The organism is Dactylosporangium sp. NPDC049140, from assembly GCF_040648435.1.
This window is the reverse complement of record NZ_JBEZDS010000003.1, coordinates 503,390-545,085: the sequence shown is the minus strand read 5'-3', so window position 1 is coordinate 545,085 and position 41,696 is coordinate 503,390. Positions and strand designations below refer to the sequence as shown.

At 71.7% G+C, this 41,696-nt stretch carries 39 protein-coding genes; 17 read left to right on the top strand and 22 right to left on the bottom strand.

Annotated features, from left to right (window positions below):
- Positions 1-160: 160 nt before the first annotated feature.
- Together AB0B76_RS08775 and AB0B76_RS08770 are read right to left on the bottom strand one after the other, a co-directional pair.
- On the bottom strand, positions 161-475 hold the full coding sequence (locus tag AB0B76_RS08775) for a metalloregulator ArsR/SmtB family transcription factor (RefSeq protein ID WP_360371627.1): 315 nt from the start codon (positions 473-475) through the stop codon (positions 161-163).
- An 80-nt stretch (positions 476-555) separates the two neighbouring features.
- A complete protein-coding gene (locus AB0B76_RS08770; RefSeq protein ID WP_360371624.1) occupies positions 556-3,489 on the bottom strand; it encodes a glycoside hydrolase family 48 protein in 2,934 nt (977 codons plus the stop codon).
- Between the two features lie 359 nt (positions 3,490-3,848).
- On the opposite strand from AB0B76_RS08770, the gene AB0B76_RS08765 reads away from it, so the two are divergent.
- Positions 3,849-4,283: an SPW repeat protein gene (locus tag AB0B76_RS08765; RefSeq protein WP_360371621.1), complete on the top strand. Its 435-nt coding sequence runs from the start codon at positions 3,849-3,851 to the stop codon at positions 4,281-4,283.
- A 36-nt stretch (positions 4,284-4,319) separates the two neighbouring features.
- Here AB0B76_RS08765 and AB0B76_RS08760 read toward each other — a convergent pair whose 3' ends face one another.
- Positions 4,320-4,835, bottom strand: a complete 516-nt coding sequence (locus AB0B76_RS08760; RefSeq protein WP_360371618.1) for a DinB family protein — start codon at positions 4,833-4,835, stop codon at positions 4,320-4,322.
- 9 nt (positions 4,836-4,844) lie between these two features.
- Positions 4,845-5,207 (bottom strand): group 1 truncated hemoglobin, encoded by a 363-nt coding sequence (locus tag AB0B76_RS08755; protein ID WP_360371615.1) that lies wholly within the window; start codon positions 5,205-5,207, stop codon positions 4,845-4,847.
- A gap of 83 nt (positions 5,208-5,290) precedes the next feature.
- Between AB0B76_RS08755 and pgm the strand changes: the two genes are divergently transcribed.
- Positions 5,291-6,922, top strand: coding sequence for a phosphoglucomutase (alpha-D-glucose-1,6-bisphosphate-dependent) (gene pgm, locus AB0B76_RS08750; RefSeq protein WP_360371612.1), 1,632 nt, complete (start codon positions 5,291-5,293; stop codon positions 6,920-6,922).
- 85 nt (positions 6,923-7,007) lie between these two features.
- On the opposite strand, the gene AB0B76_RS08745 is transcribed toward pgm, so the two are convergent.
- Together AB0B76_RS08745 and AB0B76_RS08740 are read right to left on the bottom strand one after the other, a co-directional pair.
- Entirely contained in the window at positions 7,008-7,649 is a 642-nt protein-coding gene (locus AB0B76_RS08745) for an adenylate kinase (RefSeq protein WP_360371609.1), read from the bottom strand.
- Between the two features lie 250 nt (positions 7,650-7,899).
- Positions 7,900-8,274: an FKBP-type peptidyl-prolyl cis-trans isomerase gene (locus AB0B76_RS08740; RefSeq protein WP_360371606.1), complete on the bottom strand. Its 375-nt coding sequence runs from the start codon at positions 8,272-8,274 to the stop codon at positions 7,900-7,902.
- Between the two features lie 65 nt (positions 8,275-8,339).
- Between AB0B76_RS08740 and AB0B76_RS08735 the strand changes: the two genes are divergently transcribed.
- A complete protein-coding gene (locus tag AB0B76_RS08735) occupies positions 8,340-8,894 on the top strand; it encodes a hypothetical protein (protein ID WP_360371603.1) in 555 nt (184 codons plus the stop codon).
- A gap of 201 nt (positions 8,895-9,095) precedes the next feature.
- Complete coding sequence (locus AB0B76_RS08730; protein WP_360371600.1) at positions 9,096-10,883, top strand: MFS transporter; 1,788 nt, start codon at positions 9,096-9,098, stop codon at positions 10,881-10,883.
- On the opposite strand, the gene AB0B76_RS08725 is transcribed toward AB0B76_RS08730, so the two are convergent.
- Both AB0B76_RS08725 and AB0B76_RS08720 read right to left on the bottom strand, forming a co-directional pair.
- A complete protein-coding gene (locus tag AB0B76_RS08725; protein WP_360371597.1) occupies positions 10,843-11,823 on the bottom strand; it encodes an NYN domain-containing protein in 981 nt (326 codons plus the stop codon). The genes AB0B76_RS08730 and AB0B76_RS08725 overlap by 41 nt on opposite strands.
- A gap of 39 nt (positions 11,824-11,862) precedes the next feature.
- On the bottom strand, positions 11,863-12,510 hold the full coding sequence (locus AB0B76_RS08720; protein ID WP_360371594.1) for a type 1 glutamine amidotransferase domain-containing protein: 648 nt from the start codon (positions 12,508-12,510) through the stop codon (positions 11,863-11,865).
- Between the two features lie 77 nt (positions 12,511-12,587).
- On the opposite strand from AB0B76_RS08720, the gene AB0B76_RS08715 reads away from it, so the two are divergent.
- From AB0B76_RS08715 to AB0B76_RS08700, 4 genes are all read left to right on the top strand, one after another.
- Positions 12,588-13,418, top strand: a complete 831-nt coding sequence (locus tag AB0B76_RS08715; RefSeq protein WP_360371591.1) for a LysR family transcriptional regulator — start codon at positions 12,588-12,590, stop codon at positions 13,416-13,418.
- 21 nt (positions 13,419-13,439) lie between these two features.
- Positions 13,440-14,849: a sigma 54-interacting transcriptional regulator gene (locus AB0B76_RS08710; RefSeq protein WP_360371588.1), complete on the top strand. Its 1,410-nt coding sequence runs from the start codon at positions 13,440-13,442 to the stop codon at positions 14,847-14,849.
- 2 nt (positions 14,850-14,851) lie between these two features.
- Positions 14,852-16,804, top strand: coding sequence for a VWA domain-containing protein (locus tag AB0B76_RS08705; RefSeq protein ID WP_360371585.1), 1,953 nt, complete (start codon positions 14,852-14,854; stop codon positions 16,802-16,804).
- Between the two features lie 79 nt (positions 16,805-16,883).
- A complete protein-coding gene (locus AB0B76_RS08700; protein WP_223092164.1) occupies positions 16,884-17,039 on the top strand; it encodes a DUF6131 family protein in 156 nt (51 codons plus the stop codon).
- A gap of 62 nt (positions 17,040-17,101) precedes the next feature.
- Here AB0B76_RS08700 and AB0B76_RS08695 read toward each other — a convergent pair whose 3' ends face one another.
- The gene (locus tag AB0B76_RS08695) at positions 17,102-18,946 is read right to left on the bottom strand and encodes a tetratricopeptide repeat protein (protein ID WP_360371581.1); all 1,845 of its coding nucleotides are present in this window, start codon (positions 18,944-18,946) and stop codon (positions 17,102-17,104) included.
- Positions 18,943-19,431 carry a MarR family winged helix-turn-helix transcriptional regulator gene (locus AB0B76_RS08690; RefSeq protein WP_360371578.1) on the bottom strand — a complete coding sequence of 163 codons (489 nt, stop codon included), beginning with the start codon at positions 19,429-19,431 and terminating at the stop codon, positions 18,943-18,945. Before AB0B76_RS08690 ends, AB0B76_RS08695 begins: the two co-directional genes overlap by 4 nt.
- A gap of 73 nt (positions 19,432-19,504) precedes the next feature.
- Between AB0B76_RS08690 and AB0B76_RS08685 the strand changes: the two genes are divergently transcribed.
- Together AB0B76_RS08685 and AB0B76_RS08680 are read left to right on the top strand one after the other, a co-directional pair.
- Complete coding sequence (locus AB0B76_RS08685; protein ID WP_360371575.1) at positions 19,505-20,866, top strand: MFS transporter; 1,362 nt, start codon at positions 19,505-19,507, stop codon at positions 20,864-20,866.
- 131 nt (positions 20,867-20,997) lie between these two features.
- The gene (locus AB0B76_RS08680) at positions 20,998-22,449 is read left to right on the top strand and encodes a hypothetical protein (protein ID WP_360371572.1); all 1,452 of its coding nucleotides are present in this window, start codon (positions 20,998-21,000) and stop codon (positions 22,447-22,449) included.
- A gap of 64 nt (positions 22,450-22,513) precedes the next feature.
- Here the strand turns inward: AB0B76_RS08680 and AB0B76_RS08675 are convergent, their stop codons facing one another.
- The 7 genes from AB0B76_RS08675 to AB0B76_RS08645 all read right to left on the bottom strand — a co-directional run bounded on the left by AB0B76_RS08675 (position 22,514) and on the right by AB0B76_RS08645 (position 29,088).
- A complete protein-coding gene (locus AB0B76_RS08675; protein ID WP_360371569.1) occupies positions 22,514-23,023 on the bottom strand; it encodes an NUDIX domain-containing protein in 510 nt (169 codons plus the stop codon).
- Positions 23,010-24,110, bottom strand: coding sequence for an ABC transporter ATP-binding protein (locus AB0B76_RS08670; RefSeq protein WP_360371566.1), 1,101 nt, complete (start codon positions 24,108-24,110; stop codon positions 23,010-23,012). Before AB0B76_RS08670 ends, AB0B76_RS08675 begins: the two co-directional genes overlap by 14 nt.
- A complete protein-coding gene (locus AB0B76_RS08665; RefSeq protein ID WP_360371563.1) occupies positions 24,107-24,970 on the bottom strand; it encodes an ABC transporter permease subunit in 864 nt (287 codons plus the stop codon). Before AB0B76_RS08665 ends, AB0B76_RS08670 begins: the two co-directional genes overlap by 4 nt.
- Complete coding sequence (locus AB0B76_RS08660; protein WP_360371687.1) at positions 24,967-25,740, bottom strand: ABC transporter permease subunit; 774 nt, start codon at positions 25,738-25,740, stop codon at positions 24,967-24,969. The genes AB0B76_RS08665 and AB0B76_RS08660 overlap by 4 nt, the downstream gene beginning before the upstream one ends.
- Positions 25,741-25,835: 95 nt before the next feature.
- The gene (locus AB0B76_RS08655; RefSeq protein ID WP_360371560.1) at positions 25,836-26,996 is read right to left on the bottom strand and encodes an ABC transporter substrate-binding protein; all 1,161 of its coding nucleotides are present in this window, start codon (positions 26,994-26,996) and stop codon (positions 25,836-25,838) included.
- A gap of 86 nt (positions 26,997-27,082) precedes the next feature.
- Positions 27,083-27,457, bottom strand: coding sequence for a TIGR03618 family F420-dependent PPOX class oxidoreductase (locus AB0B76_RS08650; RefSeq protein ID WP_360371557.1), 375 nt, complete (start codon positions 27,455-27,457; stop codon positions 27,083-27,085).
- Positions 27,454-29,088 (bottom strand): ABC-F family ATP-binding cassette domain-containing protein, encoded by a 1,635-nt coding sequence (locus AB0B76_RS08645; protein WP_360371554.1) that lies wholly within the window; start codon positions 29,086-29,088, stop codon positions 27,454-27,456. The genes AB0B76_RS08650 and AB0B76_RS08645 overlap by 4 nt, the downstream gene beginning before the upstream one ends.
- A 149-nt stretch (positions 29,089-29,237) precedes the next feature.
- Between AB0B76_RS08645 and AB0B76_RS08640 the strand changes: the two genes are divergently transcribed.
- Positions 29,238-31,514, top strand: a complete 2,277-nt coding sequence (locus AB0B76_RS08640; protein ID WP_360371551.1) for a DHA2 family efflux MFS transporter permease subunit — start codon at positions 29,238-29,240, stop codon at positions 31,512-31,514.
- An 841-nt stretch (positions 31,515-32,355) separates the two neighbouring features.
- Here the strand turns inward: AB0B76_RS08640 and AB0B76_RS08635 are convergent.
- Positions 32,356-33,510 (bottom strand): NAD(P)-dependent oxidoreductase, encoded by a 1,155-nt coding sequence (locus tag AB0B76_RS08635; RefSeq protein WP_360371548.1) that lies wholly within the window; start codon positions 33,508-33,510, stop codon positions 32,356-32,358.
- 77 nt (positions 33,511-33,587) lie between these two features.
- Between AB0B76_RS08635 and AB0B76_RS08630 the strand changes: the two genes are divergently transcribed.
- Positions 33,588-34,016, top strand: coding sequence for a MarR family transcriptional regulator (locus AB0B76_RS08630; RefSeq protein WP_360371545.1), 429 nt, complete (start codon positions 33,588-33,590; stop codon positions 34,014-34,016).
- 174 nt (positions 34,017-34,190) lie between these two features.
- Here AB0B76_RS08630 and AB0B76_RS08625 read toward each other — a convergent pair whose 3' ends face one another.
- A complete protein-coding gene (locus AB0B76_RS08625; protein ID WP_360371542.1) occupies positions 34,191-34,709 on the bottom strand; it encodes a general stress protein in 519 nt (172 codons plus the stop codon).
- Positions 34,710-35,007: 298 nt separating this feature from the next.
- Here AB0B76_RS08625 and AB0B76_RS08620 point away from each other — a divergent pair, with 298 nt between their 5' ends.
- The 3 genes from AB0B76_RS08620 (at position 35,008) to AB0B76_RS08610 (ending at position 37,579) form a co-directional block, all read left to right on the top strand.
- Positions 35,008-35,250, top strand: a complete 243-nt coding sequence (locus AB0B76_RS08620) for a PspC domain-containing protein (RefSeq protein ID WP_360371539.1) — start codon at positions 35,008-35,010, stop codon at positions 35,248-35,250.
- Between the two features lie 162 nt (positions 35,251-35,412).
- A complete protein-coding gene (locus tag AB0B76_RS08615; protein WP_360371536.1) occupies positions 35,413-36,093 on the top strand; it encodes an alpha/beta hydrolase-fold protein in 681 nt (226 codons plus the stop codon).
- 196 nt (positions 36,094-36,289) lie between these two features.
- Positions 36,290-37,579: a hypothetical protein gene (locus tag AB0B76_RS08610; RefSeq protein WP_360371533.1), complete on the top strand. Its 1,290-nt coding sequence runs from the start codon at positions 36,290-36,292 to the stop codon at positions 37,577-37,579.
- 153 nt (positions 37,580-37,732) lie between these two features.
- Here AB0B76_RS08610 and AB0B76_RS08605 read toward each other — a convergent pair whose 3' ends face one another.
- The 3 genes from AB0B76_RS08605 to AB0B76_RS08595 are packed head-to-tail and all read right to left on the bottom strand — an operon-like array spanning position 37,733 to position 39,824.
- Complete coding sequence (locus AB0B76_RS08605; protein ID WP_360371530.1) at positions 37,733-38,368, bottom strand: nucleotidyl transferase AbiEii/AbiGii toxin family protein; 636 nt, start codon at positions 38,366-38,368, stop codon at positions 37,733-37,735.
- Between the two features lie 16 nt (positions 38,369-38,384).
- Positions 38,385-38,723 carry a hypothetical protein gene (locus AB0B76_RS08600; RefSeq protein WP_360371527.1) on the bottom strand — a complete coding sequence of 113 codons (339 nt, stop codon included), beginning with the start codon at positions 38,721-38,723 and terminating at the stop codon, positions 38,385-38,387.
- Positions 38,724-38,759: 36 nt separating this feature from the next.
- Positions 38,760-39,824: an AI-2E family transporter gene (locus tag AB0B76_RS08595; protein WP_360371684.1), complete on the bottom strand. Its 1,065-nt coding sequence runs from the start codon at positions 39,822-39,824 to the stop codon at positions 38,760-38,762.
- Positions 39,825-39,980: 156 nt separating this feature from the next.
- On the opposite strand from AB0B76_RS08595, the gene AB0B76_RS08590 reads away from it, so the two are divergent.
- Positions 39,981-40,706, top strand: a complete 726-nt coding sequence (locus AB0B76_RS08590) for a lysophospholipid acyltransferase family protein (protein WP_360371524.1) — start codon at positions 39,981-39,983, stop codon at positions 40,704-40,706.
- Positions 40,703-41,641, top strand: a complete 939-nt coding sequence (locus AB0B76_RS08585) for an acyl-ACP desaturase (RefSeq protein ID WP_360371521.1) — start codon at positions 40,703-40,705, stop codon at positions 41,639-41,641. Before AB0B76_RS08590 ends, AB0B76_RS08585 begins: the two co-directional genes overlap by 4 nt.
- Positions 41,642-41,696: the final 55 nt, after the last annotated feature.

Sequence of the window (41,696 nt, the reverse complement as noted above, 5' to 3'; positions counted from 1 at the left end):
GGCCCTGCACGGCCAGGCCCTCGAGGCTCCGAGCTGAGCCCATGATGACCGGCCCCTCCGCTTCGCTGCGGACCGGTCATGCGCCCTCCGCTTCGCTCCGGCCGCACGACCTCCGAGCTGAGCCCATGATGACCGGCCCCTCCGCTTCGCTGCGGACCGGTCATGGCAGCTCGTCGAGGACGGCGCCGAGGCCGGCGAGCCGGGCGGCCCAGAATTGCTCGAACGGCTCGAGCCAGGCGCGGACGTCCTGGAGCGCGGCGGGCTCCAGACGGTACACCCGCTGCCGCCCTTGGCGTGTCTCGCTGGCGAGGCCAGCGTCCCGCAGCACCTTGAGGTGCTCCGAGAAGCTCGGGCGGGCGAGCTCGAAGCGGGCCGACAGGGCGGCCACGGGCTGGGGGCCCTCGTCGCGCAGCACCTGAAGGACCTGGCGGCGGACCGGGCTGGCCAGCGCCGCGAAGACGGCGGTCTCGGGCATGCCGCCGACTATACGTCGGAAATTTCCGACGTGTCGATCGGGGTGGGCGCCCCGCCGTGCGGCGGGGCGCCCGGTCGTGCCTAGGAGCCGATCAGCAGGCCGTAGTCGGCCATCGCCATGGCGATGTCGGACTGGGCCCAGAACCGGTGGAACGTGAACGTCGGGGCCGAGCCGCCGTTGAGGTACGACTGCACGGCCGGCCAGTTCGGGTCGTTCTTGTAGAAGGAGCGGATGTCCAGGAAGGACTTGCCGGGGGCGATCACGTCACCGTTGGGCATGACGCCGCTGTACCCCGACGGGATGTACAGGCCCTGCTGGTTGGACGAGGACCACACGTCGTCGAAGCGGTTGTAGTCCGTCCGGGTCTCCGGAATGCCCACACCCTGCGTGTCGGTGTGCAGCCAGATGCCGTCCAGCAGCTTCTTCGCCGTCGTCTTCGCCGAGGTGTTGTTCGCCTTGGCGCCGTAGTACGTCAGCAGCCGGGCGTACGCCGCGGCCACGCCGACGTCGGTGCCGGTGCTCACGACCGACACGTGCAGGTTGGTGTTCGCGGCCGGGCTGGACGGGTTCCAGGTGGCCGGGGCACCGGTCCAGGACAGCGTGTCCGGGATCTTGAAGTCGCCGTTCGTAGCGAAGGTGGTGTTCGCGATCGCCCAGCTGACCCACTTGTCGAGCATCGTCTTGGCCTTGGCGTCACCGGTCGCGTAGTAGTACTCCGCCACGCGCTCGATCGACCAGGCCTGGAAGCCGAACCACTGGTTCGACGGCGGGTCGTGGTACACCGGCTGCACGTCGTAGGCCATGCCGTAGAACGTCGGCGTGCCGGACGGCGGGGCCGAGTAGTTGCCGCCCCAGCTGTTCGTCGCGCCGCCGGCGAAAGCGCCCTCGGACGACTGCAGCCACTGGTAGAACTCGAGCTGGCGGCCCAGGCTGGTCTGCCAGTCGGCCTTCGCGCTCGGCGACTTCGGGGTCAGCGCCGAGACGTTGGACAGCGCCCACGCCGCGAGCGGGTTCTGGTAGCCCTGGTGGTTGTGGCTGGAACCGATCCGCCACGCCCACTGGCCGCTCGCGTCGCCGCCCCAGGCGTAGTACCACGACAGCAGGTACGCCGCCGAGTCCTTGCCGGTGCCGGCCGCGCAGGTCGGCGAGGTGCAGCCCGGCTTCTTGAAGTACTTGTCGTACATCGCGTAGCGCAGGTAGTCACCCATCTTCGCCGCCTTGGCGACGGTTGCCGCCACGTCGGCCTGCTTGTTCTGGGCCGTGGCCCACTGCAACGCCCAGTAGGCGGCCTCGACCGCGCGGGAGTCGGCGTCCGGGGCGTCGGTGTAACGCCACTGCTTCGCCGGGGTGCCGTCGATGAACAGCGGCAGGTACCCGCCGTTCTGCTTGGCGCCGTAGGCGAACGTCTCACAGGACGGGTGGGCGACGGTCTCCCACACCGACTCCTGCGGGCCGCGCTGGTACGTGTTGATGAACGACACCTTCGAACCGGCCACCGGGGTGCAGGAGCTGTAGCCGTAGACGTTGTCGACGTCCTCGATCCAGTGCATGGCGTACACGTCGGTGTTGCCGTACGTCGACGTCAGCTCGCTGTACAGCGGGTCGGCGCCGACCTTGATGGACGAGTCCAGGTGGCCACCCTGCTGCGGGTACAGGCTGGGCTGCTCGGCCTCGGGGGCGTAGTCCGCCGGGTCGCTGGCGTTGTAGCCGCCGGTGGTCTGGTTGGCGTGGGTCGGGATGATGTACTTCTCCATCGTGTCCCAGGCCTTGTTGAACGGGGCCCAGTCACCCTTCACCCGGCCGTACTGCGCCTCCATCCAGATCCAGAAGCTGAACGCCTCCGAGGTCGTCTCGTGACCCCAGTCGGGCGCCTCGACGACGAGGGTCTCGATCGCGTGGTACGGGACGCCCTCCGAGGAGAAGTACCCGTTCGCGTGGATCTTCGTGTACTGCTCCAGGAAGCGCTGCACATACACGCCGCCGGCCACGTCGTCATCGCTCTCGTTCACGGCGACCGTCGCCGACTGCCAGCCGGAGGAGCTCAGGGTGAGCGTCGCCGTGCCGTTCGTCGTGTCCGCGTCCTGGGCCGCCGCGAGGGTCACGTTCTGCGCGGTGTTCCAGTTCGACGTGGTGAAGGTCAGCGACGCCGGGCTGGCGGTGATGTCGGTGTCGCCGGACTTGGCCACCGCCACCGTCACGCTCGACGACGGGGCCTGGTTGAGCTTGACCCCTACCGTCGCCGTGCTGCCCTCGGGCACGCTCAGCGAGGTCGGTGAGGCGATGATCGACGGCCCGGTGACCGGGTCGACGAAGACCGGCACCGCGGTGGAGGTGCCCACCGCGCCCTTGCTGTCGTAGGCCTTGGCCTGCAGGCTGTACGCCGCCGTCTGGGCCGGCACGCCGGTCCAGTTGTACGTGAACGGCGCGGTGGTGTCGGAGCCCAGCAGCAGCCCGTCGTGGTAGAACTCGACCTTCGCGATCGAGTCGCCGGTGTCCGGGTCCGTGGCCGTGGCCGTCATCGGGATCGTGGCCGGCGCCGAGTAGCGGGTGTTCGCCGCCGGGGCCGTCAGCGAGACGGACGGGGCCTGGTTCGGGCCCGTGCACGGGGTGCCGTTGAGCGAGAAGCTCGTCGGGTTGGTGTTCGTGCCGCTGTAGCTGGCGTTGAAGCCCGGGTTGACCGTCCCGCCCGAGGGCAGGTTGCCGTTCCAGGCCGCGTTCTTGATCGTCACGTTCTTGCCGGACTGGGTGAAGTCGCCGTTCCAGCTCTGCGTGAGGGTCTGGTTCCCGGCGTAGGTCCAGGTGACGTTCCAGCTGGACACGGCGTCACCCAGGTTGGTGACGACCAGGTCGCCGGTGAAGCCGGTCGGCCATTGGCTGCGCACGCTGTACACCACCGAGCAGCCGGTCGCGGCATGGGCGGTGCCGGCCGGCAGTGCGACAAAGCTGGCGGCGATCAGCGCGCCGACGGCCAACGCGCGGAGCCGAAGTTTCGGCCCGCGTTGGGGTGTGGTCATCTCGCTCCTCGTGAAAGTTACGAACCGGGGGACAGGCACCGCACAGCGCAATGGCGTTGGGTGGCAACGGCATTGCTGGCAGTGCCCCGGCGGCTCCCATCCGCGAGGTGACGTGGATTCTGGCATGGGAGCGCTCCCGGGACAAGCGGCGTTACCGTCACCGCACCCATCGATCGTCATGGAGGTGATGCCGAACCCCCACTCGCGGCTCCCACGCGAAACCAGCCGGACGTGGCGGAGCAGGGCGTTCGCAGCGCCGGCCCGCCGCGTCCGGTCCGCCGATAGTTCAGCCCGGCAAGAGTGTTAGTTCCACGCGGATCGGGTTAGTCCACCCCTCATCCGACCGGAAGGGGGTCGTCATGGTCCGACCCATCGCAGACCTCGAAGGGCACCCGGACATCGTCGAAATGCGCGCACGGTACGACCAGGTGGCGGAGACGCCCGCCGCGCGCATCACCGACGGCGCCCTGATGCTGGCGGGGCTCTACCTCGCGGTCTCACCGTGGATCGTGGGGTTCCCGCCCTTCGAGGCGAACCTGTCCGTCAACAACTTCATCTGCGGCATCGCGATCGCCGTCCTCGCGGGCGGGTTCGCCGTCGCCTACGGCCGTACGCACGGCCTGGCGTGGCTGCCGGTGGTGCTCGGCGTGTGGACGATCGTCGCGCCGTTCGTCATCCTGCGCGGGTACGCCACGGGCGGCACGATCGCGAACAACATCGTGATCGGCGTTATCACGATCTGCCTTGGGCTGGTCGCCATGCGGCCGGGGATGGTGGCCAGCAAGCGAAGGTGACGGACGACGGCTCGGCTGAGCCCGCCCGCCGCGGGCTCAGCCGGTCTCGCCGTCGATGCGCTGGCGCAGCAGGTCCGCGTGGCCGTTGTGCCGGGCGTACTCCTGGATGAGGTGCAGGTACACCGCCCGCAGCGACATCGGGCCGCGCTGGGCGTCCTCGAAGGCGTCGTCCAGGCGGCTGTCCGCGACCGCCGCGCGCGACGAGCGCCACTCGTCGATGAGCCGGGTGTAGTCCCGCTCGGCGTGGGCCGGGTCGACCTCATCGAAGGCGGCGTCCTTGGCGTCGGGGCGGCGGTATTGGTACTGCACCGTGCGCCCGTGGAAGCGGGCGTGGAACCACTCGCGCTCGACGTCGGTGAGGTGGCGCACGAGGCCCAGCAGCGACATCGTCGAGGGCGGGACCGACGGCTCGGCGAGCTCGGCGCCGGTCAGGCCCGTGCACTTGCCGGCCAGCACCGCCCGCTGCCAGTCGAGCCAGCCTTCGAGCAGGGTTCGCTCGTCGGCGACGAGCGAACCCCCGAACGGCGGTGCTTGCGGTGCGACCCAGGTCATGGGTCGATCCTAGGCGGTCACGATCTCCGCGCGGACCGCGTTGAGCGTGTCCTCGACCGCGGCCACCACGTCGCGCGGGGCGTGGGCCTTGAACAGTGCGGCGAGGGCGAGGTCGACGACCCGGGTGTAGTGCTCGTCGGTGATGTGCAGGCCGTCGTGGGCGGGGCCGAGCTCGCGCCCGCCGTACTCCTGCGGGCCGCCGAGCACCTGCGCCAGCAGGGCCGCCATGTGCCGCTTGAGCTCGTGCACCGTGACGTCCTCGAAGTACGGGCCGAGCTGCTCGTCGGCCAGGATCCACGTGTACAGCAGGTCGACGACCTGCTTGACGGCCGGGCCCCCGCCGACCCGTGCATACATCGTCGTCGTTGTCACGGCGGCAGTGTACGGCGGCGCGGGTTGCGCCCGCTGCCCCGTCCGTCGTGTGCCGGGCGTTGGGACGTGGCAACGTATTGGCCATGTCCGTCCATGCCCGCGCCGGTCAGCCCGCGCAGCGCTCCGATCTCGTCGACGTGCCGCGGCTGATCACCAGTTACTACGCCGTGCACCCCGATCCGGCCGACCCCGCCCAGCAGGTCGCGTTCGGGACCTCCGGTCACCGCGGTTCGAGCCTGCGCGGCTCGTTCAACGAGGACCACATCGTCGCGACCAGCCAGGCCATCTGCGATTACCGGGCGGCCCAGGGGTACACCGGCCCGCTGTTTCTGGGGCGGGACACCCATGCGCTGTCCGAGCCCGCGACCGTGAGCGCCCTGGAGGTGTTCGCGGCCAACGGGGCGAGCGTGCTCATCGACAGCCGGGACGGCTTCACGCCCACGCCCGCGGTGTCGCACGCGATCCTCACCAACCGGCACCGGGGGGCCGACGGGGTCGTGGTCACCCCGTCGCACAACCCGCCGGAGGACGGTGGCTTCAAGTACAACCCGCCCAACGGCGGCCCGGCCGACACCGACGTGACCAAGTGGATCCAGGACCGCGCGAACGAGCTGCTGCGCGGCGGCCTGGACGGGGTCCGGCGGGTCACCTACGCGCGGGCCCTGGCGGCGGAGACGACGCAGCGGTACGACTTCCTCGCCTCCTACGCCGACGACCTCGGCTCGGTCATCGACCTCGAGGCCGTGGCCGCGGCCGGGGTGCGGATCGGGGCCGACCCGCTGGGCGGGGCGAGCGTGGCGTACTGGGCGTACATCGGGGAGCGGTACAACCTCGACCTGACCGTGGTGAACCCGGTGGTCGACCCGGCGTTCGGGTTCATGACGCTCGACTGGGACGGCAAGATCCGGATGGACTGCTCGTCACCGAACGCGATGGCCTCGCTCATCGGGCGCCGCGCCGACTACCAGATCGCCACCGGTAACGACGCGGACGCGGACCGTCACGGGATCGTCACCCCCGACGCGGGGCTCATGAACCCCAACCACTTCCTCGCGGTCGCGATCGATTATCTGTACCGCAACCGCTCCGGCTGGCCCCTCGGCGCGGCGATCGGCAAGACCCTGGTGTCGTCGTCGATGATCGACCGCGTGGCCGCCGACCTCGGCCGGACCCTCGTGGAGGTGCCCGTCGGGTTCAAGTGGTTCGTGCCCGGGCTGCTGGACGGCACGGTCGGGTTCGGCGGGGAGGAGAGCGCCGGGGCGTCGTTCCTGCGCCGCGACGGGTCGGTGTGGACGACCGACAAGGACGGCCTCCTGCTGTGCCTGCTCGCGTCGGAGATCCTGGCCCGCACGTCCCGCACGCCGTCGGAGCACTACCGGGACCTGGTCGGGCGCCACGGTGAGCCGGCGTACGCGCGGCTCGACGTCGCCTCGACCCGGCAGGAGAAGGCGGTGCTCGGCAAGCTGTCGCCGTCGCAGGTGACGGCCACGTCGCTGGCCGGGGAGCCGATCACGGCGAAGCTGACGGAGGCCCCGGGGAACGGGGCCGCCATCGGGGGGCTGAAGGTGGTCACCGGCTCCGGGTGGTTCGCGGCGCGGCCGTCGGGGACCGAGGACGTCTACAAGGTGTACGCGGAGTCCTTCAAGGGGCCCGAGCACCTCGCGCTGATCCAGCAGGAGGCGCAGGGGGTCGTGTCGGCCGCGCTGGCCTCTTAGCGTTGGCCTTTTGAGGCTTTTGCGCTTCATTAGGCTTTTACGCGTTTTGTTGCTTTCGGGCGTTTGGTTGCTGTTGCGGGTTGGGTCAGGCCACTGCCTTGTCGGCGGTGGCCTGACGCACGTGCGTGTTGGGGCGCTTGAAGGCGCGCTGCAGCTGCACGATGATCGACCACGTGACCTCGGACACCGGGCGGGCCCCGTTGACCTGGATGAGCAGCTCGCGGGACTGGTAGTACTCCAGCAGCGGGCGGGTCTTCTCCTCGTACACCTTGATCCGGTGCCGGATGACGTCCACGGTGTCGTCCGCGCCGCGGGCCCGGGCCAGCATGCGGCGGATCAGCTCTTCCTCGGGCACGTCCAGGTGCACGGCGATCTGGACGCCGACGCCGAGGCTGCCGGCGGTTCGGTACGCGGCCTCGGCCTGCTCGACCGTGCGCGGGAAGCCGTCCAGCACGTAGCCGCCGGTCTCGCTGGCGGACAGAACGGGCTTGCGCAGCATGTCCATGATCACGGCGTCCGGGACCAGCTCGCCCTTGTTGACGATGTCCTCGACGGTCTTGCCGATGGTCGTGCCGTCCGAGATGTGCTTGCGCAGCAGGTCGCCGCTCGCGATGTGCGAGATGCCGAACTGCTTCGCGATCGCGTCGGCCTGGGTGCCTTTTCCGGCGCCCGGCGCTCCAACCATCAGGATCCGCTTTGCCCGCGGTGCCGCCGACTGCGTCGTCATCTGCACACCCCTTCGTATGCCCGCTCATCGGCCCGCCGCCGATGGTCCAGCATCGCATCTCGATCTGCCGAGTGCGCTGTGGGACGGCTGTGAATTTCCGCATTCCCGGCTGCGGGGATTTTGTCCCGACAGCCGGGAATTGGGGTGCTTCTTCCGGCGTTGACCACCCGGTTCGGAGCTATTTCCGGTCGTCGCTGCGTCCCGCGTTTTGGTCGCGCGGCGGTTCCCGGCCTCCGTTGCGGGCCGACGCTCAGTTGGTGCCGAGCAGGTCGACGACGAACACGAGGGTCTCGCCGGGCTTGATCACGCCGGCCGCGCCGCGGTCGCCGTAGCCCAGGTGGGGCGGGATGACCAGCTTGCGGCGCCCGCCGACGCGCATGCCCGCCACGCCGCGGTCCCAGCCGGCGATAACCTGACCACGGCCGAGGCCGAAGTCGAAGGCGCCGCCGCGGTTCCACGAGGCGTCGAACTCCTTGCCGGTCGACAGCGACACCCCGACGTAGTGGACACTCACCTGCTGACCGGTCACGGCCTCGGGGCCGTCACCCACGGTGATGTCCTCGATGACGAGGTCGGCCGGCGGCGGACCGTCGGGCAGGGTCACTTCGGGCTTGCTCAGGGCCATGCGCTTGACTCCTTCGTTACGAAACGTCGCCTCCATCCTGCCCTATACCGTCGTACCGTCGGCGTGTGCATCCCGTCCGGGTGGCTTTCCGGCTGGTGACGGCGTGCGCCGTGCTGGAGCTCGGCCAGGCCGCCACGGCGGGGTTTCTGCTGCTGCGGTACGAGGGGCTGGTCGACGCCCTGGGCCCGTGGTCTCGCAACGAGGCCCTGCTGATCGAGACTGTCTATGTGCACCTCACGGGCGCGTCGGTGCTGGCCACGGGCCTGGCCGGGCTGCTGTCGGGCACGGCGATGGCGATCCCGCGGCGCACGCCGTACACCCGCACGGTGGTCGGCTGGATGCTGCTGCTGGTGACGCTGTCCCTCCTGCTGGGCGTGGTCTTCAGCCCCGACGCGGTGCTGCTGCCGGACAACCAGCTCCAGCTCGACCATCTGCAGCCGTTGCTGCCGCTGTGGTACTCCGCACAGCAGGGCCTGACGGTGACAACGGTGATCGGCTGCGCGACGGCGGCGGTGATCCGCCTGGGCGGCGAGACGGCGAGGGAGTATTACCAACGCCACGACCCGACCGCCACCTGGCACGGTTTCACGTCGTGGCTGGACGTTCGCTTCCAGGACTGAGCGGGCCTTTCAGCCACGGAGAGTGATCGCCCCCGATTTACCGGATTAGCGAATCCAGTAATCCGGTAATCCGCTAATTCGGCAATCCCGGCTCCGCGGCGCCGCCGGCCCGCTCCCGGCGTGCAGCGGGTTCGTGTCAGGCGGCGCACCGACGCCCGAGGGTCCGTGTCGCCTGCGCCCGAGGGCCTGCGTCCCTGACGGTTGACCGGCCGGCCGGCCGCGTCGACCCGGGGGACGATGTCAGTGCTTGGTATTGCCGGAATTTCGCGAGGGATGTCGAACCCCGGTCGCCGGCGTCGACCGGTTGGCATGATGAAACGCTCACCGTGGCTGGGCCTGGCCGTGCTCGCCCTCCCGGCCCTGCTGGTCTCGATCGACGTGTTCGTGCTGCTCCTGGCCATGCCCCGCATCGGCGCCGACCTGCACGCGAGTAGTACCGAGCAGTTGTGGATCCTCGACGTGTACGGCTTCCTGCTGTCCGGCTCCATGATCACCATGGGCACGCTGGGCGACCGCATCGGGCGGCGGCGGCTCCTGCTGCTCGGCGCGGCGGCGTTCGGGGCGGCCTCGATCGTGGCCGCGTACAGCACCGGGCCGCTCATGCTCATCGCCGCCCGTGCCCTGCTCGGCATCGCGGGGGCCACCCTCGCACCGTCGGCTCTGGCCCTGATCAGCGGCCTGTTCCCGGACCCGCGCCGCCGCGGCCTGGCGATCGGCGTGTGGATGGTCTGCTTCATGAGCGGCGCGATCATCGGGCCGTTCGTGGGTGGATTGCTGTTGCAGCATTTCTGGTGGGGGTCGGCGTTCCTGCTGGGCGTACCGCCGATGGTTCTGCTGCTGATCCTTGGTCCGCTCCTGCTGCCGGAGCAGCGGCATCCGGGTGCGGGGCGTTTCGACCTGCCGAGCGTGGCCCTGTCGTTGGCCGCGATCCTTCCGCTGGTCTACGGAGTGAAGGAGCTCGCCCGTGACGGCTGGCGCCCGCTGCCGGTTGCGGCTCTGCTGATGGGTGTGGCCCTGGGGGTCGTGTTCGTGCGCCGCCAGACCAAGCTCGGTGCGGACATCCGCTCGGCCGAAGCCGCGTCCGAGCCCGGAGGAAAGGACGCGTTCGGCAAAGGCGAGGGCGGGCGCCGGCGGGAGCCGTTGCTCGATCTTCGGTTGTTTCGCGATCGGGCGTTTGCCACGGCGCTCGGCGGGATGTTTGTCGGCACGATGTTGACCGGCGCCATGATGGTGTTCATCACGCAGCATCTGCAGCTCGTCGATGGGCTTTCGCCGCGCGATGCCGGGCTCTGGATTCTGCCCGCCGCTATCGCGACCGCCGGCAGTTTTCAGGTTTCGCCGTTGCTCGCCCGGCGCGTTCGGCAAGGGTGGCTCATCGGCGGCGGGCTGTTGTTGTCCGCGGCGGGAGTGGCGAGTGTCGTGTTCGTTCCGGCGTCGGCGGGGCCGTTGCCGATCATCGCGGCGTTCATCGTCACGAATCTCGGGATGGGGCCGATGGTCACGCTCGCGACCGGGATTGTGCTCGGGGCGGCGCCGGTGGAGCGGGCCGGGGCCGCGGGGGCGCTCAACGAGGTCAGCGGGGAGTTCGGGTACGCGCTCGGGATCGCGTTGCTCGGGAGTCTCGGGACGGCGGTGTACCGGGCGGTGGTCGAGCTGCCGGGTGGGCTCTCCCCGGATGCGGCCGGTGGGGCCCGGGACACGGTTACGGAGGCCACGGCCGTTGCGGGGACGCTGCCCGGGCCGATGGGGGAGCGGGTGCTGGATGCAGCCCGGGACGCGTCCACGGCGGGGCTGCACGTGGTGGCGGCGGTCTGTGCGGTGATGCTCGTCGGGCTGGCGGTGGTGACGTTCCGGATGCTGCGGGATCTGCCGCCGTTGACCTCGGCCTCCGCAGGCATGGGAACGGAGCCGGCCGCGGAAAGCAGCGGCGGGGAGCCGGGCAAGGAGGTCAGGACGGGGACCGGGGGCGGCGGCGCAAGTGGTACGTGACGGCGGCGGTGCCCAGGGCCGCCCCCCACACCACCCACAGCAGGCCCGGCGCCGTGACGCCCCAGGTCGAGGCGGTGATCGGCAGGCGGGCGTTCATCAGGCCGGCCGGGATCAGCACCACCGCGACAAGCATCGCCGGGGCCACCGCCAGCAGGGGCGGGACCCGGCGGCCCGACAACCACAGGGTCCAGCGCGGGAAGCGTTCGCCCCACGGGCGGACCAGGCCGTGGGTCAGGACGCCGCCGCCGATCGAGGCCACCGCGCAGCCCAGGCCGACCTCCAGCATGCCGGGTGTGGACTGCATCATCGTGAGGAAGTCGCGCGGGATGCCCAGCGGGACGCCCAGGAACCAGGCGATGCGCGTGACCTCGTACGGGACCGGGGCCAGCACGGCCACCCACACGGCCCGGCGGCCCCAGCGCAGCAGGGTCTCCGGGGGCGTGGTGGACGCCACCGCGCGGCGGGACGACCGCAGGGTCGCGGCCGCCCACAGCAGGCCGCCCGCGAAGAGGATCAGCAGGTTCGTGCGGTGCCAGTACATGATGTCGCCCAGGCCGTCCTGCGGGCCCGGTACGCCGGTGAAGGCGAAGACCAGCAGGAGCGGTGCGAAGGCCACGAACGCCAGCAGCGAGTAGTCGGGCAGCAGGAGCGCCAGGACCGCCGCCAGGGTCCAGCCGAAGGCGAGCGCGGCGCGGGCGCGGCCGCCGCGGGCGAGGTACACCCCCAGCAGCGTGGCGGCCAGGCACACCAGGGCCATGATCGGGGCCACGACCGCCGGCGCGGTGCCCTCCAGGAGCGACTGCGAGCTGTGCGCGTCGTCGACGCGGGCGAACGGGTAGTCGCCGCCTTCGGCCCACCAGGTCACGGCCAGCGCGCCGTAGCCCGCGGACCAGGCGGCGGCCGCCCACGCCGGCAGGGCCCGGGCATCGAGGATCGTCATACGGCGATCCTCGATGTGACCGACTGTGACGGTACTGAGTCAGGCTGAGAGGGCCATCAGGATCGCCTCGGCCACGCCCTGCGCGCTGGCCGGGTTCTGGCCGGTGACGAGGCGGCCGTCGCGGACGACGTTCGCGGCGAACGGCGGGCCGGGGCGTACCACGGCGCCGCGGGCGGTCAGGCGCTGCTGGAGCGAGAACGGTACGACCTCGGTGAGGCCGACCGCGGACTCCTCCTCGTCGGTGAACCCCGCGACCTCGCGGCCCGCGAGGAGGTGGGCGCCGCCGGGCAGGACGACCTCGGTCAGGCCGGCCGGGCCGTGGCAGACCGCGCCGACGACGCCGCCGCGCGCGTACACGGACGCCAGGAGCGCGGCCAGGGCGCCCGACGACGGGAAGTCCCACATCGTCCCGTGGCCGCCGGCCAGGAAGACCGCGTCGTAGCGGGCCGGGTCGGCACCGGCGACGGGCAGCGTGCCGGCGGCCGCGACCGGGCGGAAGTCTTCGAAGCCGTCCCAGTCGCCGTCGGACGGGGGCGTGCCGCCGGCGATGGAGGCGAGGTCCACGGTGTGGCCGGCGGCGGTGAAGGTGCGCCACGGCTCGGCCGCCTCGGAAACGTAGTAGCCGGTCCGGCGGCCCGTCTCGCCGAGGGAGGCGTGGCTGGTCAGCACGGTGAGGATGGTCGACATGGGAACCAGGCTGCCGTGCCCGGTGCCATCACGACCAATAGGGAGGCGACGGCGGTACCATCGGAAAGGTTATGGCTTTGTCTTTCGATCTGTTGCGGACCTTCCTCGCGGTGCACCGGGAGGGGTCGGTCACCGCGGCCGCGCGGCGGCTCGGGCTCTCGCAGCCGGCGGTCACCGGGCAGGTGCGCTCGCTCGAGGCCGCGCTCGGCAAGCAGCTGTTCGTGCGCCAGCCCCGCGGCGTCGCGCCGACGCCGGCCGCGGACCTGCTCGCACGGCAGGTCGCCGGGCCGCTCGACGCGCTCGAGGCCGTGGCCGACCCCGCGCCGGACGCGGTCACCGGGACGGTGCACCTCGGCGGGGCGGCCGAGTTCATGACCGAGAAGGTGCTGCCCGCGCTCGCGACGGCGGGAATCCGGCTGCGGGTCACGCTCGGGCTCAACGACGACCTCGTGCGCGGGCTCGAGGCCGGCGCGCTCGACCTGGCCGTGCTCACCACCCGCCCCCGGTCGCGGCGGCTCGTCGCCGAGCCCCTCTACGACGAGGAGTTCGTGCTGGTCGCGGCGGTGGCGGGGGACCCCGGGCACATGCCGCTGGTCGCCTACGCCGAGGAACTGCCGATCATCCGGCGGTACTGGCGCAGCGTCTACGGCACCCGCGCGACCCGCACCGCCGAGGTGGTCGTGCCCAACCTGCACGCCGTGCTCGCGGCGGTGCGGGCCGGCGCGGGGTTCAGCGTGCTGCCGGAGTACCTGTGCCGGGCCGACCTCGCCGAGGGGCGGCTCGTGGTGCTGGAGCATCCGGAGGTACCGCCGCTGAACACGCTGTTTCTCGCATGCCGGGCGGGCGCGGCGTCCGCTGCGGTGGTTGCCGTGCGCGGCCGGCTCCTGGAGGCGGCGGGAACCTGGTGATCCGAGATAGTGTTCGCTGATGTGACTGTGACGCCAGACCAGCCCCTGGACCTTCCCCGCACGGCAGGCGAGCTCCGGGCGAGCGGCCACCGGTTCCGCACCGTGAAGGAGGAGCTCCGCGAGAACCTCCTCGACCGGCTGCGCTCCGGCGAGCCGCGCTTCCCCGGCATCGTCGGCTACGACGACACCGTCCTGCCCGAGCTCGAGCGCGCCATCCTGGCCGGCCACGACGTCGTGCTGCTCGGCGAGCGCGGCCAGGGCAAGACCCGGGTCATCCGCGGCCTGATCCACCTGCTCGACGAGTGGACGCCGATCATCGCCGGCTCGGAGCTCAACGAGCACCCCTTCGAGCCCATCACGCCCGCCTCGCGCCGGCTCGCCGCCGAGGCCGGCGACGCGCTGCCGGTCGACTGGGTGCACCGGTCGCTGCGGTACGGCGAGAAGCTCGCCACCCCCGACACCAGCGTCGGCGACCTCATCGGCGACGTCGACCCGATCCGGGTCGCGCAGGGCCGCACCCTCGGCGACCCCGAGACCATCCACTTCGGCCTCGTGCCGCGCACCAACCGCGGCATCTTCGCCGTCAACGAGCTGCCCGACCTCGCCGAGCGCATCCAGGTGTCGCTGCTCAACGTGCTCGAGGAGCGCGACATCCAGGTCCGCGGCTACCAGCTGCGCCTGCCCCTGGACATCCTGCTCGTGGCCAGCGCCAACCCCGAGGACTACACGAACCGCGGGCGGATCATCACGCCGCTCAAGGACCGGTTCGGGGCCGAGATCCGCACCCACTACCCGCTGGACCTCGAGCTGGAGATGGATCTGGTACGCCAGGAGGCCCAGCTCGTCGCCCAGGTCCCCGACCACGTCATCGAGGTCCTCGCACGCTTCACCCGCGCGGTGCGCGAGTCCCCGTCGGTCGACGCCCGCTCCGGCGTCTCCGCCCGCTTCGCCATCGCCGCCGCCGAGACCGTCTCCGCGTCGGCGCTGCGCCGCGCCGGGCTGCTCCGCGAGGACCTGCCGGTCGCGCGCATCGGCGACGCCGAGTCGGTGACCTCGACGCTGCGCGGCAAGGTCGAGTTCGACAGCGGCGAGGAGGGCCGCGAGGTCGAGATCCTCGCCCACCTGCTGCGTACCGCGACCGCGGAGACGTTCCGCGGCCGGCTGGCCGGGCTCGACCTGTCCGGCTTCACCGACCTCGTCGCCGAGGGCCAGGTCATCGAGACCGGCGAGCTGGCCGGCGCCGACGAGATCCTGCGCCAGGTCGGCACCGTCCCGGGCCTGGCCAAGGTGCTCGACCGGCTCGGCCTCGGCGACGCGCCCAGCCGCGGCGAGGCCGCCGCCGCCGTCGAGTTCGCCCTGGAGGGCCTGCACCTGACCCGGCGGCTGTCGAAGGACCTCACCGACGACGGCCGCACCGTGTACGGAGGCTGATCTTGCGCCACAACAGGTTCCGCTACGGGGCGTGGCGCGGCGGGCCCGACCCGCTCGCCCCGCCCTACGACGTGCGGGCCGCCGTCGACCAGGTGGGCCAGGAGGTGCTGGAGGGCGGCAGCCTGCGCGACGCCCTGCGCAACCTGCTGCGCCGCGGCCCTCAGGGCGGCCGGGGCCTCGACGACCTGCTCGCCCGGGCCCGCCGGATGCGCCGCGAGGCCATGCGCCGCGGGCAGCTCGACGGCGCGGTGACGCGCTCCACGCAGCTGCTCGACCAGGCGCTGGCCTCCGAACGTGACGCGTTGAGCCGGCTCGACTCCGACGACGCCCGATTCGCCGAGGCGCAGCTGGACGCGCTGCCACGATCGACCGCACGGGCTGTTTCGGAATTGTCCGAGTACAACTGGACATCTCCGGAAGCGCGGCAGCTGTACCAGCAGATCCTCGACGAGCTCCGCCAGGAGGTCGTCGAGCAGCGCTTCCAGGGGATGCAGCAGGCGTTGCGCGACCCCGAGGCGCAGGCGGCGATGCGCGAGATGCTCCAGGACCTCAACGCCCTGCTCGCCAAGCACGCCCGCGGCGAGAACACCGACGACGCGTTCGCCGAGTTCATGAACCGCCACGGCGACTTCTTCCCGGAGAAGCCGGCCAACGTCGACGAGCTCATCGACGCCCTCGCCCGGCGGGCCGCCGCCGGCGAACGGCTCATGCGCTCGCTCTCGGCGCAGCAGCGGGCCGAGCTGCAGGACCTCATGGCCCAGTCGCTCGGCGACATGGCGGGGGAGTTCGCCGCCCTCACCGACAACCTGCGCGCGCTGCGCCCCAACCTCAACTGGGGCCGCGGCGAACGCATCCGCGGCGAGAACGACCTCGGCTACGGCGACGCGGCCGGGGCCCTCGAGGAGATCGGCGACCTCGACGACCTGCTCGACCAGCTCGGCCAGGAGCACCCCGGTGCGACCCTGGACGACGTCGACGTCGAGGCGGTCGAGCGGCAGCTGGGCCGGGCCGCCGCCGACGACGTACGCCGGCTGCGGGAACTGGAGCAGCAGCTGCGCCGGCAGGGCTGGGTGACCCGCGGCGACGACGGGCTGACCCTGAGCCCGAAGGCGCTGCGGCGGCTGGGCGGCACCGCGCTGCGGACCGTCTTCGGCCAGCTGCACGCCGGGCGGCAGGGCCAGCACGACCTGCGCGACGCGGGCGCCGCCGGGGAGCTGACCGGGGCGTCACGGCGCTGGCAGTACGGTGACGAGCAGGCCCTGGACGTGGTGCGCACGATCGGCAACGCCGTGCGCCGGCAGGCCACCGGCGGCGCCGCGGTCCTGCCGATCGGGCTGGACGTCGAGGACTTCGAGATCGCCGAGACCGAGCGGCGCGTGTCGGCCGCCGTCGCGCTCTGCGTCGACCTGTCGTTCTCGATGATGGCCGACGGGCGGTGGGGCCCGATGAAACAGGCCGCCCTCGCCCTGTCCCACCTCGTGGCGACCCGGTTCCCGCAGGACGCGCTGCAGATCATCGGCTTCGGGCGGTACGCCTCCACGCTCTCCCAGGAGCAGCTTGCCGCCGTCGAGCCCGACATGGTGCAGGGCACCAACCTGCAGCACGCGCTCAAGCTGGCCGCCCGTCACCTGCGCCGTCACCCGGCGTCCGACCCGGTCGTCCTCGTCGTGACCGACGGCGAGCCGACCGCCCACCTGCTCGACGACGGCGAGTCGTACTTCATGTGGCCCTCGACCCGCGAGACGGTCCAGGCCACGGTGCACGAGGTCGACCAGCTCACCCGCTACGGGGCGGTGCTGAACTTCTTCATGCTCGGCGAGGATCCGGGCCTGCGGCGCTTCGTCGACGCCGTGGCCCGCCGCAACGGCGGGCGGGTCTTCACCCCGGACGCCGACGACCTGGGTCGTTACGTCGTCTCCGACTACATCCGCGCGAGGCGGGGCCGCCGCGGGTGAGTTGTGTTTGATAACCGGGGCCTTGGGGGTACCAGATCCACGTAGATCGGTACCCCCACTCCTCCCGGGAGCTGACAAAATGATCGTCCTAGGTCTCATCCTGTTCCTCGTCGGCCTGTTCCTGCACGTCGGCATCATCGAGACGATCGGGATCGTGCTGCTCATCGTCGGCGCGGTGCTGTGGATTCTCGGCGCGGTGGGCCGTCCGATCGCCGGCCGCCGCCACTATTGGTAACCCGCGTTCGTGAAAAGGGCCGGCCCATCGGGCCGGCCCTTTCTTACGTTGATGATTACTGCTTATGCGCGGCGGCCGAACCAGCGTCGTTTCCGGCCCGGCGCGGGCACGGCCGCCGGTGGCGTCTCGTCCGGCTCGTCGGCGCGGCTGAGCAGTTCGCGGGCCAGGCCGGTCACCTCCGGCACCATGTCCGGCGTGGCCAGGACCAGCGTGGCCAGCGACTCGCGGATCGTCACCACCCGGGCGCGGGACTGCTGCATCGCGTCGAGGAAGCGGCGCCCGATCGTCTCGCGCACCTCCGGGCGGCACGCCGGGTCGAGCCACGCGGCCACGACCAGGGCGAACACCGCCGCCTCGGTGGTCCAGTCCTCGACGCCGTAGACGATCGAGGTGAGCAGCTCGCGCGGGCGGGCGGTGTCGCCCGGCTCGGCGCCGGCGCGCAGCTCGTCGCAGTGCAGCAGGCCCAGGCAGCTGTACGCCTGCGCCGCCCGCTCCCACACCCCGTCGGGCAGCTGCTGGTCGCGGCCGGCCGGCGGGTGCACGAGCAGCGCGACCAGCTCGGCCGCGGGCAGCTGGCCCAGCGGCAGCGCATGGTCGTAGGCGGCCACCGGGTTGGGCCAGAACGGCCAGACGACGCCCTGGAGGAGCTCCAGGGATCGCGGTGACGGCAGCGGTACCGCCGGCGACGCGACGAGCCCCGCGTAGGTCCACAGCACCCGGCCGCCGGGCCGCTGCGGTGCCACCATGTCCGGCGGCGGGTCGCCCTCGATCGTGAGGTCGAGGCCGGGCAGCTCGCGGTGCACGACGCGCAGCGCGCTGGGCACCTCGAGGGCGGAGACGGTCGCGGTGCCGGCCATGGCGCGGTCGGCGCGCGGGATCTGGTGCAGCAGGTTGATGACGGACTCGGCGGGGCCGTTGACCGTGCCGAGCCAGGGCCGGCCCCGGCAGGCGCCGTCGAGGTCGCTGTGCTCGTGGCTGGTGACCGGGTGCTCGCGCATGAAGTCGACGAGGCCCACGAGGTGGCGCACGTCGGCGTCGCGCTGGAAGCGCAGCCGGGCGGCGGTGTGCACGGCGCAGTCGTACTCCGGGGCCCGCCGGATCGCCGCGTCGAGCAGCTCGAGGGCCTCGTCGAGGCGGCCGGCCTCGGCGAGCCAGTTGGCCATGTCGGCGCACAGGTCGACCTCGTCCGGCTGGGCCTGCCACGCCTGGCGCATGACCTGCAGGGCCTGGTCGAGGCGGCCGTCGGCCTTGAGGGCGTACGCGTACCAGACGGCGGTGAGCTTGTCGGGGTGCAGCCGGTGGCCGTGGGCGCCCCACCGGACCGCCTCGGCGAGGACGCCCGGCACCTGGGCGGTGAAGCGGCGGGCCAGGCCGGCCGCGGCGCCGTGCAGCAGCGCGCTGCCGGGGTGGGCGGCGCAGGCGCGGCGGGCCAGGTCGAGGTACACCTCGTTGACCCGGGCCACCACCTCGCCGGCCGGATCGCCGAGCCCGGGCATGACCGCCACGAAGAGCCGGGCCAGCTCGTCGGGGTCGAGCCGGCGCGGTTCGAGGGCCCGCACCCAGGTCACGTCGGCCCAGGGCTGGGCCGGGTCGAACCGGGTCGCCTGGGCCAGCATCCGCAGGCCGCCCATCGGGTCGTGGCGGCCCTGCAGGTGGGCGCGGGCGACGACGGAGCCGATGAACGCCGGCTGCTCGACGGGGAACAGTGCGATGGCGCCCTCGTCGCCGGCCCGGGCGACGAGGGCGGCGAGCAGCTCGTGGACCTCGGGCAGGCGGGGCGCCCAGGCGATCGCGCCGGCGACGTGGCCGGCCGCGTGCCCGAGGTCGCCGTCGGCGAGCGCGATGCGGGCCAGCGACAGTTCGCCGTGGGCCTGCGCAGTCGGGTCGTCGCGCTGCTCGTCGGTCACGCCTGGAGCGTATTGCGTTCCGCCCGGATTCGGTGGCCCGCCCGGTCCGCCCGATTTTGCGCGTCGACATTGGCGGTCAGCGCGGCGAGCACGGCGGGCAGGGCGGCGACCGTGTCCGCGGGCAGCCCGGCGACGGTCTCCTCGGCGAGGTCGCACCAGAGCGCCTTGACCCGCTGGGCCAGGGCCCGGCCGCGGTCGGTGAGCGCCACGACGGTCGCCCGCTTGTCGGTGGGGGCGGGGCTGCGGCTGATGTGCCCCGACGCCTCCAGCTTCTTGGTCATGAGGGTGACGCTGGGCGGCTCGCAGCCGAGCGCGTCGGAGAGCTGGGCCTGGATGCGGGGCCCGGTCCGGTCGAGCTCGAGCAGCAGGGCCTCCTGGCCCGGGTACAGCCCGAGCGGGGCCAGCAGCGCCGCGGCGCGGGCCCGGTGGCGCAGGCTGAGCAGCCGGATCGCCTGGTTGAGCGCGTCGGCGGCGGCGAAGTCCACGGCCCCTCCTTGACAGAAATAGTTATGCGCATAACGTTATGCGCGTAACTAAATCCTACACGGGGAGCCCATCGTGCCGAGAACCGCCTGGCTGGTCCTGCCGCTGGTGTGCGCGTGCCAGTTCGTGGTGATCCTGGACGCGTCGATCGTGAACGTCGCCCTGCCCTCGATCCGCCGCGACCTCGGCTTCACGCCGACCGGCCTGGCCTGGGTCGTCGACGCGTACCTGCTGACCCTCGCCGGCTTCATGCTGCTCGGCGGCCGCGCCGCGGACCTGGCCGGACGCCGCCGCCTGCTCGCCGGCGGGGTGCTGCTCTTCGCGCTGGCCAGCCTCGCCGCCGGCCTGGCCCCGACCGCGGGCGTGCTGGTCGCGGCCCGCGCCGTGCAGGGGCTCGGCGCCGCGCTGCTCGCCCCTGCGACCCTCGCCGTCATCAGCACCGCGTTCACCGCCGGCGCGGCCCGGGCCCGGGCGTTCGGCGCCTGGTCGGCCGCGGGCGGCGTCGGCGGGATGGCGGGCGCGCTGGCCGGTGGCGCGCTCACCACCGCCCTGTCCTGGCGCTGGGTGTTCCTCGTCAACGTGCCGATCGGCGCCGCCCTGGTCGCCGTGGCGTTCGCGGCACTGCCCGGCGACCGGCCCGGCCCGCGGGAACGCCTCGACGTGCTCGGCGCGGTCACCGGCACCGCGGGCCTGGCCGCGCTCATCTACGGCGTGATGCGCGGGCACGGCGGGACGGTCGCGGCCGGCCTCGGGTTGCTCGCCGTCTTCGCGGTCGTCGAGTGGCGGGTCGCCGCGGCGCCGATGCTGCCGCTGCGGCTGCTCGCCCGCCGGGGCCCGGCCGCCGCCGACGCGATGCTGCTGCTGTTCGGGGCGGCGGCGATCGGGCTGTGGTACTTCTCGTCCCTGCTCCTGCAGAACGTCCTCGGCTACAGCGCGCTGCGGGCCGGGCTCGGCCAGACCCCCGCGGCCGTCCTGTTCGTGGTGGTCGCGCACTGGGCGGCGGTACTGCTGCCGCGTCTCGGTCCGCGCGTGCTCGTGCTGTGCGGGTCGGTGTGCCTCACCGCCGGATTCGCGTGGCTGTCGCGGGCCGGGACCGGCTACCTCGCCGGGGTCCTCGGGCCGACGCTGCTCGTCGCGGCCGGGATCGGCCTGGTCTTCCCGACGCTCATGGCCGCCGCGACCGCGGGGGTGCCGGAGGGCGACGCGGGGACGGCCGGCGGGCTGGCCAGTACCGCGAGCCAGGCCGGGTCGTCGATCGGCCTCGCGCTGCTCGCCACCGTCGACGGCTTCGACCGGGTGTTCCTCGCCGCCGCCGGGATCGGGGTCGTGCTGGCCGTGGCGAGCACGCTCCTGCCGCGGCGTGAGAACGCCGGAGCCGGCGTCGGCGGGGGCAGCGGCGATACGTCGGCCGGGCTTCAGCCGCGCCGCGCCGCGTGAGGGTGCCGGTGGCGCGTCGGGCCGAACTTCAGCCGCGCCGCGTGAGGGTGCCGGTGCCCGTCGCCGGCCTGCCTCGGCGCGCCGCGTGACGGGAGCGGCGACCGGGGCCGGTGCACGGTATGTTGCCCGGCATGAGCGATGTCCCCTCGCCGCCCCCGGCCCGGCCGTTCCGCGAACTGCTGCCGCACTTGATCTGGGAGGGCGTCCTCCTACTGGCCGCGATCGGCGTGACAATCGCGCTGTACAGCGGCAAGGGTCAGCGACTCTTCGAGACGGGCAGCATCTGGCTGCCCATCGCCTCGCTCGGCTTCGCCGCGGCCGGCATGTCCCTGTCGCTGCGCACCGGCACCCCCAACCTCGCCATCGGGTCCCTGGCCCAGCTGTCCGCGTACCTGTACGCCGACCAGGGCATGGGCGTCGCGCTGTTCGCGGTCGCCGGCATCGGCCTGGTGCTCGCCCTGCTCGTCGGGCTCACGGGCCTGCCCGGCTGGGCCGTCACGCTGCTCGGCGGCCTCCTCGTGCAGGCCGTCGTGATCGGCCTCGACGACGGGCAGACCATCGTGCTGCACGACCGGCCCGACACCTACTGGCCCTGGGGCGTCGCCTTCATCGTCCTGTCCATCGCCGGCGGGGTCGCCTTCGCGTTCCCGCCGGTCCGGCGGTACCTCTCCGCCAACCGCCCCACCGGCGGCGAGGCGGGCGCGTTCAGCCTCGCCAAGCTCGTGGGCGCGCTGGTCGGGGTGTTCGGCTCGAGCGTCGCCGCGGCCGTGGCCGGCGTCGTGCTGACGATCCAGCTCGCCTCGGCCAGCCCGGTCGACACCGGCCTGACCCTCGCCGCGCTGGCCACCGTGCTGCTGGCCGGGGTGAGCCCGCTCGGGCGCCGGGCCGGTGTCCTCGGCGTCGTGCTCGCCGTCGTGATCTACGCCTGCACCCGGTACCTGCTGCTGCTGCAGAATCTCAGCGCGTGGCAGATGCTCCTCGTCGAGGCCCTGTTCGGCCTGTTCGGGGTCCTGGTCGTGTGGCTGCTCGAGCTTATCGGGCGGCGGGCGTCGCCGTTCGTCGTGGCGCGGCCGGCCCCGGTGCTCGCCCCGGGCTTCCCGCCGCCGGGCGCTTTCCCGCCGCCGGGTGGTTATCCGGTACCGGTGGGCGGCTACCCGGCCCAGCCCGCGCCCGGGTATCCGGCTCAGCCCGGTTATCCGGCCCAGGCGGCGCCCGCCTCACCGTATGCGCCGGCCGGTCCCGTGAGCCCGGCCCCGCCCGCCTACGGTCCGCCCACGTCCGCATCCGCGCCTCCGGCGTCGGCGCCGCCCGCGTACGGTCCGCCCACCTCGGCCCCGCCCGCGTCCGCGCCGCCGTCGTCCGCGCCGCCGTCGTCCGCGCCGCCGTCGTCCGCGCCGCCCGCGTACGGTCCGCCCACCTCGGCCCCGCCCGCGTCCGCGCCGCCGTCGTCCGCGCCACCCGCGTACGGTCCGCCCACGTCGGCGCCGCCGGCGTACGGTCCGCCGCCGGCCGGGATTCCGCCGCTGCCGGGTTCGCCGCCTCCGCCGCCCTCCTCGGGGCCGAACTGGCCGCCTGCGCAGTGAAGGCCGCCGGTGCTCGGCGGGATCGACCGGGCACCGGCGGTACACCCGCAATCGGTTCGAAAAATCAGACGGCGTTGCGCTCCCGGATCGCGGGATGTTTCGACCCGGGGGCGGTGAACCAGGCCGCGGGCTCGTCGCGCAGGGCCTGCTCGATCCGCAGCCGGGCGAACGCCTCCAGCGGCGGGAGCCCGCCGGGCGCGAACCAGCGCATGTCCAGCGACTCCTCGTCGTTGACGCGGGCCTCGCCGGAGACGTACCGGCAGCGGAACCACACGTTGAGGTAGTCGCACTGGTCGCCGTTGGGGTAGGTGACCGGGTGCATCGCGACCCCGGCGAGGCGCTCGACGGCGATCTCGACGCCGGCCTCCTCGCGCACCTCGCGCACGATCGCGTCGGCGGGCTGCTCGCCGGGGTCGACCATCCCGGCGAGCAGTGACCACGTGCCGGTGTCGCTGCGCCGGCCGAGCAGCAGCTCCCCGGCGTCGTTGAGCACCACCGCCGACACGCCGGGCAGGAGCACGAGGTCGTGCCCGACGTGCCGGCGCAGGTTGCGAAGGTAGCTAGACATCCCCATGCGCGGGGACCTTAGCGGACTGCGGTACCGCCGCGGGCCCCTCCACGCTGTCGGCGACCAGCACGGGGCCCTCGCCGACGCCGACGGTGACCGTGTCGCCCGGCTTGATGCCCGCCGCCTGCGGGGACGGCAGGTCGACCAGGGCCTCGTCGCCGTCGCCGAGGCGGACCGCCAGGCGGGTCAGCGCGCCGTGGAAGGTGCGGACCACGACGAGCGCGCCGCCCTGGTCCGACGCCTTCAGGGTCATCGCCTCGGGCCGCACGAGCACGACCACGGCGCCCGGGGTGGCCTGGCTGGCGTCGGCGAGCGGGCGGTCGGCGCCGAGCACGCGGACGGTGCCGTCGGCCCCGAGGACGCCGGGCAGGCGGTTCATGGTGCCGACGAACTCGCCGACGAACGGGGTGGCCGGGCGGTGGTACAGCGTGTCGGGGTCGGCGAGCTGCTCGAGCCGGCCCGCCTTCATGACCCCGACGCGGTCGGCGACGCTGAGCGCCTCGCCCTGGTCGTGGGTGACGAACAGCGTGGTGATGCCGAGCCGCTGCTGGATGCGGCGGATCTCGTCGCGCAGCTGGACCCGGACCTGCGCGTCCAGCGCCGACAGGGGCTCGTCGAGCAGCAGCACCCGGGGCTCGATGGCCAGGGCGCGGGCCAGGGCGACGCGCTGCTGCTGGCCGCCGGAGAGCTGGTGCGGGTACCGCTTCCCGACCGGCCCGAGCCCGACGAGCTCGAGCAGGTCGGCGGCCCGCTTGCGCCGCGCGCCGCCGTCGACGCCGCGCACGCGCAGCCCGAAGGCGACGTTGTCGGCCGCGGTGAGGTTCGGGAAGAGGCTGAACGCCTGGAACACCATGCCCATGTCCCGCTTGTTCGGGGCGAGGCCGGTGATGTCCTTGTCGCCGACCCGGATCGTGCCGGCGTCGGCGGTCTCGAACCCGGCCAGGACCCGCAGGGCCGTGGTCTTGCCGCAGCCGGACGGGCCGAGCAGGGCGATGAACTCGCCGGGCTCGATGACGAGGTCGAGACCGTCGAGCGCGTGGACGGCCCCGAAGCTGCGGCGCATGCCGAGCATGCGCACACCGAGGGCGCTCATGTGTCACTCCGTGAGGTTCGGCGCCGGTCCGCCAGGGACACGACGAGCAGCAGGACCCAGGTGAACAGCAGGCTGGCGGTGGAGACGGACACGGACAGCTGCCCGTTCTCGCCCGATATCTTGACCAGCCACGTGGGGAGGGTGTCGAAGAGCAGGATGCTGGCGATCGTGTACTCGCCCAGGACCAGCCCCAGCGTGAGGAACGCTGCGCCGAGGACCGCGCCGCGCAGGTTGGGCAGCAGCACCCGCCACACCACGTCGAACCAGGACGAGCCGAGGCCGCGCGCCGCGTCCACGAGCGTGCGGGCGTCGATGGCGCGGATGCCGGCGTCCAGCGAGCGATATGCGAACGGGGTGGCCAGCACGATGTACACCACGATGAGGATGATCGGCAGGTCCGGGTCCTGCGAGGAGACCAGCGCGTCGCCGAACGGGGTGCCGGCGAGCTGGTCGGGGCCGAGCGCGAGCATGTCGCGCACGCCCGCCACGAGCGCGATCGGCGGGATGACCAGCGGCAGCAGCGACAGGCCCTCGACGATCGGGCGCAGTTTCGGCAGCCGCAGCGTGACGGCGAGCATCGCGGGCACGGTGACGAGCAGGACGCCGAGGACGGTCAGCACGGCCAGCGACAGCGACCGGCGCAGCGCCTCGGCGAAGCCCTCGGCCTGGGGGATGCTGGTGTAGTACTCGCCGGTGACCCCGCCGTTGACCTTGTCCTGGATCGTGAACCAGATCGCGGCGGCGAGGGGGACCAGGAAGTAGACGCCGGCGACGGCGAGCACGACGATCCGGCCGAAGTTCGTCCTCCGCCGGGGCTTGTGGACGACCTCGGCGACCGGCCGGGTCAGGACCGCGGTCATCGCAGCCACCTCGCGGTGCGCCGCTCGATCGTCCAGTACGCGGCCATCACGACGCCGACCATGATGATCATCTCGATGGCCAGGGCCGCGCCGACCCCGGCGTTGTCCGCCGACACGTTGCCGGACAGCGCGTTGGCGATCTGCAGCGTGACCAGCGGTACGGTGCCGCCGACCATCGCCTGTGCGGTCGCGAACGCCGACAGGGAGCCGCAGAACAGCAGCAGCGCCCCGGCCATGACCGGCGGGGCCAGCAGCGGGCCGGCGACGTGGCGCCAGTACTGGGCCCGGGTCGCGCCGAGGTTCTCGGCGGCCTCCGACCACTCCGCACGCACGCCGTCGAGGGCGGGGGCGATGACGATGACCATCAGCGGTACCAGGAAATAGAGGTAGACGACGGCGAGGCCGCCGAACTGGTAGAGGCTGAACGGCGAGTCGGCCAGGTCGAAGCCGGTCCAGTCGTGCAGCAGGCTGGTGACGATGCCGGCGTTGCCGATCGTGGCGATGAACATGAACGCCAGCGGTACGCCGCCGAAGTTCGCCAGCACCCCGGACGCGGTGAGCACCAGCCGGCGCAGCACCGTCCCGCCCGAGAGGACGGCCCGCGCGACGAGCAGCCCGGCGCCGGCCCCGAGCACGGCGCAGACCACGGAGAGCTTGACCGAGCCCCAGAACGCCGAGCGGTACCCGGAGTTGAAGGAGCTGGCGAACGAGTCGCCCTCGAACGCGCCGGTCGCGAGGGCGATCACCGGCAGCACGAGACCGACGAGCATCACGATGAGGAACGGTGCGACCGCGAGCCACGGGCCGCACCGCCGGACACGGCCCGCGAGGGACCGTGTCCGGACGGCGGGTGCTGCGGGGGTCGTCACCCGGTCAGCGCCTTCGTCCAGCCGTCGGTGAGGACCTTCTTGGCCGCGTCGATCTGGTCCGGGCTGGGCAGCTCGGACTTGCTGGTGTCGACCTTCGGCAGGGCGGCGACGAGGGTGGCGTCGGCCTTGCCGGACGCGGTCATCTTCGGCAGCCGTACCGGCCGGGCCGAGCCCTTGAGCCACAGGTTCTGGCCCTCGTCGGAGAACAGGAACTCCTCCCACAGCCGCGCGGCGGCCGGGTGCGGGGCGGTCTTGTTGATCGCCTGGCAGTAGAAGTTGCCGTAGACGCCGTCGGTGGGCACGGCGACCTTCCAGTCGATGCCCTTGGCCTGCAGCTCCTTGGTGTAGCCGGCGTTGAGGTAGTCCCAGTCGATCGAGATCGGGGTCTCGCCCTTCTCGATGGTGGCCGGGGTGGACTCGACCGGGATGTAGTTGCCGGACTTCTTCAGCGCGGCGAAGTACTCGATGCCGGGCTGGATGTTGGTGAAGCTGCCGCCGTTGGCCAGGGCCGCGGCGAAGACGCCGGCGAACGCCGAGCCGGACTTGGTCGGGTCGCCGTTGAGGGCGACCTTGCCCTTGTACTCGGGCTTCTTCAGGTCGGCCCAGGTCTGCGGGCAGTTGGCGATCTTCTTGGCGTCGCAGCCGATGGAGATGTAGCCGCCGTAGTCGTTGAACCAGGCGCCGGAGGCGTCCTTCTGGTTGTCCGCGATGTCGGCCCAGGTGGCGACCTTGTACGGGGCGAACAGGCCCTCCTTCGCACCCGACTGGGCGAACGCGCCGCCGAGGTCGAGCACGTCGGGCGCGCGGTCCTGGCCCTTGAGCGACTTGACGGCGTTGATCTCGTCCTGGCTCGAGCCGTCGGGGTTGTCGCTGTTGACCTTGATGCCGTACTTCGTGCTGAAGGTGTCGATCAGCTCGCCGTAGTTCGCCCAGTCCCGCGGCAGCGTGATGACGTTGAGCTGGCCCTCGGCCTTCGCCGCGGTGACGAGGGCGTCGAGGCCGCCCAGGTCCTGCGCCGACGTCGCCGAGGCGGCGCCGGTCTTGTTGTTCTGGGCGTCCGCGGCCTTCTTGGACGAGCCGCAGCCGGCCACGGCGGCCAACACGGCCACCGAAAGCAGGCCGGCGGCGAGTCCGCGCCGGACGATATTGCGCTGCATGAAATGCTCCCGATGATGAGGAGCCGAAACGGCTTCGGCGGGCTCAGCGTCGGGTCGGGTGCTTGCCTGTTGTTGAACGCTGGATGTCAGTGCGGACGATAGGTTCCCAACACCCTCAGTACCGTGACCATGATCACGACGCGGTCGGGATTCTCGCGCGGCTGTTTGTATCTACGTGCGTATCTGCGTTCGGCGTCCCGCACTGCTTCCGGATCGCGTTCGATCACGGCGTCGCCTTCGATGGTGCTCCAGCGCCGTCCGTCGATCTGACATATGGCAATTTTGCCGGTGTACCCGATATTGCGGACTTTTTGCGATTTGCCGGATGTGATGATCCAGGCTTTCGCGGTTTCCGGGTCGTAGATCGCGCCCACCGGCACGCTGTGCAGCGTCCCGTCGCGGCGGACCGTCGTCACCGTGCACAGGTGGCGCTCGGTCCAGAACTCGGCCAGCTCGCTCACGACGCGGTCACCTTGCCGTCCTCGACCCGGATGTGCCGGTTCGTGTGTACCGCCTCCAGCATCTGCCGGTCGTGCGTCACCAGCAGCAGCGTGCCCGGGTAGTTGTCCAGGGCCGACTCCAGCTGCTCGATCGCCGGCAGGTCCAGGTGGTTGGACGGCTCGTCGAGCACGAGCAGGTTCACGCCCCGGCCCTGCAGCAGCGCGAGCGCGGCCCGGGTCCGCTCGCCGGGGGAGAGGGCGGCGGCCGGGCGGTTCACGTGGTCGGACTTGAGCCCGAACTTGGCCAGCAGTGTCCGCACATCGGCGGGATTCTGCTCCGGTACCGCCAGCCGGAACGCGTCGAGCAGCGAGTCCCCGCCCTCGAACAACCGCCGGGCCTGGTCCACCTCGCCGACGACGACCCCGGGGCCGAGGTGGGCCCGGCCCTCCTCCAGCGGGATACGGCCCAGCAGCGCGCCGAGCAGCGTCGTCTTGCCGGACCCGTTGGCGCCGGTGATCGCGACCCGGTCGGCCCAGTCGATCTGCAGGTCGACGGGGCCGAGGGTGAACGTGCCGCGGCGTAGCACCGCGTGCGACAGGGTGGCCACGACCGCCCCGGCCCGCGGCGCGGCGGCGATCTCCATCCGCAGCTGCCACTCCTTGCGCGGCTCGTCGACGACCTCGAGGCGCTCGATGAGCTTCTCGGTCTGCCGCGCCTTGGCCGCCTGCTTCTCCGTCGACTCGATCCGCTTCGACTTGCCGATCTTGTCGTTGTCGGGCTGCTTGCGGCGGGCGTTCTTGACGCCCTTCTCCATCCAGGCGCGCTGCATGCGGGCGCGCGCCTCGAGGTCGGACCTCTGGTCGGCGTAGTCCTCGTAGCGCTCCCGGGCGTGGCGCCGGGCGATCTCGCGCTCCTCCAGGTAGGCCGCGTAGCCGCCGCCGTAGAAGCGGACCAGTTGCTGGTGCAGGTCGAGCTCGAGGACCGCGGTGGCGGTGCGGGTCAGGAACTCCCGGTCGTGGCTGACGATCACCGCCCCGGCCCGGAGCTGTCCGGTAAAGCGTTCCAGCCGTTCGAGGCCGTCGAGGTCGAGGTCGTTGGTGGGCTCGTCGAGGAGGAAGAGGTCATAGCGCGACAGCAGCAGGCTGGCCAGGCCCGCGCGGGCCGCCTGACCGCCCGACAGCGCGGTCATCTCCAGGTCGAGGTCCACGGCCAGGCCCAGGTCGGCCGCGGTCTCGGCGGCCCGCTCGTCCAGGTCGGCGCCGCCCAGCGCCAGCCAGCGTTCCAGGGCGACGCTGTACTCCTCCGCCGCCCCCTCGTCGCCGCTGAGCGCCTCGGCCGCGGCGTCCATGCGGGCCTGCGCCTCGGCGACACCGGTGCGGCGGGCCAGGAACGCGCGCAGCGTCTCGCCCGGGTGCCGCTCGGGCTCCTGCGGCAGGTAGCCGATGGTGGCCGTGGGCGGGTTGAGCTGCACGACGCCCTGCTCCCGGGGGAGCAGCCCGGCGATGGTGCGCAGCAGCGTGGACTTGCCGGCCCCGTTGACCCCGACCAGGCCGATCACATCTCCGGGGGCCACCACCAGGTCCAGGCCGCTGAACAGCGCCTTGTCCCCGTGTCCGGCCGCGAGATCCTTGACCACGAGCGTTGCAGCCACGCCTGTCGTTCCTCCATTTTTGTCGTACCCCGGGTCTAGTGTCCCTGGTGCATGCAGGGTGGTCGCCGCGCCCCTTCGGCGATCGAGGAGTAGCGTGAATTCTGAAACGCTGACGGATCGAAACGGCTTGCTCTAACAGGAGAGACGCCTTGAGCACAACAGCACCTGCGGCCGCGGGGGAAGACACCGAACTGACCCACCGCCAGATCGTCACGATCCTGGTCGGACTCATGATGGCGATGTTCCTGGCCGCGCTCGACCAGACCATCGTGTCGACCGCGATGCGCACCATCGCCGACGATCTCGGCGGCTTCTCGTTGCAGGCGTGGGCGACAACGGCGTTCCTCATCACCTCGACGATCTCGACGCCGCTGTACGGGAAGCTGTCGGACATCTACGGCCGCAAACCGTTCATCCTGTTCTCGATCGGCATCTTCATCGTCGGCTCGGTGCTGTGCGGCATCGCGACGTCGATCTACGAGCTGGCCGCGTTCCGGGCGGTGCAGGGCATCGGCGCCGGCGGCCTGTTCTCGCTCGCCTTCGCCATCATCGGCGACGTGGTGCCGCCCCGCGAGCGGGCCAAGTACCAGGGATACTTCCTCGCCGTCTTCGGCACCTCCAGCGTCCTGGGCCCGGTGCTCGGCGGCTTCTTCGCCGGCGCCGACAAGATCGTCGGCATCACCGGCTGGCGCTGGATCTTCTACATCAACGTGCCGATCGCGGCCGCGGCCTTCTTCGTCGTCATGCGCTTCCTGCACATCCCGCACCGCCGCCAGGACCACCGCATCGACTGGCCCGGCGCGGTGGCGCTCATCGTCTGCCTGGTGCCGCTGCTGACCGTCGCCGAGCAGGGCCGCGAGTGGGGCTGGGGCTCCGGCCGCTCGCTGCTGTGCTACGGCATCGGCGCCGTCGGCCTGGTGCTGTTCCTGCTGGCCGAGGCCGCCTACAAGGACGAGGCGCTGCTGCCGATGCGGCTGTTCAAGGGCCGCACGTTCTCGGTCGCCTCGACCGCCAGCTTCATCCTGGGCATGGCGATGTTCGGCGGGCTGCTGACCCTGCCGCTCTACCTGCAGATCGTCAAGGGCGCGACCCCGACCAAGGCCGGCCTCATGCTGCTGCCGCTCGTGCTGGGCATCATGACCGGCTCGATCGTCTCGGGCCAGACCATCGCCCGCACCGGCCGCTACCGGCTCTTCCCGATCGTCGGCTCGGTGCTCATGCTGGCCGCCCTCGGCCTGTTCTCGCAGATCGGCGCGGACACGCCGCTGTGGCGCACGATGCTCATCATGGCCCTGATGGGCCTCGGCCTCGGCGGCAACATGCAGCCGGTCATCACCGCCGTGCAGAACGCGGCCAACCCGCGCGAGATCGGCGTGGCCACGTCGACGGTGACGTTCTTCCGCTCGATGGGCGGCACCCTGGGCGCCGCGGTCTTCCTGTCGGTGCTCTTCAGCCTCCTGCCGGACAAGATCAAGGGCGCGTTCGGCGCCGCCCAGTCGACCCCGGACTTCCAGGCGGCGGCTCGGGCCCACCCGGACCAGGCGCAGGCGATCCAGCAGATGTCGAAGGCGGGCTCGGCGGCCACCTTCAACGACACGTCCTTCCTGAACAAGCTCGTCGCCCCGCTCGCGCACCCGTTCAAGGTCGGCTTCTCCGAGTCGATGAGCGTCGTCTTCATGGTGGCCACGGGCATCATGGTCGTCGGCCTGATCGTGATCCTCTTCCTGCCGGAGATCCCGCTGCGCTCGATGTCGGCCGCGCAGCAACGCGCGGCCGAGGACGCCGCCGAGTCGGGCGCGGGCTCGGGCTCGGCTCCTTCGAGCGGCGCCGCGCCGTCGACCACACCGGCGCCGCCCAGCGGTGCCGCGCCGTCGGGCGCACTCGCATCGCCCAACGGCGGTTCGCTGTCCGGCGCATCCGCGTCGCCCGGCGGCGGCTCGGTGTCGGGCGCGCACAAGTCTTCGAACGGCGGCCTGTCCGGGCCCTCCGACGATGACTCGCCCGCGTCGCCGAACGGCGGCTCGGCTGCGTCCTCGCTCGCCGGCTCGACTTTCCCGGGGGCGGCCGGCTCGCCAGTGTCCCCCAACGGCGGCTCGGCCGCTTCCTCGCTCGGCGGCTCGGGTGTTTCGTCGGTCGCCGGCCCGCCCGCGGCCGCCGGCTCCGCTGCTTCCGCGGTTGCCGGTTCATCGGGTTCCTCAGCCGGCGGCTCGACGGCACCCTCCTACGGCGGCTCCCCGACAACGGCCTTGGACCCAACTGCGTCGACCGGCGGTAACGGCGCCACGTCGGCGGGCGGCGCCCACGAGGCTGACGGCACGGCCCCGCCGATCGACCACACGCCGTCACACGCGGCAGACGGCGGCGCCCACGAGGCCGAGGGCGAGGCAACCCCGTCACCGGAGACCCCGCCGCGCCACGCACGCTGACACCTTCGGCAACGCCCGGCTCTACAGAGGCCTACCCGCGCCGCCGCCCGCTGCCAGTCCGCCAGCGGGCGCCGGCGCGCCGGAGTCGCCCGCGCCGTGTCCGCTGGCGCGCGGCGTTGCCCACGCCGGAGTCCGCCCGCGCCCCGTTCGCTACCGCGCCGCGCTGCCCACGCCGGAGTCCGCCCGCGCCGTGTCCGCTGGCGCGCGGCGTTGTCCACGGCGGAGTCCGCCCGCACCACGCCCGCTGCCAGTCCGCCAGCGGGCGGCGGTTCGCCGGAGTCCGTCCGCGTCCCATTCGCTGCCGCGTGGCGCTGCCCACTTCGGAGCCCGCCCGCACCACGCTCGCTGACAAACAAAGACGCGGCGGCTCCCTCCATTGGAGCCGCCGCGTTCTTTGGTCTGGTGGTTGTGACGGACCGGCCCGACCACGAGCTGACTCGCCGCCGTTCCGGTCACTGACGTTGCCGCCGCTCGGGCGCAGCGGGCGCTTGGGAGCCCCTCTTCTGCGGGTGCTTCAGCGCGCATCGGAAACCTTGGTTCGGTGCGGCGAGTTTCTTCTGCCGGAGGACGAGCAAGCGACCCTCGACGCGATCCGGCGGGATTTCCCGGGCTCAGATTCACCTCGTCACCGGCGCGCGCCGACTGCACCGGCCCGGCCAGCACGGAACGCGGTAGTCATCGACTCCCGGTCCGCACGCCCCCCTGGTGTCGGTGCGTGTTCGGTCGAGACCCTGTGCAGCGACTACGTCGTCGAGTGGCGACGCACCTGCTTCGTTCAGCCACTTAACCTAGCATCCTAGGATGCCTTAGCGGGTGTGGCCCGGGTCCCGTACCGGTCTCGTCACCGCTCATGCCCGGCCGCGAGCCAGGCGAGGTAGTCCGCAACCGCTCGTTCGAGCGGCCACTGCGGCGCCCACCCGTCGCCGGCGAGCCGATCGGTGTCGAGGTAGGGGAGCGGCCCCGGGCTGGAGGCCCCGTCCGCGAGCGCCGGTTCCGCTTCGGGGTACACGGCGGCAATAGCCGCGGCCACCTCGGCGTTGGTGGTCGCGCGCCCGGACCCCACGTTGTACACCCGATGCCGCAGCGCCGGCGCCGTGGCCAGCCGCGCGAGGGCGGCGCCACAGTCCCGCGCGTACAGAATGTCGACCCCATCCCCGGCGTACACCGTCCCCGCCCCACCCGCGCCCCGACGACCACCGCGATCCGGCCCGGCGCGGTCATGCGCCTCCTCGCGGTGCGGTTGGGCTCGGTCGCGAAGTTCCTCACCGCGCTGCTCTTTGCCGTGGTCCCGGAGTTCCGCACCGCGCTCTTCGGCGCGGTTCTGGGCTTCTTTGCCGTTCTGGTTCTGGGCTTCCTCGCCACGCGGTTGGGTGCGGAGCTGGTCGCCCTTGTCGCCCTGGTTCTGGGCTTCGTCCCCGCGCCGTTCGGTGCGGCGTTGGGCGGCCGCGGCGTGGATCAGGGCCGGGGCCGCGATGAAGGGACTGGCAGTGCGGCCCTGCGGACCCCAGATGCCGCCGATGCGGGCGACCACGACGTCCAGACCGCTGGCCAGGGCGACGATCTCCGCCGTCTTCTTCGACGCCGGGATGGGGTGCGGCGACGTGAGGGGGAGCGGGGCTTCCTCGCGCCAGGGGTACTCCTCGACGCCGGCGTACACCCCGATCGTGCTCGCCAGGACCACGCGCCGCACATTCCACTCGGCCGCGGCGCGAAGGATCGCGAAGGTCGCCGCCGTGTTCTGTTGCAGGTCGTCCAGTGGTGTCCCGCCGAGCGGTGCGGCGGCCAGATGCACGATCGTGGTGATGCGGTGTCGGCGGCCGAGCGCGGAGAGTGACTGCGGGTCGGTGCAGTCCACGACCGCCGTCTCGACCCCGGAGGGTAGGAGCGGTGATGACTTCGGGTGACGGGATGCGGGCAGGGCGGGGGCGCCGAGGTCGAGCAGGGCGCGGGTGGTGTGCGTGCCGATGAAGCCGAGGCCGCCGGTAATCAGGATCAAGGCGCGGATCTCCCCAGGTCGCAGCGATCGATAGCGTGCTAGCGAAATGTAGCCGGAAAAGTCGTTAGCATGCAAACGTGGCTGACCTGATCCGATTGCTGACCCGCGCCCAAAAGCTGCTCCGTGCCGCGGCCGACGAGGCGATGAGCGCGCACGGCGTACGGATCGGCCAGAACCTCGTCCTCGAGGTGTTGTGGGAGCGTGACGGCCTGTCACCGGGAGAGCTGGCCGCGCGCCTGAACGTCACCACGCCGACGGTGGTGAACACGGCGACACGCCTGGTGAACGACGGCCTGATCGAGCGCCGCCCGGACCCGACCGACAGGCGTCTGGTCCGCCTGTACCTGACCGAAAAGGCCCGCGCCGCCGAAGCCCCCATCACCGAGGCCCGCCGGAACCTGGCCGATCACGCCTTGGCGACCCTGACCGAGGAGGAGCGCGAGGTCATGGCGGTCGCCCTCCAGAAGATCATCGACCGCATGCAGTCACCGCCGACACCGACGTAGGCGTGTGCAGAGTGGTGCGCGGGCCCGCCGCTGAAGGGCGTACGGGCTGTGCGTGACAACGCGTCGGTCGTGCCTTCCGGGAGCTCGGACGGTTCCGGTAGTGCCTGCGCCGCGCTTCGACCGTTGGTCGTGAGGACGTGGCCGCCGTGCCATTGCTGGCGCGGCGGCCGGCGTTCAGTTCGCGGCGCGCCAGTTCTGGCGGGTGATGAGGACGCGGGCCTCGTCGGCGTACTCGGCTTCGACCGTGACCGCGTACTGCCCGGCCTGCAGTGAGCTGCGCGAGGTGAAGTCCCGGCGGCCGCCGGTGAGCGCGTGGGCGATCGCGCCGAAGACGCCGCCCCACAGTGCGCCGATGAGGATCGTCGTGAGCAGGATGCCGAGCCAGTTCGAGTTGCTGAACAGCGTGAAGAGGATGCCGACGAAAAGCCCGAACCACGCCCCGCTGGCGACGCCCGCTAGCGCGGCCCGCCCGATGGTGAGGCGGCCCAGGACGTTCTCGACGAGGCGGAGGTCGGTACCGATGATCGCGGTCCGCTCGACGGGGAACCCGTTGTCGGAGAGGTAGTCGACGGCCTGCTGCGCCCCGGCGTAGTCGGCGAAGCGGGCGACGGTCACGGTGCTGCGGTCGAGCTCGACGAGCTCGTCGATGTTCGGGTCGGGCTCGGGGGGTTCTTCCAACGGAGGCGTCGTCATGCGGGTCAGGGTAGAGACGTCCGGGGCATCCCGCCCGTCACGCCACGACGATTTTGAGCGGACGGTCATCGCCCTGGCATCCAACAGTCCTCTCCGCGAGCCGGCCCTCACCGAGCGTGCCGCCGAGGGCCGGACGAGCCACGCAGGCCGCCGACCCTGAGGTCGTGGGCGGCCGCCTCGGGGTCGGTCGCCGGGCGACCGCGCCATCACACTGCGGAAGCATCCGGGGCGTGACTCAGGGATTCTTCGGGGCGTCACCCGAGGTTGTCGGGGAACTTCAGCGGGCAACCTTGCAGGCATGACCGACATCAAGCGCCTCCGCCGATCGCGATCCGACCGGACCGTCGCCGGCGTGCTGGGCGGCATCGCCGAGTACCTCGGGACCGACCCCACCATGGTCCGCGCCGTGTTCCTGTTGTGCATCCTGCTGACCGGCGGCCTGGCCGTCCTGGCGTACCCGATGCTCTGGATCGTCATGCCCGACTCCCCGCCGTCGCCGGTGAGCCCCGCCCCGAACGATCACCTGACCTACGGCGCGTGAGCGCCAGCGGACTTTTTGGGTGTACTTCCGGCGGCACACCGTATGCCCAATCCGGACACGCCATCCGCAATCGATCCGGGAAGCGACCGTGCGGCCCGGTTCGAGGCGCCGCTGTCGCCGGTGAGCACTGCGCCGGACGATCATCTGCCCTATGGTGCGTGAGTGGCCCGTGACATCCGCGTGATGATTCAGTCGCGGATCGTGCCGCCCTCAGTGCCTCCGGTGAGCGAGACGGTGCTGCTGGCGCACGATGGGCCGGAGTATGAGCGAGTTGCCGGGCTCAGCGGCCGCTTCCCGCACGAGCACGTCGCGCTGCTGTCACCGGGCAGTCGCAATGAGTGGTACTCGGCCAACCCCGCCTACGCCACCGCTCTCACGCGCAACGTGTTACCGAAGCTTCCGCCCGGGCCCGTGGTCGGCCTCGGTGCGAGCCTCGGCGCGCTGGCCCTGCTCCACGCCGAGACGCGCCACCCGGGCAGCTTCGCCGGGCTGTTCCTGCAGTCGGGGAGCTTCTTCACCGCGGAGCTTGATCCGCAGGAGGCGGGCTTCCCGTGGTACCGCCGCATTCTTGCCTTCGTCCAACGCGCCCGTCCCGTCCGATCCCGCGTCGTGCTGACGTGCGGCAAGGACGAAGAGAACCTGCTCAACAACCGGGCGATGGCGGCCCGCCTCGGCGTGCCGCTGCTCGAAGTGCCAGGGGGTCACTCGATGACCACCTGGCGTGACGCGCTCGATCCGCACCTGCACCGTCTCCTGCAGGAGGTCAACGATGACCACATCGGAACCCACCGTGACGATCCCGCCGCCGACCATCCAGACGCCGGCGGGACCGCCCTCGTCTGACCCGCCAAGTACCGGAGCTGTGCCGGGCGGACGAGCCGGCGGCCCCGAACCGACGCTCTCGATCCGAGGTGATCCGGCCCGCGGCGGCTTCACGGACCGCGCCGGCTTCACGGACCGCGACGGTGTTGCGGCGCCTTCGGAGACGGCAGCCGCTGATGATGTCGGCGCCGCGGCCGAGGTTCGAACCGGTGGGGGCGTGCCGCGGCAGCGGGTGGCCGGCGAGCCTTCGCCGGCGGGGGAGGGCGGCGACCCCGGTGTGCGTGAGCATCTCGTCGGGCTGCTGCTGGGCACGGAGCAGGACTGGCCGCGGGCGTACGAGGCGCTCGTCGGACGGCTCGGGACGGTCACGGCCGGTGACGGGAGCCGGCATCGGCTGCGGACCGAGCGGGTCACCATCGAACCGTTCAGTCTCCGTGACCGTCCGGCACATCAGCTGGTCATCGACCGGCTCGCCTACTGGTACTACCACCCGCGCGAGTGGCTCAAGAAGATCGCGCTCATGGACGACGTGTACCTGCTCAACAGCCCGTTCACGTTCCAGTCCATGGAGAAGCACGCGGCCTACTGCGCCATGATGCGGCTCGGGCTGCAGGTGCCCGAGACGGTCCTCGTGCCGTACAAGAACCCGGTCGACCACGCGAAGTGGGCGTACACCGCGGAGCGTTACAACCGGCAGTTCGACCTCGACGCCGTGGCGGAGCGCCTCGGGTACCCGCTGTTCATGAAGCCGTACGACGGCGGCGCCTGGGTCGGCGTGTCCCGCGTCGCCGACAGCGAACAGTTGCACACCGCGTACGACCAGTCGGGCGAGCGCCTGATGCACCTGCAGCAGTCGATCGAGCACTACGACGTGTTCACGCGGTCGCTCTCGGTGGGTCCCGAGACCATGGTCATGAAGTTCCGGCCATCGTTGCCGATGCACGAGCGGTACGAGGTCGCCCACGGGTTCCTCACGGATGAGGTCGGCGACGAGGTCGTCACGATCTCGCGGCTGGTCAACGCGTTCTTCCGCTGGGAGTTCAACTCCTGTGAGTGCCTGGTCCGTGACGGTGTGGTGTACCCGATCGACTATGCGAACGCGTGCCCGGATGTCGCGCTGACGAGCCTGCACTACTACTTTCCGTTCGCGATGACGGCGTTGCTGCGCTGGTCGGCGTTCTGCGTGGTGACCGGACGGCCGGCGCGCCTGGACATGGACTCGGCCCGCTACTTCGAGATCGGCGACAACACGCCCGACTACCGCGAGAAGCTGCGCGGCTACCGGGCGCTGGCCGACGAGTACTTCGAGATCGACCGGTACCGCGAGTTCTGCGACACGACGCTGCGTCACGTTCCCGAGCTGGTCGCCGAGTGGGTGAGCTCCGCCGAGTTCGACGAGCTGCTCGTGAGCACGGTCCGGGCCACGTACCCGGCCCACGAACACGATCGGTTCATCGCCCACTTCCGCGGCCTCATCGGACAGTGGCGACACGAGAACGCATCGTAACCGGGGTGATGGCGCTGCCTGGGCGGCCCGCCCTCAGAGTGCTACTGCATGGCAGCCAATCCTCTGTGGGAGGTGCTTGTGGCGCGGCCGGGAGGGCCGCGGGCGTGCACGGTAGCGACGGCTGCGGCGAACGCCGTCAGTAAAGGGGAGCGGTCAGCGGGGCCAGTCGCGCAGGCGGAGACGCAGTGCGGCGATCCGCGACTCGTCCAGGCCGTAGAAGGCGAACCGGCCGTCGTCCAGGCGGTCCAGGTAGCGGCCCGCGGCCACCACGTCGTCGAGCTCCAGGGCCGGATCCTGGCGGCGGGCCAGTTCCAGGAGCTCACCGACCGAATACCGCTCCATCGCCGCGGCCACGTCGATGTAGTCGCGTACCTCGCGGCGGTTGACCAGCGCGGCCACCTTCGTGGCGATCAGGTCGTCCAGGTGCATGACGGGGCCGACGTCCATCATGACGGGGCTGTGGCGGCGATCGAGGCGAGAGAGCGTCAGCCGTACCGTGCGCGCTCCGTCACCCACCGTAAACTCCCGCTGGTCGAAGCCGGCGAACAGTTCGAGCAGGTCGTCGGCCTCTTCCTCGTGGACGGTGTAGCCGGCCTCACGCAGGGCCGCGCAGACGGCGTCCGCGGCCGCGCCCGCCGCGCCGTCGGTGTCCGTGAAGAGGTCCACGTCCTCGGTCGGGCGCTCGACCAGGCCGTTGATGAGCCAGGCGAACCCGCCGCCCAGGACGAAGCCGTGCCGTTCGGCCACGGCGAGCGCGACGCGGGCGACGTCGGTGTAGAAGGGGATCACGTGACGCGCTGCGGGATCACCGGGCGCGCAAGGCGGTGTGACGGGCCTCCCACGCGCGGCGTACGCCGTCGGGCAGGTTCAGCTCCGGCCAGACCCGCACCAGGATCTTCTTGTTGATGAACCGGCGCAGCTCGTCGTGGCGGATCGCCTCGCGCAGCACGTTCTCGTACATCCACAGGAGCAGGTCGTGGTTGTCGAGGTCGAACGCGCGGTGCGGGTTCCACATCAGCCGCTGCGGCAGTTCGACGATGCCGCGGACGGGTCCGCGCAGCTCATCGAGGGTGCGGGCGACGAGCGCAGGGCGGTGCGGCCGGGCCAGATAGGCCAGGGGTCCGCGGGCCGGCTCGTCGTGCATGGCCGAAGTGTACCTGTATTCCGCTTTCGCAGAACCTCAGCGCGCGTTCTGCCGCGGAATGACGACCTCGCGGAAGATGAGCTGAATCGCGGCGACGACCGGAATGGCGATGAGCGCGCCGACGACGCCCATGAGGGCCACGCCGACGAGTACCGAAATGATGGCCGCCAGGTCGGAGACCTTCACCGCGCGGCGCATCACGTTCGGGTAGATGAGGTAATTCTCGACCTGCTGGTAGATGACGAAGAAGATGACGCACGCGATGCCGGCCTGCAGCGAGGTCGCGAAGCCGACAATGGAGACGACGACGGCGCCGAGCGTCGCACCGATCTGCGGGATGAGGTCGGTGATGGCGACGAGGACCGCGAGGGCGTACGGATAGGCGACGCCGAGAATGAGCAGGAACACGAACGACGACAGGCCCGCGACCACGGCGATCGCCAGCGCACCGCCGAGGTAGGCGCCCACCTTGGCCAGGATCTCGTCGCCGAGCAGCCGCACGCGCTCGCGGCGGGTCGCGGGGACGAGCTTGTAGCCGCCCTCCTTGAGGCGTTCGAAGGCGCCCATGAAGTACACCGTGAGAATGATGACGGTCAAGATGTTGAACAGTGCCGAAAACGCGACCTGGACCCCGCCCCAGACCCCTCCCAGGGCCTTCGTGATGTTGCCCGCGGTGGCGACGTTCTTGAGCTGGTCGAGCAGCTGGTAGTCGTCGTTGAGCTTGTTCAGCTGGTCATTGCGCTGGAGGTTGTCGATGTACTGGGGCAGGTTCTCGATGAGGTCGTTGCTCTGCTGCACCAGCGGCGGAATGAGCGCGACGATGCCGCCGCACAGGACCAGCATCGCGCCGATGCCGACGGCGGCGACCGCGAGCCCGCGGGGCATGCCCCACTTCACCAGCCGTACAACTGCGGGATTCAGGCCGATCGCCAGGAACATCGCGATGAAGATAAGGATGAGAATCGAGCGGACGTTCTGCACGGCGAGATAGGCGCTGTAGGCCAGGAGCAGGCCGAGCCCGGCGGTGAAACCGATGATCAGCGGCGAGCGGCGCATCGGCGGCCCGGGCGTGCCGAAGCGGGGAGGCTCCTCGATGACCACGACCTCGACCTCGACGTCGGGCGCGTCGTCCTGGGCACGCTCGGCGGGGGCGGCCGGCTGCAGCACCTCGTCCTGCACTGTGAACTCCCTGGGAAGTCAGATGGTCTTGGGGCAGGGTACCGGGTGCGCGCGCGGGAGGACCGCTAGCGTTATGACATGGCAGATCTGGTGTACCCACCGGTCATCGCAACCGCGAGGACTGCGTTCCGCGCGCTCAACATGAAAATCACGATCGAGGGCGAGGAGCACGTCCCCACGAGCGGGGGCGCCGTGATCGCCTGCAACCACATCTCGTACCTGGACTTCATCTTCTGCGGCCTGGGCGCGCGCAAGTCCAAGCGGCTCGTGCGCTTCATGGCCAAGGAGTCGATCTTCCGCAACCGCATCGGCGGCCCGCTCATGCGCGGCATGCACCACATCCCCGTCGACCGCGACGCCGGGATGGCCTCGTACAAGGCCGCCCTCAACGCGCTCAAGGCCGGCGAGGTCGTCGGCGTGTTCCCCGAGGCTACGATCAGCCAATCGTTCATGGTCAAGGATCTCAAGAGCGGCGCGACCCGCCTCGCCGCGGCGACCGGCACCCCCCTCGTGCCGATGGTCCTGTGGGGCACGCAGCGCTTCTGGACCAAGGGCCGGCCGCGCGAGCTTACGAAGCGTGGTGTCGCCGTCACCATCATGATGGGCGAGCCCCTGCACCCCGAACGGCGCGACAATCAGGACTCCGTCAACGGGGAACTGCGCGCACGCATGACGTCGATGCTGGATCGGGCGCAGCGGGCGTACCCGCAGCAGCCCGCCGGCCCCGATGACTCCTGGTGGTTGCCCGCTCACCTGGGCGGCACCGCACCCCTTCCAGCCGTTTACGAATCGGAGGCCCAGTGAGCCCGGCCGAACCCACCGACCTGCTCGTCCTGCTGAGCGAGCTCGAGCCCGTCGTCGAGGAGAACCTCAACCGGCACCTGGCCACGGCCAAGGAGTGGTTCCCGCACGAGTACGTGCCGTGGAGCGAGGGGCGTGACTTCGACGGTGTGCTCGGCGGCGAGGCGTGGGCGCCGGGGCAGTCGAAGCTGTCCGAGGTCGCCCGGGTCTCCCTCGTCGTCAACCTGCTGACCGAGGACAACCTGCCCAGCTACCACCACGAGATCGCCACGGTGTTCGGCCGTGACGGAGCGTGGGGGACCTGGGTGCACCGGTGGACCGCCGAGGAGGGCCGGCACGGCATCGCGATCCGTGACTATCTGCTTGCTACGCGTGCGGTCGACCCGATCGCGCTGGAGCGGGCCCGGATGGCGCACATGGAGGGCGGCTTCCAGAACTCCTACGAGGGGCTCATCGAGTCCGTCGCGTACGTGTCGTTCCAGGAGCTCGCCACGCGCGTGTCGCACCGCAACACCGGCGCGATCTCCGGCGACCCGGTGTGCGAGCAGCTCCTGGCGCGCGTCGCCGCCGACGAGAACCTGCACATGATCTTCTACCGCAACCTGCTCAACGCCGCGTTCGACGTCGCGCCCAACACGGCGATGCGGGCGGTGGCCAAGGTGGCGTCCTCCTTCCAGATGCCCGGGCACACCATCGAGAACTTCGGCCGCAAGTCGGTGCAGATCGCCAAGGCCGGCATCTACGACCTGCGGCTGCACCACGACGATGTGCTCACGCCGGTGCTGCGGCAGGTGCGCGCGTTCGACCGCCCGCTGTCCGGTGACGGGGAGGCGGCACGGGAGGAGCTCGCGACGTTCCTGGCCGACCTCGACACGCAGGCGACGCGGTTCGTGGAGCGCCGCGACGCGCAGCGGGCGCGGGCCGCGGCTCACGCGTGATCGGTTCGCTCTAGCGCGGTTCCCTCCCCGCGTTCCCTGTGGTTCGTCCCGCGGG

What these genes read in the sequence shown, in the direction of transcription:
- AB0B76_RS08775 (WP_360371627.1), bottom strand. Translation starts at nt 475, where the DNA reads ATGCCCGAGACCGCCGTCTTCGCGGCGCTGGCCAGCCCGGTCCGCCGC.
- AB0B76_RS08770 (WP_360371624.1), bottom strand. Translation starts at nt 3,489, where the DNA reads ATGACCACACCCCAACGCGGGCCGAAACTTCGGCTCCGCGCGTTGGCC.
- AB0B76_RS08765 (WP_360371621.1), top strand. Translation starts at nt 3,849, where the DNA reads ATGGTCCGACCCATCGCAGACCTCGAAGGGCACCCGGACATCGTCGAA.
- AB0B76_RS08760 (WP_360371618.1), bottom strand. Translation starts at nt 4,835, where the DNA reads ATGACCTGGGTCGCACCGCAAGCACCGCCGTTCGGGGGTTCGCTCGTC.
- pgm (WP_360371612.1), top strand. Translation starts at nt 5,291, where the DNA reads ATGTCCGTCCATGCCCGCGCCGGTCAGCCCGCGCAGCGCTCCGATCTC.
- AB0B76_RS08745 (WP_360371609.1), bottom strand. Translation starts at nt 7,649, where the DNA reads ATGACGACGCAGTCGGCGGCACCGCGGGCAAAGCGGATCCTGATGGTT.
- AB0B76_RS08740 (WP_360371606.1), bottom strand. Translation starts at nt 8,274, where the DNA reads ATGGCCCTGAGCAAGCCCGAAGTGACCCTGCCCGACGGTCCGCCGCCG.
- AB0B76_RS08725 (WP_360371597.1), bottom strand. Translation starts at nt 11,823, where the DNA reads ATGACGATCCTCGATGCCCGGGCCCTGCCGGCGTGGGCGGCCGCCGCC.
- AB0B76_RS08720 (WP_360371594.1), bottom strand. Translation starts at nt 12,510, where the DNA reads ATGTCGACCATCCTCACCGTGCTGACCAGCCACGCCTCCCTCGGCGAG.
- AB0B76_RS08700 (WP_223092164.1), top strand. Translation starts at nt 16,884, where the DNA reads ATGATCGTCCTAGGTCTCATCCTGTTCCTCGTCGGCCTGTTCCTGCAC.
- AB0B76_RS08680 (WP_360371572.1), top strand. Translation starts at nt 20,998, where the DNA reads ATGAGCGATGTCCCCTCGCCGCCCCCGGCCCGGCCGTTCCGCGAACTG.
- AB0B76_RS08675 (WP_360371569.1), bottom strand. Translation starts at nt 23,023, where the DNA reads ATGGGGATGTCTAGCTACCTTCGCAACCTGCGCCGGCACGTCGGGCAC.
- AB0B76_RS08670 (WP_360371566.1), bottom strand. Translation starts at nt 24,110, where the DNA reads ATGAGCGCCCTCGGTGTGCGCATGCTCGGCATGCGCCGCAGCTTCGGG.
- AB0B76_RS08665 (WP_360371563.1), bottom strand. Translation starts at nt 24,970, where the DNA reads ATGACCGCGGTCCTGACCCGGCCGGTCGCCGAGGTCGTCCACAAGCCC.
- AB0B76_RS08660 (WP_360371687.1), bottom strand. Translation starts at nt 25,740, where the DNA reads ATGCTCGTCGGTCTCGTGCTGCCGGTGATCGCCCTCGCGACCGGCGCG.
- AB0B76_RS08655 (WP_360371560.1), bottom strand. Translation starts at nt 26,996, where the DNA reads ATGCAGCGCAATATCGTCCGGCGCGGACTCGCCGCCGGCCTGCTTTCG.
- AB0B76_RS08625 (WP_360371542.1), bottom strand. Translation starts at nt 34,709, where the DNA reads ATGACGACGCCTCCGTTGGAAGAACCCCCCGAGCCCGACCCGAACATC.
- AB0B76_RS08620 (WP_360371539.1), top strand. Translation starts at nt 35,008, where the DNA reads ATGACCGACATCAAGCGCCTCCGCCGATCGCGATCCGACCGGACCGTC.
- AB0B76_RS08600 (WP_360371527.1), bottom strand. Translation starts at nt 38,723, where the DNA reads ATGCACGACGAGCCGGCCCGCGGACCCCTGGCCTATCTGGCCCGGCCG.
- AB0B76_RS08590 (WP_360371524.1), top strand. Translation starts at nt 39,981, where the DNA reads ATGGCAGATCTGGTGTACCCACCGGTCATCGCAACCGCGAGGACTGCG.